Source organism: Porphyrobacter sp. MBR-49 (genome assembly GCF_053628655.1).
In genome coordinates, this window is record NZ_JBRJGU010000004.1 from 166,936 (window position 1) to 221,778 (window position 54,843).

General features: G+C 62.9%; 58 protein-coding genes and 1 tRNA gene (2 of these 59 cut by a window edge). 32 read left to right on the forward strand and 27 right to left on the reverse strand.

The window, feature by feature from the left end; genetic code table 11:
- Together ACSSV3_RS07070 and ACSSV3_RS07075 are read right to left on the reverse strand one after the other, a co-directional pair.
- On the reverse strand, nt 1–647 hold the 5' portion of the coding sequence (locus tag ACSSV3_RS07070) for a carbonic anhydrase (RefSeq protein ID WP_354323299.1). The gene continues 19 nt to the left of window position 1, outside the view; 647 of the gene's 666 nt are visible here — the first part of the coding sequence; the start codon lies at nt 645–647; its stop codon lies beyond the left edge, outside the window.
- Between the two features lie 13 nt (nt 648–660).
- The gene (locus ACSSV3_RS07075; RefSeq protein WP_354323301.1) at nt 661–1,026 is read right to left on the reverse strand and encodes an ArsR/SmtB family transcription factor; all 366 of its coding nucleotides are present in this window, start codon (nt 1,024–1,026) and stop codon (nt 661–663) included.
- Nucleotides 1,027–1,203: 177 nt separating this feature from the next.
- Here ACSSV3_RS07075 and ACSSV3_RS07080 point away from each other — a divergent pair, with 177 nt between their 5' ends.
- Nucleotides 1,204–2,472, forward strand: a complete 1,269-nt coding sequence (locus tag ACSSV3_RS07080; RefSeq protein ID WP_354323303.1) for an HD-GYP domain-containing protein — start codon at nt 1,204–1,206, stop codon at nt 2,470–2,472.
- A 168-nt stretch (nt 2,473–2,640) separates the two neighbouring features.
- Here the strand turns inward: ACSSV3_RS07080 and ACSSV3_RS07085 are convergent.
- A tRNA-Val gene (locus ACSSV3_RS07085) sits at nt 2,641–2,716 on the reverse strand.
- Between the two features lie 93 nt (nt 2,717–2,809).
- Between ACSSV3_RS07085 and ACSSV3_RS07090 the strand changes: the two genes are divergently transcribed.
- Together ACSSV3_RS07090 and ACSSV3_RS07095 are read left to right on the forward strand one after the other, a co-directional pair.
- The gene (locus ACSSV3_RS07090; protein WP_354323304.1) at nt 2,810–3,796 is read left to right on the forward strand and encodes an asparaginase; all 987 of its coding nucleotides are present in this window, start codon (nt 2,810–2,812) and stop codon (nt 3,794–3,796) included.
- Between the two features lie 162 nt (nt 3,797–3,958).
- A complete protein-coding gene (locus ACSSV3_RS07095; protein WP_354323306.1) occupies nt 3,959–4,624 on the forward strand; it encodes an imm11 family protein in 666 nt (221 codons plus the stop codon).
- Nucleotides 4,625–5,190: 566 nt separating this feature from the next.
- Here the strand turns inward: ACSSV3_RS07095 and ACSSV3_RS07100 are convergent.
- From ACSSV3_RS07100 to fmt, 3 genes are all read right to left on the reverse strand, one after another.
- Complete coding sequence (locus ACSSV3_RS07100) at nt 5,191–6,300, reverse strand: zinc-binding dehydrogenase (protein WP_354323308.1); 1,110 nt, start codon at nt 6,298–6,300, stop codon at nt 5,191–5,193.
- A 103-nt stretch (nt 6,301–6,403) separates the two neighbouring features.
- On the reverse strand, nt 6,404–7,153 hold the full coding sequence (truA, locus tag ACSSV3_RS07105) for a tRNA pseudouridine(38-40) synthase TruA (protein WP_354323309.1): 750 nt from the start codon (nt 7,151–7,153) through the stop codon (nt 6,404–6,406).
- A gap of 10 nt (nt 7,154–7,163) precedes the next feature.
- Entirely contained in the window at nt 7,164–8,123 is a 960-nt protein-coding gene (gene fmt / locus ACSSV3_RS07110) for a methionyl-tRNA formyltransferase (protein ID WP_354323311.1), read from the reverse strand.
- A gap of 115 nt (nt 8,124–8,238) precedes the next feature.
- Between fmt and recR the strand changes: the two genes are divergently transcribed.
- From recR to ACSSV3_RS07125, 3 genes are all read left to right on the forward strand, one after another.
- Nucleotides 8,239–8,835 carry a recombination mediator RecR gene (gene recR / locus ACSSV3_RS07115; RefSeq protein ID WP_354323313.1) on the forward strand — a complete coding sequence of 199 codons (597 nt, stop codon included), beginning with the start codon at nt 8,239–8,241 and terminating at the stop codon, nt 8,833–8,835.
- 109 nt (nt 8,836–8,944) lie between these two features.
- Nucleotides 8,945–9,517 (forward strand): peptide deformylase, encoded by a 573-nt coding sequence (locus tag ACSSV3_RS07120; RefSeq protein ID WP_354323315.1) that lies wholly within the window; start codon nt 8,945–8,947, stop codon nt 9,515–9,517.
- Between the two features lie 222 nt (nt 9,518–9,739).
- Entirely contained in the window at nt 9,740–11,179 is a 1,440-nt protein-coding gene (locus ACSSV3_RS07125; protein ID WP_354323317.1) for a DNA recombination protein RmuC, read from the forward strand.
- Here the strand turns inward: ACSSV3_RS07125 and ACSSV3_RS07130 are convergent, their stop codons facing one another.
- The 7 genes from ACSSV3_RS07130 to ACSSV3_RS07160 all read right to left on the reverse strand — a co-directional run bounded on the left by ACSSV3_RS07130 (nt 11,180) and on the right by ACSSV3_RS07160 (nt 16,564).
- The gene (locus ACSSV3_RS07130) at nt 11,180–11,992 is read right to left on the reverse strand and encodes a TrmH family RNA methyltransferase (RefSeq protein WP_354323319.1); all 813 of its coding nucleotides are present in this window, start codon (nt 11,990–11,992) and stop codon (nt 11,180–11,182) included.
- An 11-nt stretch (nt 11,993–12,003) separates the two neighbouring features.
- Nucleotides 12,004–12,282: an HPr family phosphocarrier protein gene (locus ACSSV3_RS07135; RefSeq protein WP_354323321.1), complete on the reverse strand. Its 279-nt coding sequence runs from the start codon at nt 12,280–12,282 to the stop codon at nt 12,004–12,006.
- A gap of 12 nt (nt 12,283–12,294) precedes the next feature.
- The gene (locus tag ACSSV3_RS07140; RefSeq protein WP_354323323.1) at nt 12,295–12,720 is read right to left on the reverse strand and encodes a PTS sugar transporter subunit IIA; all 426 of its coding nucleotides are present in this window, start codon (nt 12,718–12,720) and stop codon (nt 12,295–12,297) included.
- A gap of 92 nt (nt 12,721–12,812) precedes the next feature.
- A complete protein-coding gene (gene rapZ, locus ACSSV3_RS07145; protein WP_354323324.1) occupies nt 12,813–13,745 on the reverse strand; it encodes an RNase adapter RapZ in 933 nt (310 codons plus the stop codon).
- Nucleotides 13,742–14,239 carry an HPr kinase/phosphorylase gene (locus ACSSV3_RS07150; RefSeq protein ID WP_354323326.1) on the reverse strand — a complete coding sequence of 166 codons (498 nt, stop codon included), beginning with the start codon at nt 14,237–14,239 and terminating at the stop codon, nt 13,742–13,744. Before ACSSV3_RS07150 ends, rapZ begins: the two co-directional genes overlap by 4 nt.
- Complete coding sequence (locus ACSSV3_RS07155) at nt 14,236–15,795, reverse strand: sensor histidine kinase (protein WP_354323328.1); 1,560 nt, start codon at nt 15,793–15,795, stop codon at nt 14,236–14,238. The genes ACSSV3_RS07150 and ACSSV3_RS07155 overlap by 4 nt, the downstream gene beginning before the upstream one ends.
- A complete protein-coding gene (locus ACSSV3_RS07160) occupies nt 15,788–16,564 on the reverse strand; it encodes a response regulator transcription factor (RefSeq protein WP_354323330.1) in 777 nt (258 codons plus the stop codon). Before ACSSV3_RS07160 ends, ACSSV3_RS07155 begins: the two co-directional genes overlap by 8 nt.
- Before the next feature lie 185 nt (nt 16,565–16,749).
- Here ACSSV3_RS07160 and ACSSV3_RS07165 point away from each other — a divergent pair, with 185 nt between their 5' ends.
- Together ACSSV3_RS07165 and ACSSV3_RS07170 are read left to right on the forward strand one after the other, a co-directional pair.
- Nucleotides 16,750–18,369: a phosphoenolpyruvate carboxykinase gene (locus ACSSV3_RS07165; protein WP_354323587.1), complete on the forward strand. Its 1,620-nt coding sequence runs from the start codon at nt 16,750–16,752 to the stop codon at nt 18,367–18,369.
- Nucleotides 18,370–18,447: 78 nt separating this feature from the next.
- A complete protein-coding gene (locus ACSSV3_RS07170; protein ID WP_354323332.1) occupies nt 18,448–18,771 on the forward strand; it encodes a hypothetical protein in 324 nt (107 codons plus the stop codon).
- A 23-nt stretch (nt 18,772–18,794) separates the two neighbouring features.
- Here ACSSV3_RS07170 and ACSSV3_RS07175 read toward each other — a convergent pair whose 3' ends face one another.
- The gene (locus ACSSV3_RS07175; protein ID WP_354323334.1) at nt 18,795–20,351 is read right to left on the reverse strand and encodes a tetratricopeptide repeat protein; all 1,557 of its coding nucleotides are present in this window, start codon (nt 20,349–20,351) and stop codon (nt 18,795–18,797) included.
- 112 nt (nt 20,352–20,463) lie between these two features.
- A complete protein-coding gene (locus ACSSV3_RS07180; protein WP_354323335.1) occupies nt 20,464–22,311 on the reverse strand; it encodes a DUF885 domain-containing protein in 1,848 nt (615 codons plus the stop codon).
- 74 nt (nt 22,312–22,385) lie between these two features.
- Here ACSSV3_RS07180 and ACSSV3_RS07185 point away from each other — a divergent pair, with 74 nt between their 5' ends.
- On the forward strand, nt 22,386–22,598 hold the full coding sequence (locus ACSSV3_RS07185; RefSeq protein WP_354323337.1) for a hypothetical protein: 213 nt from the start codon (nt 22,386–22,388) through the stop codon (nt 22,596–22,598).
- Nucleotides 22,599–22,676: 78 nt separating this feature from the next.
- On the opposite strand, the gene ACSSV3_RS07190 is transcribed toward ACSSV3_RS07185, so the two are convergent.
- Complete coding sequence (locus tag ACSSV3_RS07190) at nt 22,677–23,345, reverse strand: energy transducer TonB (RefSeq protein ID WP_354323339.1); 669 nt, start codon at nt 23,343–23,345, stop codon at nt 22,677–22,679.
- A 163-nt stretch (nt 23,346–23,508) separates the two neighbouring features.
- Nucleotides 23,509–24,165, reverse strand: a complete 657-nt coding sequence (locus ACSSV3_RS07195; RefSeq protein ID WP_354323340.1) for an alpha/beta hydrolase — start codon at nt 24,163–24,165, stop codon at nt 23,509–23,511.
- Nucleotides 24,166–24,285: 120 nt separating this feature from the next.
- Here ACSSV3_RS07195 and ACSSV3_RS07200 point away from each other — a divergent pair, with 120 nt between their 5' ends.
- The 4 genes from ACSSV3_RS07200 (at nt 24,286) to parC (ending at nt 29,169) form a co-directional block, all read left to right on the forward strand.
- The gene (locus ACSSV3_RS07200) at nt 24,286–25,263 is read left to right on the forward strand and encodes a cysteine desulfurase family protein (protein WP_354323589.1); all 978 of its coding nucleotides are present in this window, start codon (nt 24,286–24,288) and stop codon (nt 25,261–25,263) included.
- A gap of 105 nt (nt 25,264–25,368) precedes the next feature.
- Nucleotides 25,369–26,469 (forward strand): cysteine desulfurase family protein, encoded by a 1,101-nt coding sequence (locus tag ACSSV3_RS07205; protein WP_354323342.1) that lies wholly within the window; start codon nt 25,369–25,371, stop codon nt 26,467–26,469.
- A 2-nt stretch (nt 26,470–26,471) separates the two neighbouring features.
- Nucleotides 26,472–26,801: a 2Fe-2S iron-sulfur cluster-binding protein gene (locus ACSSV3_RS07210; RefSeq protein ID WP_454184781.1), complete on the forward strand. Its 330-nt coding sequence runs from the start codon at nt 26,472–26,474 to the stop codon at nt 26,799–26,801.
- A 61-nt stretch (nt 26,802–26,862) separates the two neighbouring features.
- Nucleotides 26,863–29,169, forward strand: coding sequence for a DNA topoisomerase IV subunit A (gene parC, locus ACSSV3_RS07215; protein ID WP_354323345.1), 2,307 nt, complete (start codon nt 26,863–26,865; stop codon nt 29,167–29,169).
- Between the two features lie 89 nt (nt 29,170–29,258).
- Here the strand turns inward: parC and ACSSV3_RS07220 are convergent, their stop codons facing one another.
- From ACSSV3_RS07220 to ACSSV3_RS07245, 6 genes are all read right to left on the reverse strand, one after another.
- Nucleotides 29,259–29,771, reverse strand: coding sequence for a hypothetical protein (locus ACSSV3_RS07220; RefSeq protein WP_354323347.1), 513 nt, complete (start codon nt 29,769–29,771; stop codon nt 29,259–29,261).
- Between the two features lie 275 nt (nt 29,772–30,046).
- On the reverse strand, nt 30,047–31,231 hold the full coding sequence (locus ACSSV3_RS07225; protein WP_354323349.1) for a CCA tRNA nucleotidyltransferase: 1,185 nt from the start codon (nt 31,229–31,231) through the stop codon (nt 30,047–30,049).
- Nucleotides 31,221–31,847, reverse strand: a complete 627-nt coding sequence (locus ACSSV3_RS07230) for a CoA pyrophosphatase (RefSeq protein ID WP_354323351.1) — start codon at nt 31,845–31,847, stop codon at nt 31,221–31,223. The genes ACSSV3_RS07225 and ACSSV3_RS07230 overlap by 11 nt, the downstream gene beginning before the upstream one ends.
- On the reverse strand, nt 31,844–32,398 hold the full coding sequence (locus tag ACSSV3_RS07235; protein WP_354323352.1) for a DUF1285 domain-containing protein: 555 nt from the start codon (nt 32,396–32,398) through the stop codon (nt 31,844–31,846). Before ACSSV3_RS07235 ends, ACSSV3_RS07230 begins: the two co-directional genes overlap by 4 nt.
- An 82-nt stretch (nt 32,399–32,480) precedes the next feature.
- Nucleotides 32,481–33,020 carry a GNAT family N-acetyltransferase gene (locus ACSSV3_RS07240; RefSeq protein WP_354323354.1) on the reverse strand — a complete coding sequence of 180 codons (540 nt, stop codon included), beginning with the start codon at nt 33,018–33,020 and terminating at the stop codon, nt 32,481–32,483.
- Nucleotides 33,017–34,177 carry a PQQ-dependent sugar dehydrogenase gene (locus tag ACSSV3_RS07245; protein ID WP_354323356.1) on the reverse strand — a complete coding sequence of 387 codons (1,161 nt, stop codon included), beginning with the start codon at nt 34,175–34,177 and terminating at the stop codon, nt 33,017–33,019. Before ACSSV3_RS07245 ends, ACSSV3_RS07240 begins: the two co-directional genes overlap by 4 nt.
- Between ACSSV3_RS07245 and ACSSV3_RS07250 the strand changes: the two genes are divergently transcribed.
- The 4 genes from ACSSV3_RS07250 to ACSSV3_RS07265 all read left to right on the forward strand — a co-directional run bounded on the left by ACSSV3_RS07250 (nt 34,176) and on the right by ACSSV3_RS07265 (nt 38,241).
- Nucleotides 34,176–34,799 carry a ribonuclease HII gene (locus tag ACSSV3_RS07250; RefSeq protein ID WP_354323357.1) on the forward strand — a complete coding sequence of 208 codons (624 nt, stop codon included), beginning with the start codon at nt 34,176–34,178 and terminating at the stop codon, nt 34,797–34,799. The two genes, ACSSV3_RS07245 and ACSSV3_RS07250, sit on opposite strands and share 2 nt — an antisense overlap.
- A gap of 290 nt (nt 34,800–35,089) precedes the next feature.
- Nucleotides 35,090–36,172, forward strand: a complete 1,083-nt coding sequence (locus ACSSV3_RS07255; protein ID WP_354323359.1) for a site-specific DNA-methyltransferase — start codon at nt 35,090–35,092, stop codon at nt 36,170–36,172.
- Between the two features lie 18 nt (nt 36,173–36,190).
- Nucleotides 36,191–37,327, forward strand: a complete 1,137-nt coding sequence (gene folP / locus ACSSV3_RS07260; RefSeq protein ID WP_354323361.1) for a dihydropteroate synthase — start codon at nt 36,191–36,193, stop codon at nt 37,325–37,327.
- Nucleotides 37,328–37,479: 152 nt separating this feature from the next.
- Nucleotides 37,480–38,241 (forward strand): outer membrane protein, encoded by a 762-nt coding sequence (locus ACSSV3_RS07265; RefSeq protein ID WP_354323363.1) that lies wholly within the window; start codon nt 37,480–37,482, stop codon nt 38,239–38,241.
- Nucleotides 38,242–38,286: 45 nt separating this feature from the next.
- Here ACSSV3_RS07265 and ACSSV3_RS07270 read toward each other — a convergent pair whose 3' ends face one another.
- Together ACSSV3_RS07270 and ACSSV3_RS07275 are read right to left on the reverse strand one after the other, a co-directional pair.
- Nucleotides 38,287–39,048 carry an SDR family NAD(P)-dependent oxidoreductase gene (locus tag ACSSV3_RS07270; protein WP_354323364.1) on the reverse strand — a complete coding sequence of 254 codons (762 nt, stop codon included), beginning with the start codon at nt 39,046–39,048 and terminating at the stop codon, nt 38,287–38,289.
- 32 nt (nt 39,049–39,080) lie between these two features.
- Nucleotides 39,081–40,517, reverse strand: a complete 1,437-nt coding sequence (locus ACSSV3_RS07275) for a sigma-54-dependent transcriptional regulator (protein ID WP_354323591.1) — start codon at nt 40,515–40,517, stop codon at nt 39,081–39,083.
- Between the two features lie 257 nt (nt 40,518–40,774).
- Here ACSSV3_RS07275 and ACSSV3_RS07280 point away from each other — a divergent pair, with 257 nt between their 5' ends.
- The 15 genes from ACSSV3_RS07280 (at nt 40,775) to ACSSV3_RS07350 (ending at nt 54,305) form a co-directional block, all read left to right on the forward strand.
- Entirely contained in the window at nt 40,775–40,897 is a 123-nt protein-coding gene (locus ACSSV3_RS07280; RefSeq protein ID WP_354323366.1) for a hypothetical protein, read from the forward strand.
- Between the two features lie 10 nt (nt 40,898–40,907).
- Nucleotides 40,908–42,029 (forward strand): NAD(P) transhydrogenase subunit alpha, encoded by a 1,122-nt coding sequence (locus ACSSV3_RS07285; RefSeq protein WP_354323368.1) that lies wholly within the window; start codon nt 40,908–40,910, stop codon nt 42,027–42,029.
- A complete protein-coding gene (locus ACSSV3_RS07290; RefSeq protein ID WP_354323370.1) occupies nt 42,026–43,018 on the forward strand; it encodes a DUF4268 domain-containing protein in 993 nt (330 codons plus the stop codon). The genes ACSSV3_RS07285 and ACSSV3_RS07290 overlap by 4 nt, the downstream gene beginning before the upstream one ends.
- A gap of 3 nt (nt 43,019–43,021) precedes the next feature.
- The gene (locus ACSSV3_RS07295; protein ID WP_354323372.1) at nt 43,022–43,303 is read left to right on the forward strand and encodes an NAD(P) transhydrogenase subunit alpha; all 282 of its coding nucleotides are present in this window, start codon (nt 43,022–43,024) and stop codon (nt 43,301–43,303) included.
- 194 nt (nt 43,304–43,497) lie between these two features.
- Nucleotides 43,498–44,895: an NAD(P)(+) transhydrogenase (Re/Si-specific) subunit beta gene (locus ACSSV3_RS07300; protein ID WP_354323593.1), complete on the forward strand. Its 1,398-nt coding sequence runs from the start codon at nt 43,498–43,500 to the stop codon at nt 44,893–44,895.
- Between the two features lie 114 nt (nt 44,896–45,009).
- A complete protein-coding gene (locus ACSSV3_RS07305) occupies nt 45,010–45,369 on the forward strand; it encodes a hypothetical protein (protein ID WP_354323374.1) in 360 nt (119 codons plus the stop codon).
- Nucleotides 45,370–45,446: 77 nt separating this feature from the next.
- A complete protein-coding gene (locus tag ACSSV3_RS07310) occupies nt 45,447–46,652 on the forward strand; it encodes a parallel beta-helix domain-containing protein (protein ID WP_354323376.1) in 1,206 nt (401 codons plus the stop codon).
- A 17-nt stretch (nt 46,653–46,669) separates the two neighbouring features.
- Nucleotides 46,670–47,665, forward strand: a complete 996-nt coding sequence (locus ACSSV3_RS07315) for an SO2930 family diheme c-type cytochrome (protein ID WP_354323378.1) — start codon at nt 46,670–46,672, stop codon at nt 47,663–47,665.
- A complete protein-coding gene (locus ACSSV3_RS07320; protein WP_354323380.1) occupies nt 47,665–48,648 on the forward strand; it encodes an alpha/beta fold hydrolase in 984 nt (327 codons plus the stop codon). Before ACSSV3_RS07315 ends, ACSSV3_RS07320 begins: the two co-directional genes overlap by 1 nt.
- Before the next feature lie 93 nt (nt 48,649–48,741).
- A complete protein-coding gene (locus ACSSV3_RS07325) occupies nt 48,742–49,446 on the forward strand; it encodes an aspartate/glutamate racemase family protein (RefSeq protein WP_354323381.1) in 705 nt (234 codons plus the stop codon).
- Between the two features lie 287 nt (nt 49,447–49,733).
- Nucleotides 49,734–50,897, forward strand: coding sequence for a deoxyguanosinetriphosphate triphosphohydrolase (locus ACSSV3_RS07330; protein WP_354323594.1), 1,164 nt, complete (start codon nt 49,734–49,736; stop codon nt 50,895–50,897).
- Nucleotides 50,890–51,606: an NAD(P)H-binding protein gene (locus tag ACSSV3_RS07335; RefSeq protein WP_354323383.1), complete on the forward strand. Its 717-nt coding sequence runs from the start codon at nt 50,890–50,892 to the stop codon at nt 51,604–51,606. Before ACSSV3_RS07330 ends, ACSSV3_RS07335 begins: the two co-directional genes overlap by 8 nt.
- Nucleotides 51,603–52,055, forward strand: a complete 453-nt coding sequence (locus tag ACSSV3_RS07340; RefSeq protein WP_354323384.1) for an ABA4-like family protein — start codon at nt 51,603–51,605, stop codon at nt 52,053–52,055. The genes ACSSV3_RS07335 and ACSSV3_RS07340 overlap by 4 nt, the downstream gene beginning before the upstream one ends.
- An 82-nt stretch (nt 52,056–52,137) precedes the next feature.
- Nucleotides 52,138–53,700 carry a long-chain-fatty-acid--CoA ligase gene (locus ACSSV3_RS07345; protein ID WP_354323386.1) on the forward strand — a complete coding sequence of 521 codons (1,563 nt, stop codon included), beginning with the start codon at nt 52,138–52,140 and terminating at the stop codon, nt 53,698–53,700.
- Nucleotides 53,697–54,305 (forward strand): DUF938 domain-containing protein, encoded by a 609-nt coding sequence (locus ACSSV3_RS07350; protein ID WP_354323387.1) that lies wholly within the window; start codon nt 53,697–53,699, stop codon nt 54,303–54,305. The genes ACSSV3_RS07345 and ACSSV3_RS07350 overlap by 4 nt, the downstream gene beginning before the upstream one ends.
- Before the next feature lie 141 nt (nt 54,306–54,446).
- Here the strand turns inward: ACSSV3_RS07350 and ACSSV3_RS07355 are convergent, their stop codons facing one another.
- Together ACSSV3_RS07355 and ACSSV3_RS07360 are read right to left on the reverse strand one after the other, a co-directional pair.
- Nucleotides 54,447–54,578 (reverse strand): entericidin A/B family lipoprotein, encoded by a 132-nt coding sequence (locus tag ACSSV3_RS07355; protein ID WP_354323389.1) that lies wholly within the window; start codon nt 54,576–54,578, stop codon nt 54,447–54,449.
- A gap of 47 nt (nt 54,579–54,625) precedes the next feature.
- A protein-coding gene (locus ACSSV3_RS07360) for a DMT family transporter (RefSeq protein WP_354323391.1) crosses the window boundary here: on the reverse strand, nt 54,626–54,843 show its final stretch. 709 nt of this gene lie beyond the right edge of the window; 218 of the gene's 927 nt are visible here — the last part of the coding sequence; its start codon lies beyond the right edge, outside the window — the gene reads right to left on this strand; it ends in the stop codon at nt 54,626–54,628.

Here is a 54,843-nt window from a genome sequence, read left to right on the forward strand (position 1 = left end):
ATCGCCGCTGCAGCAAGTTCAGCGGCATAGTGATCTTCAACCGGCAACCAGCTTTCGGTCGCTTCGTCGTAGGCTGCCACCTGCCCGGTTGCGATATCATATACCCAGCCGTGCAGCTTGACCGCCTTTTGTGCCAAGGCAACCGCAACGGTCGGGTGGGTTTTGATGTGCTGCAATTGCAGGATCACGTTCTGCTCCAACAGCATCCGCATCTTTGCCTCGGGATCAAGGTCAGCCCCCATTGCCTCGACGATATCGATCGCACCCTGCACAAAGCCCAACCATTTGCTGACGTGGGGCAGGCCGGTTAGCCCCGCGCGGTTCATCGCCCCTGCCATCGCGCCGCATTCGGTATGCCCGCAGATGACAATGTGCGGGATATGAAGCGCGCCGATGGCAAATTCGATCGATGCGGTCATCCCGCCGGTTTCGTTGGTGTGCGGCGGCACGATGTTGCCCGCATTGCGGCAGATGAACAGGTCGCCCGGATCGGTCTGGGTGATCATCGCGGTTTCGATCCGGCTATCCGAGCAGGTGATGAACAGCGCTTCGGGACTTTGGCCCGTGCTTAGCCGTTCAAACAGCTCCCGCTTTTCAGGAAAGACTTCGCGCTGGAACTTGACGACGCCAGTGGCAAAACGGGGCATTGGGATATTCCTTTCAATGGGATGTATTGCGTGATTGCGCAGTCCACAGGGCGCGCGCGCTGTCGATGTGATCACCTTCAGCCAGCCGATTGCGGACGTCGACAAATTGCAGCGCGTCGACGATCCATGCGGCCAGATGCGGTTGAGAGAGGCGATAGAAATGGTTGCGCCCGGCGCGGCGTTCATCAACCAGCCGGTGCGCGCGCAGCTGCGCAAGGTGTTGCGATACGCGGGTGGCAGGCAGTGACAGCGCTGCGGCAATGCCGGTCACGTCCTTTTCGCCGAGCCGCAGTTCCTCGATCATCCGCAAGCGATCAGGGTGCGCGATCAGCTTGAGAAAATCGGCAAGTTCGCGCGATACGATCATCCGGCTTGGCATGTGACCCCCATTATCTGCATATCTTCGCAGGCTTGCAAATTGCCGGTTAAAGAGCGCGGTGCAACCCGTCAATACCGCGTTCACTACGTGATTATCCTTAGGGCAGATTGGAGCAAATGCACCGGCTAGCCGACCTATAAAATGGTTCCCGGACAAGCAATCAGAGCACCTCGATCAATGTTGAAGCGCGTCGCCATTGCAGACCTCGAAGTGGGCATGTTCGTTCACAAGATGGAAGGGAACTGGTTTTCGCACCCGTTCTGGAAAGCGAAATTCCTGATCGATGACGCAGAGCGGCTGGATACGCTGCGATCGAGCAACCTTGACGGGGTCGTGATCGATACCTCCAAAGGCCGGGATCTGGCCGCCGCAAACAACTCAGTGCGCCGACCAGGCAAACCGCCTGTTACCCCCTCAGCGGCATCGCAGCCCGATCGCTTCAAATCGGTCAAGGCCCGCAGCGTGATCCATAACGATCCGGTTTCCACCGAGGCTGAGCTGCACACCGCTCAGGCAATCGCCGCACGCGCGCAAAAAGCCATCCACAGCACCTTTATCGCCGCCCGGCTGGGCAAGGCGATCAACGTCAAGGCGGTGCAACCGGTGGTCACCGACATCCTCGATTCAGTCCGCCGCAATCCCCATGCCTTCAGCGGGCTGATGCGTTGCAAGCTGAAGAACGAACTGGGTTATCAGCACGCCCTCGCCGTCAGCGCGCTGATGGTATCGCTTGCGCGGCAGATGAAGCTTGCGCAGGATGACGTGCTCGATGCGGGTCTGGCGGGCCTGTTGCTCGATATCGGCACCAATTATCTACCGCAGGTTCCCGATCTGCCGAATAATGATTTCCGCAATGCCGATCCCAAAATCTGGCAGCAGCACGTGATCCTGGGGTTCCGGGCGCTGCAACATGATGACAGCCTGCCGCAAGCGGTGCTGAACGCTTGCCTCGAACATCACGAACGGATCGACGGCGGCGGCTTTCCCAAGGGTCTGCAAAAGGACGAAATCAGCACGATCGGACAGATGGCGGCGATCTGCGATACCTTCGATTTTCTGCTGACCGGAACCGCCAACACCGGCGCGCTCGATCCTGCGGCGGCGGTGCAGCATTTGCGCAAGATGGAGGGTGCATTTGATCCCGATATCCTGCGATCATTCGTCGAATCTGTCGGCCTCTATCCGGTCGGTTCCTTTGTGGAACTGCGCAGCGGCAAGATCGCGTTGGTGATTGACGAAGACCCGGGCGACAAGAGTCAGCCCATCGTTCAGGCGTTCTTCGACTGCAAAACCCGCGATCGGATTGTGCCGCACCGGATCATTCTGGCCCAGAGCGCCAACGAGAATGAAATCATCGGGACGGCCGATCTATCCGGGTTTGATCTGCCGGACGAGGCGCAATTGCGCGAAATGGTGTTCCTGACCGCGCACAAGATGGTCCGCTGACGCTGCCACCCGGCAGGGCGTGTTGCGCCGCACAGGGTTAACCAAAGTCCGATGAGGCGGAGCTTATCGGACTTTGGCATAAGGCCATCGCTGGTTCGGTCGGAAATAACACAGCTGTCGATGCGACAATCGCGCGCGATCCCCTGCCGCGGGCCCGATTGGCGCGCATGGTGGGCGGTGACGGGCTCGAACCGCCGACCCTCTCGGTGTAAACGAGATGCTCTACCAACTGAGCTAACCGCCCCACTGTGCGGATGCGCTCTCTAACGCAGGTTTGCGCAAATGCAATTGCCTTCTGGTGCTGGCGCTGGCGGGCGCGGATGAGTAGGGCAGGCGCATGACCAACCCGCGCATTCTTGTTCTGGGCACTGGCGGCACGATTGCCGGCGCGGCGGTGAGCGCCACCAGTGCGGCCTATCAGCCCGGCGGATTGTCGCTTGAAGCCATGCTGGACAATCTGGCCGGGCTGGGCCTCGACGCGGAGTTGATCCCACAGGACATCGCGCAGATCGGTTCGCAGGACATCGGCTGGCCGCAGTGGCAGGCGCTGCACGCGGCCTGCGCGGGCGCGCTCGCTGATCCTGCGATCACCGGCGTAATCATCACCCACGGCACGGATACGGCGGAGGAAACCGCGTTCCTGCTCGATCTCACCCTGCCTGCGGGCAAGCCGATTGTGCTGGTCGGCGCGATGCGGCCTGCCGATGCGGTGGGGGCGGACGGGATGCGTAATTTCGCCAATGCGGTGCGGGTGGTGAGCGATCCTGCGGCGGCGGGGCGCGGCGTGCTGCTGGTGATGGGCGACGCGGTGCTGGCGGCGCGCGATGCCCGCAAGGCGGCGACGAGCAGCATCGATGCATTCAAAAGCTTTCCGCGCGGCAGCATTGCACGCGTGACCCCGGCGCGTCTCGACTGGTTCGGCCCGCCGCACAGATTGGGCGAAAGTGCGCGCTTTGCATGGCCTGATACACTGCCGCGCGTGGCGATCCTGACCGCGGGCGCCGGGATGGATGAACAGCCGGTCAAGGCACTGCTCGGCATCGGGTGCAAGGGGATTGTGCTCGCCGGAATGGGGCAGGGCAACGCGCCCGCCTGCGTGATCGCCGCGCTGGCCGAGGCAGCGGCGGCAGGCGTCCCGGTGGTGCGATCAAGCCGGGTGGACGAAGGCATCGTCGACCGCAACGTTGAAGTGGATGACGATGCGCTGGGTCTGGTGGCAGCCCGCGCGCTCGGCCCGGCCAAGGCGCGGGTGCTGCTGATGGTGCTGATCGCGGGCGAGATTAGCGATGCGGCAGCGGTGCAGGCGGCGTTTGACGGGGGGTGAGGGGGGGCGGTTTTTTCGGAAATCTCGCTAAAAGCTGCCGTTCGGCTAGCGACCCCAAAACCGCCGTCACAGCCTCTCATCAATGTCGAGGAATTTAGGCTCTAGAAACCTCATAGGTGTAACGACGCGATTGCCTTGCCCCGCAAAGATTGTGAGATTGTTATGATGGTCTACGCTGTCACGACCCAGAGCCTTAATCGCAAATACGGGTTCGTTGAGCTGGAGCTCATCCGGGGGGATGGTGACCTGAAGAAGGTGGAGCTTCAGGATCCGACCCAGGACGATGGCAAGTACATGCACCATGAGCACGGTCGGCATTGGGACAGCGGCCGAGCGCTAAAGGTCGCTCACCTCCCCAAGCAACTCAGGCGGCGCTCAGGAAGGAATATACCCGACTTCGACAAGTTCAACGGGCTCTTTGTCGTTTCCGACAAGTTCAAGTCGATTGTCGAAAGGCTGGAGCCGGGCGTGCACCAGTTTATTCCGTTTCAGATTGTCGAAAGGGGAGGCGTGGTGCGCGCGGACATGTGGTTCATGGTTGTCTGCAACCGCCTCGACACCGTAGATCGCGAACGCACAACCATGATGCTTCATATCGGCCGTTTATGGGCTTGGAGTCGGGATGTGCCTGAAGATCATTGGCCAGAGGGGTTTGTATCCCGGGGTCGGGACGAAAAGATCGTCTTCAATCATGCGCAAGTCGGCAATCACCATATCTGGCGCGACAAGCACGAAGCGACGATGACGTTGGTCTCAGATGCAATGGCCGAGGCTCTCCGGACCGCGGGCGTGACAGGGATCGATTTCTTTGAGCAGGAGAGCGTGTGATGGCTTGGTTCTGGCGCAAGAGTAATCACTTTCGCAATCGCTGAAAGCCGCCATTCGCCTTCCCACCCATCAGCAGTCATAAGCGGGGTCGATGCGCAATCCCGAAAGCGGCATGGCGGCTTTAGCATTCTCGCCGCTAAAAACCGCCGTTCAGCAATCGATCCCGAAGCGGGCGTTCCCGTCACCCCGGCGAAGGCCGGGGCCCAGAGCCTCATCGGGCAGTGCCACCACCCCACCCCATCCGTCGCCGGGATGACGAGGGATGGCAGCAAATCCACCCACTTTCAGCCCTCCAACAACTGCAACCGCATCCCTGAAAGCTGCCATCCCCTCAGGGTCAGCAGTGCCTCCTTTCCTACCCGGCTTGCTGCTGGCAGTCTGGCGCGATGATTGTGCGACCCTCTCCTAATCCGCTTTTGCACGCAGCCGGGGTTGCAGACCGCGCCGGATCGCGCGCGGCGCAGCCTGGGGGGCGGGTTTTTGGTTTCAGGACAGTGTCACATGTGTCTCCTACATTCAGGAACCGTGACGGTTTCCTGAATGCCCGGCAGCGGCGGTGCGTTGAATCACCCCCAGGGCGTAACCAGGTATTTCTCGCCGGTTTTCATCTGGCGGTAATCGCTGATCACGTCCTTCTCCAGCATCCCCTCCAGCGTCACCTTGGCCTTGTAATGCGAAGCGAAGGTGGTGGTGAGGTTCTGCTGCACCCGCGTGCGCAGTCGCACCACGGTTTCCATGCCCGCACGTTGCAGGAACGGGGTCAGCAGCCAGCCCGCAACGCTCCATTGCAGGCCGTACGAAGGCGTCAGGATCGTCGGCGACAGGTCAAGCCGTCCGTACATATACATCTTCTTGTCCTGGTTCGATCCGTAGCGCGAAAACTCGGTCATCTGGCTGGACGCGACCTGCTCCATCGCTTTCAGCACATGGTCGGAGTTCTGCCCGCCGCCAATCGGATCAAAGCCGAGGAACGCGCCGGTTTCCTTAATCGCCGCGCGCAGATCGGCCATGTAGGTCGGGGCGGACGAGTTCACGACATAGTGCGCGCCCTGCGATTTCAGCAGTTCGACGTGTTCATCGCGGCGCACGATGTTGACCAGCTTCATCCCGTCTTCGATGCAGATGCGATTGAGCATCTGGCCGAGGTTCGATGCCGCAGCGAGGTGGATGATTGCCGAATGGCCTTCCAGCTTGGCGGTTTCGACGAAGGCCAGAGCGGTCATCGGGTTGACGAAGCTCGACGCGCCTTCTTCGGAAGAATGATCGCCCAGCGGCAGGCACATCATCGCATCGGCAATGGCATATTGGCTGAATGCGCTGCCCGGAACGCAGGCGACCCGCGTGCCCATCAGCGCCTTTGCCATGTCGCTATCTCCGCAAGCGACCACGGTGCCTGCGCCTTCGTTGCCCGCGGGCAGGCGCTGGCCGTGGCGGCCTTTCTGGCCCGACAGGAACGGTTCGGGCATGGTCGCCACTACCCTGCCGGGGGTGTATTCCGCACTGTCGAAATCGGCTGCGCTGGTGAGGATCGCCAGATCAGACGGGTTGATCGGCGCAGCCTCCATCTTGACCAGCACCTGATTGCCGGTGGGCGCGGGGAAGGTGGCCTCGGCCACTTCGAGCGTCAGTTTGCCGTCGGCGGTGAGGGTAGTGAAAAGCTGTTTTCCGGTGGTCATAAGTTCGATCCTCAATTTCGTCATTGCGAGGAGCTGCACGCTCCGTGGCAATCCAGCAAACGCGGGACTGGATTGCTTTGCTACGCTCGCAATGACGTGGTGGCTAGGGTGACGTTGGGTAAACCGCCTCAACAAAATACAACCCATGCGGCGGCGCGTTCAGGCCCAATGCGCCGCGATCCCGCGCGGCCAGCGCGGCGGCGAGGCGGGCGGAGTCCCACGTGCCGGTGCCTACCAGTTTGAGGCACCCGACCATGCTGCGCACCTGATGATGCAGGAACGAACGTGCGGCGGCGTGGATGAGCACGTCATCGCCAACCCGCTCAACGGCGAGCCGGTCGAGCGTCTTGACCGGATCAGCCGCCTGACAATGGATGGATCGGAAGGTGGTGAAATCATGCCGCCCCACCAGCACCTGCGCGGCGGCGTGCATCGCGTCGGCATCCAGCGGGGTCGCCACCTGCCACGCCCGATTGCGCTGCAAGGCGAGCGGCGCGCGGCGGTTGACGATGCGGTAGAGATAGCGCCTGCCTGTGCAGGAAAAGCGCGCGTGCCAATCATCTGGCACAATCTCGCAGGCAGTAACCGCAATCGGATCGGGCCGCAGGTGTGCGTTCAATGCCCCCATCAGCCGGAACGCGGTGATGTCTTTTTCAAGGTCGACATGGGATCGCATCCCCAGCGCGTGCACCCCCGCATCGGTGCGCCCGGCGCTGTGGAGCGTGGCGTGTTCACCGGTGATGCGGGTGAGCGCGTCCTCGACCGCCTGCTGCACGCTTGGCCCGTTGGACTGGCGTTGCAGGCCATTGAACGGCGTGCCGTCAAATTCAAGGGTGAGCGCGAAGCGGGTCATTCCGTCAGGCTCACACCAGCACCGTGCCCGCTGCCACCGCTCGCCCGCGCAGGAAGTCTTCGCGCGACATGGCCGGCTTGCCCGCGCGCTGGAGCTTTAGCGGGCGTAGCGCGCCGTCCCCGCAAGCGATGGTGAAATTATCGTCCAGCACCGCGCCAATTTGCGAACTCCCGCGCAGGCGGGAGCCTCCCGCGTCTGGCACGAGGTCCCCGCCTGCGCGGGGACTCACCATCGTCTCAGCCAGCAGCAACTTCACCCGCTCGCCCTCCAACGCAAACCACGCGCCGGGAAACGGGGCAAGCCCGCGTACCTTGCGTTCGATCACTGCGGCAGGCTCGGCCCAGTCGATCTTCGCTTCGGTCTTGTCGATCTTGGGCGCATAGATGGCGGCGCTGTCGTCCTGCGGTTCAGCGGCATGAGCGGCAAGGTCAGCCAGCACCGCGACCATCGCATCGGCCCCCACGGCGGCGAGTTTTTCGGTCAGTTCGCCGGTGGTCTTTCGCCCCACGGCCACGCGCACCTTGTGCAGCGTCGGCCCGGTGTCCAGCCCGGCTTCCATCTGCATGATTGTCACGCCGGTCTCCGCATCGCCTGCCATCACCGCGCGGTGGATAGGCGCCGCCCCGCGCCAACGCGGCAGCAGGCTGGCGTGGATGTTGAGGCAGCCATGCGCGGGGGCATCCAGCACCGCCTGCGGCAGGATCAGACCATAGGCGGCGACCACCGCCACATCGGCGTTGAGCGCGGCAAACGCGGCCTGCTCCTCGGCGTTCTTCAGTGACACGGGCGATCGCACCATCAACCCCAAGGCCTCAGCCGCAACCTGCACCGGCGATGCGCGCAGCTGCTTGCCCCGGCCCGCAGCGCGCGGCGGCTGGGTATAGACGCAGGCAATATCATGCCCCGCCGCGTTCAGGGCTTGCAGCGCCGGAACCGCGAAATCGGGTGTTCCCATGAAAATGATGCGCAACTCACAAACCCCGTTCAGGCTGAGCTTGTCGAAGCCCCGCACTTTCTTCTAGCCTGTCCCATAAAGAGCAGAACAGCCCTTCGACAAGCTCAGGGCGAGCGGGTAGAGAAAAATCATGGCCTCACAGGAAATCGAAGCTCTGAGTTCCGCGCTCGCCCGTCTGCCGGGTCTGGGGCCGCGTTCGGCGCGGCGGGCGGTGCTGTGGCTGGTCAAGCACCGCGAAACGGCGCTGCCCGCGCTGCTTGAGGCGTTGGCGGGGGTTGCGGAAACGCTGGTGGAATGCGCCACCTGCGGCAATGTCGACACCAGCGACCCCTGCCGCATCTGCACCGATCCGCGCCGCGATTCGCGCAGCCTGTGCGTGGTCGAGGAGGTCGCGGATGTCTGGGCGCTCGATCGTGCGCGGCTGTTTCCGGGGCGCTATCATGTGCTGGGTGGGCGGCTTTCGGCATTGGACGGCATCGGGCCGGAAGACTTGGGCATCGCCAGCCTGCTCGCCCGCGTCGAAAATGGCGCGGTGGACGAAGTGGTGCTCGCCATGAACGCCACCTTGGAAGGCCAGACCACCGCGCATTACATCGCCGAGCGGCTCGAGGCCTTCTCGCTGCGGGTGACGCAGCTGGCCCACGGATTGCCGGTGGGGGGCGAGCTCGACTACCTTGATGAAGGCACGCTGGCGCAGGCATTGCGCGCGCGGCGGCCGATGGGGTGACAATTGTGAGCTCCCGCGCAGGCGGGAGTCTCCCGCAGTTCCGAACGATATCCCCGTCTGCACGGGGACTCACTTGAGATTTCAAGCTTTGCGCACTAAATCGCCAATCATGGCCATACGCGAAATCCTTGAAGTGCCGGACCCCCGGCTCAAAATCATCTCGACCCCGGTTGAACCGCATGAGTTCAACGCCGATCTTCGCACGCTCGTCGACGATATGTTCGAGACGATGTATGATGCCCCCGGCATTGGCCTTGCCGCGATTCAGGTCGGCGTGCCCAAGCGGGTGCTGGTGATTGATCTGCAACCCGATGATCCCGATGCGCCCCCGGTCGAATGCAGCCATGACGGGCATAGCCACACCCATCCCGCCACCAAAAAAGAACCGCGCGTATTCATCAACCCGGTGATCCTTGATCCGGCGAAGGAGCTGTCGACCTATCAGGAAGGCTGCCTGTCGGTGCCGGAGATTTACGCTGACGTTGATCGCCCGGCGACCTGCGGCGTGCGGTATCAGGATCTCGACGGCGCGACCCACGAAGAACAGCTCGAAGGCCTGATGGCGACGTGTTTGCAACACGAGATCGACCACCTCGAAGGCATCCTGTTCATCGACCACCTGTCGCGGTTGAAGAAGGCGATGGCGCTGAAGAAGCTGAAGAAATTGCGGCAAGCGGCGTAGTTTGTGTTGCGAAGGCGCCGCCGCGCCTTCGTCCTCGGGGCTGTTCTTTCGCTGCGCTACAGGCCCCTGCGGCCGGCCGGTCGGCCTTGCGGCTCGCAATGCGAGCCGGCCCACAACCCAATCGTCGCCCCGGCGCAGGCTGGGGATACGGGGGTGGGCTTTCTTGAGCATATCATCCAACATTCGCTAGCGTTCTCTATACGTTCCGTGTAGGGACGGGCGATGGACTCGTCGATTCTCTCGCTTCTCGCTCTGATCCTCGGTGCCGTTGTGGGCGGCGTTGCGGCGTGGTTTTTCGCTTCGCGCCCGCTGGCTGATCTGCGCGCGCGGCTGTCGGCGGCGGAAGGCGCGGCGGCGGAGCGTGAGGGCGAATTCAAGCGCGCCGTGGCCGAATTGGGCGAAGCGCGGATCGAAGTTGCGACGCTGGGGGAGCGTGCCGGGCGGGCCGATGCGCTGGCTGAGCAGTTGGAGGCCGCACGCGCTGAAAACGCACAATTCCGGGCTGAACGCGCCGGGTTTGCCGAACAGAAGCGGTTGCTCGAAGAATCGCGCACCAATCTGCTCAAGGAGTTTGAAAACACCGGGGCTGCCGTGCTGGGCAAGGCGCAGGAAGCCTTCCTTAAGCGCGCCGAGGAACGGCTGGGCCATTCGGAAAAGGCCAGTGAGGAAAAATTGAAGGCCTTGCTGTCACCCGTGGGCGAACGGCTGGCGAGTTACGAAAAGCAGGTGGCCGAATTGGAGGCCAAGCGCACCGATGCGTTCGGCCAATTGACCGGCGTGATCGAGGAAATGCGCAAGGGCCAGGAAGAGGTCAAGCGTGAGGCGCAGCGGCTCGGCAATTCATTGACCAACGCCCCCAAGGCGCGCGGGCGCTGGGGGGAGCGGGCGTTGCAGAACGTGCTCGAACAATGCGGGCTGGCCGAGCACACAGATTTTCATCTCGAGCAATCAATGGACACCGCCGACGGGCGGTTGCGCCCCGATGCGATCGTCAATGTGCCGGGGCAGAAGAAGCTGGTGATCGATGCCAAGGTGTCGTTGAACGCCTATCAGGCCGCGTTTGAGGCGGATGATGATGGGGAGCGCAAGCGGCACCTTGATCTCCACGCCAAATCGATGCGCAACCATGTGCAGACGCTTGGCGGCAAAAGCTATCAGAGCCAGTTCGACGACGCGCCCGATTATGTGGTGATGTTTGTGCCGGGCGAACATTTCGTCGCCGCCGCGTTGGAGCATGATCCCGAATTGTGGGACTTCGCGTTCCGCAACAAGGTGCTGCTTGCCACCCCGACCAATCTTGTGGCGATTGCGCGCACGGTCGCGCAGGTCTGGCGGCAGGACAAGATGGCGAACGAGGCGGCTGAAATTGGGAGGATGGGCGCGGAATTGTATGATCGGCTCGCCACCGCGGCCGAACATCTCAAACGCGTCGGCGGCGGGCTGGAAAGCGCGGTCAACAACTACAACAAATTTGTCGGCAGCTTTGAACGCAATGTGCTGTCGTCCGGGCGGCGGCTCGCGGAAAAGGGCGTCGAAATCGGCAAGCGCGAGATTGATTCGGTGCCGCTGGTGGAAAGCGCGCCCCGCTACAACGCGGCGGATGGCGATGCGGTTGAGGCGGAGTATCCGGGGCTGGAACCGCGCAAGGACGCGGCGGAGTAATTACGCCTCCACCCCCGCCAGCACCTCGTAAGCCAGCACCGCGCCGGCCACGGCGGCGTTGAGCGAATCGGCGCGGCCGCGCATCGGCATGGTGACGTGCAGATCGCAGGCCGCTTCGTATTCTTCCGGCAGCCCCTGCGATTCGTTGCCGACCATAATGAAGCACGGTGCCGCATAGGCCGCACCGCGATAAGGCACCGCATCGCGCAGCGACGCGGCGACAAGTTGGCCCCCGTGCTCTTTGGCACCGCCCCGCAGCCACGGCAAAAACTCCTCCCACCGCGCCTGTGCCAGCGGCACGGTGAACACCGCGCCCATGCTTGCGCGCACGGCTTCGGCGCTGAACGGGTCGGCGCAATCATCGATCAGGATCAACCCGCCTGCGCCCACCGCATCGCCGGTGCGCAGCATCGTGCCAAGGTTGCCGGGATCGCGCAAAGCCTGCGCCACCAGCCAGATCGGCGCGGCGCTGCGATCAAGCGCGCTGAGCGACGTGTCCCATTCATCGAACACGCCCACCACGCTTTGCGCATTGTCCTTGCCGGTAATCTTGGACAGGATATCGGGGGAGGTGGCAATCACCTCACCGCCTGCTGCCATGACGTCAGCTTCCAGCCGCGCCAGCAGTTCATGCGCGGCGCGTCCTTCAGCCATCACCAGTGTTGTGGGTAAGCGGCCCGTGCTGCGCGCGTCCTCGAGCAGCCGCAACCCTTCGACCAGAAACTGGCCGCTACGCTTGCGATGTTTCTTGTCGCGCAAAGACCGCAGATATTTGACGGTCGGATTGGAAAAGCCGGTGATGTGCTTGCGCATGGGCCTGAGCACTAGTCCTCGCCGAAGCCGGAGGCGATCAACGCCGCGAGATCGGCCAGCACCGCATCGGCATTTTCGCCTTCAACCGCCACTTCGACGGTGTCACCCTTGGCTGCGCCCAGCATCATCAACCCGAGGATCGATCCGCCCGCAGCGCTGTTGGGGGGTTTGGTCACAGTGACGGTCACATTTTCGGGCAGGACAGCCACCGCACCGACGAACTTCGCACTCGCGCGCGCGTGCAAGCCGCGGCGGTTGACGATAGTGATGGTCGTGCGAGCCTCCCCCACGGCGGCGAACCTTCAGGCCTTGGCCCGCGCGGGGGCCGTGTCATGGCCGAGCAATTCGCTGGCGATGGTGATGTAATTGCGCCCCGCAGTCTGCGCAGCGTGGACGGCGGCGGTGACATCCATCGCCTTGCGCGCGCCCGCCAGCCGGATCAGCATCGGCAGGTTGATCCCGGCAATCACCTCAATCTGTCCAGCCACCAGCAGTGAAATCGCAAGGTTGGACGGGGTGCCGCCGAACAGGTCGGTGAGGATGATGACGCCGCTGCCGCTATCGACGGCGGTGATCGCGTCGGCGATTTCGGTGCGGCGCTGTTCCATATCGTCATTGGGGCCGATGCAGACGGTTACGATCCCGTCCTGCGGGCCGACGACGTGCTCCATTGCCTCGACAAATTGGTCCGCAAGGCGGCCGTGGGTTACCAGAATCAAACCGATCATGTGTGAAAAAGGGTCCGTTAACTGCCCGCCGGGGGCCAAGCCTTACGCGTTTCAACCGATCAGGACAATGCCAGCTTTTCCGAGCGCCGCGATCACTTTCGATCCCGTTCAATCTCGTCCGCTGCACGCGAGCCCAGGTTACGATGGCGGACAGTGGGCGAAAATCCCGCCGCGCGCAAGCTTTCTGCCATGCGTTCGGCGGTGTAGACCGAACGGTGTCTCCCCCCGGTACACCCGAACGCTACGTGGACATAGGGTTTGCCCTGCGCCTGATAGCGCGGCAGCAGCACCAGCAACAGATCGCGGATGCGGGCAAAGGCATCAGAAAAGGTCGGATCGGTCTCGATATGCGCGCCTACGGCGGCGTCCTGCCCGGTCAATTCGCGCAAAGCCGGAACCCAGTGCGGATTGTCGAGAAAGCGCATATCGAACACCAGATCAGCCAGCGGCGGCATCCCGCGCGCGAAGCCGAAACTGGACAGAGTCAGCGTCATCGCCGCTTCGCCAGCAGTGTCCCCGAACAGGTTGCGCACCTGCCCTTGCAGCTCGTTACTGGTCATCGCGCTGGTATCAATCACCGCGTCGGCCCAGCGGCGCAGCGGTTCGAGTAATTCGCGCTCGGCGGCGATCCCCTCCATCACCGGGCGGCCATCGGCCATCGGATGACGACGGCGTGTTTCATTATAGCGGCGTTCAAGCTCGCCGCCCGAACAGTCGAGAAACAGGAAGGTCAGCGCGATATCGGCGCGCGCGGCGAGGTCTTTCACCAGCGCGATGATGTCACCGGGAACAAACCCGCGGGTGCGCGAATCGAACCCGATGGCGAGCGGCCCGCGCGATTCGTCGGGCATGGCGACCAGGCGTTTGAGCAGCCGCACCGGGAAATTGTCGATGGTTTCCCAACCTAGATCCTCCAGCACCGCGAGCGTGGTGGATTTGCCCGCGCCCGATAGCCCGGTGACCAGCAGCAATTGTTGCTGCGGCATGGCGTTTCGGTCAGCGGTGGGGGTGGGCGCGTTGGTCATGTCTGCACATCTTGCCCGGAAGCGCGGCAAAGGGAAGCCAGTTTGAACACCAGCCCGTGCATCCGCAACGCCCATTCTGCGCGCGGGCCGGGGGCGATGGTGCCGGGGTCAAACGCCAGCACCGGCACCGGCACCCCGGCAATGTCGCGCCGGGGGAGCGTTTCGGGCAAGCGCGCAGGCTGCGCCGTGCCGCCGAGTTCCAGGATCAGCGCAACCGGCGCGGGGTCAGCCACCGGCAGGCGCACCAGGCCGACACCGCGCAGTTCCAGCAATCCGGCGATATTGGGCGGGGGGCTGGCGATCAGGCGATCATCGGCCAGAGTGAGCGTCACCGCATCATCACCGATCAACCCCGCGCCGCGATCAATCAGCGCCAGCGCGAGGCTGGATTTGCCGCTGCCCGGCGGGCCTGCGATCAGCAGCGCGCGGCCGCCAATCACCACCGCGCTGGCGTTGTGGACGAAGCCCGTGCCCCGATCCATGCCCGCGTTCATGCCGCTGCCGGTAGTCTGAGCCGCAGGCAGGCGCCGCTGGCGCCATCGGGCCGGGCATGGGCGGTCAGCGTGCCATCATGCGCTTCTGCAATCGCGCGGCCAATCGCGAGGCCAAGGCCCGAATGATTGCCGAAGTCCTCCGCGTCGGGGCGCACTGAATGGAACCGCAGGAACACTTTTTCACGCGCATCGGCGGGAATGCCGGGGCCGGAATCGCACACCTCCAGCGTGACGCAGCGGCGGTCATTGGAAATGGTGACGTCAATCGGTGCATCGGGCGGCGAAAACGACACCGCGTTATCGAGCAGGTTTTCCACCAGCCGTTCCAGCCGTGTGCCCACGCCGCACACCAACGAAGCAGGCCCGGTTGTGGTCAGTTCAATCCGGCGGCCTTCATTTTCGGCGCGGTGTTCGCGTCCGCCGATGATTGCCTCCACCAGATCGGCCAGATCAATCTGTTCGCGCGTGGCGCGGCTCATTTCCGCGTCGATCCGGCTGGCTTCGGAAATCTCGCTCACCAGCCGGTCAATCCGGCGCACATCATGGGTGGCGATCTGGATCAGTTCATTGCGCAGCGCCGGGTCTTCTACGCGTGGGAGCGATTCGATTGCGCTCCTCAGGCTGGCGAGCGGGTTCTTAATTTCATGCGCGACATCGGCGGCGAAGCTATCGACCGCGTCGATCCGGTGGCGCAGCGTGCCGGTCATATCCGAAACTGCGCGCGCGAGCAGACCGATTTCATCGCGGCGCTGCGGCAGGCGCGGCACCTCGACCTCGCGTTCGCGCCCCTGCCTCACCCGCATGGCCGCGCGGGCGAGTTGGCGCAAAGGCGTGACGATGGTGCGCGCCAGGAACAGCGACAGCAGCGCCGATGCCGCCATCACTATCAACATCGCAATGCCCAGCGTTGAGCGCGCCTCCCTTACCCGATCAGTAATGTCGACCGCGTTGCGCACGGTCAGCAAGGTCGCGCCCTGCAATCCGACCGGCGCGGCAGCGGTGATCACCGGGGTGCCATCGCGCCAGTCATACAGCCGCACCTGCGACAGGCCGAGTTCGCGCGCGCGCGCCAGTTCGGGCCAGGCATCGGCGTCCTGCGCTTCGGGTTCGATATAATCCTGCACGGATTCGGCGCTGACAATGGTGTCCACCGTCCGATCAAGCCAACGGGCAAAGCGCTGTTCCCAATCATCATCGCTGATGTCGTTGAACCGGAACGCGGGATCGGCGAGCGCGAAACTGTCCGCGGTCAATTTGCCATCGGCATCGAACATCCGCATCCGCAGACGCTGTTCCTTGCCGATCTGCACCAGCAGCGCGTTCTGGCGTTCACGCGAAGCGCCCGCCAGCGCCTCGGCAGTGATTTGCGCTTCGATCCGGGCGAGTTTGAAGCGTTCGTTGATCAGCTGCGTGCGGTAGCCATCGAGATAGAACAACCCGCCGCCCATGATCAGCAGCGGCAGGATGTTGACGACCAGAATGCGCGCCGTCAGCGCAAACCGCCCGTTCGCCGTCAGCTGTTCGCCGCTTGCTGGCCGTCGCCCTATGTCAGTCATCGGTAAAACTGTAGCCCGCGCCATACAGCGTTTCGATTGCATCGAAGGATGGGTCGACCACCTTGAACTTGCGCCGCATCCGCTTGATGTGGCTATCGACCGTGCGATCATCGACGAACACATCGTCGGGATAGGCTGCGTCCATCAGCTGGTTGCGGCTCTTGATCACGCCGGGGCGGATCGCGAGTGCTTCAAGAATCAGGAATTCGGTGACGGTGAGGCTGACGCTTTTGCCGTCCCACGCGATGTGATGGCGCGCCGGGTCCATGAACAAACGCCCGCGCGATATGCTTGCCAGTGCGGGTTCGGACGATGGGCCGATGGTATCGCCGCCCGCCACCGGATCGGCGCGGCGCAGGATCGCGCGGATGCGGGCGACCAGCAGGCGCAGGCTGAACGGTTTGGCAATGTAATCATCCGCGCCCTGTTCCAGCCCGGCTTCTTCGTCGCTTTCATCATCTTTGCTGGTCAGGAAAATCACCGGCAGCGGCGAATGTTCGCGCAGGCGGCGCAGCAGCTCCATCCCGTCCATATTGGGCATTTTTATATCGAACACCGCAAGATCGGGCGGATTGTCGAGCAGCGCCTTCAACGCGGTTTCACCATCGGAGTAGATTCGCGTGGCAAACCCTTCGGATTGCAGCGCGATGGATACGGTGGTGAGGATGTTGCGATCATCATCCACCAGCGCGATTTGCAGCTTGCGGCTGTCTGCATCGCCGGGTTCGGACGCGGGGGTGACGGTTTCGGCGGTGCTATCGGACATCATGTTCATCCTTTTCAACCCCGACCTTCCATATTCGCTTGGGTAGCCCCATCGCCCGCGTGAGACAATCGTCTGCGCGCCAGCCGTGCCAGCCAGAGGTTGCATACGTATGCGCGGCTGCTAGTGAGCGCGGCATGGATTCGCTGGCGGTTGCCAGTTCGCCCGAACCTGCCGTTTCGCTCAGGAGAATGACGTTGACCTCGCTTGCAACCCCGTTGTCTGCCCAGAACATTACCACCCGCGCGCGCCTCCACGCCAATCTCGGCACCCCGGCGCTGGTTGAACACGCGTTGGCGAAGGGCGAAGGCAAGCTGACGAAACATGGCGCGCTGCTGGTGGAAACGGGCAAGTTCACCGGGCGTAGCGTCAAGGACAAGTTTATCGTGCGCGACGCCGCGACCGAAGGCACGATCAACTGGGGCGCGATCAATCAGCCGATGAGCCCGGAGCATTTCGCCGCGTTGAAGGCCGATTTCCTCAAGGCGCTTGAAGATCAGGACGAACTTTACGTCGCCGACCTGTTCGGCGGATCGCAGCCCGAATACCGCGTCAACGTGCGGGTGATAACCCAGTTGGCGTGGCACAGCCTGTTCGTGCGCACGCTGCTGGTGCGCCCAACGGCGGACGAAGTGGCCGGCTTCACGCCCGAATACACCATCATCAACCTGCCCAGTTTCAAGGCCGATCCCGCCCGCCACGGTTGCCGCAGCGATACGGTGATCGCGGTCAGTTTTACCGAAAAGCTGATCCTGATCGGCAATACCGAATATTCGGGCGAGATGAAAAAGGGCGTGTTCGGCCTGCTCAATTACCTGCTGCCCGCGCAAGGCGTAATGCCGATGCATTGCAGCGCCAATATCGGCGCCGACGGCAAAAGCGCGATCTTCTTCGGCCTGTCGGGCACCGGCAAGACCACGCTGTCCGCCGATGCCAGCCGCACGCTGATCGGCGATGATGAACATGGCTGGTCAGACACCGCCGTGTTCAACTTCGAAGGCGGCTGCTATGCCAAGATGATCAACCTTTCGGCCGAGGGTGAGCCGGAAATCTACGCCACCACCCGGATGTTCGGCACGATCCTCGAAAACGTGGCGATGGATGAGAGCACGCGCGAACTGGATTTTACCGACGCCAGCAAAACCGAAAATACGCGCGGTGCCTATCCGATCGAATTCATCCCCAACAGCAGCGAGAAGAACCTCGGCCCGGCACCGTCGAACGTGATCATGCTTACGGCGGATGCGTTCGGCGTGCTGCCCCCGATTGCGCGGCTGACCGCGGATCAGGCGATGTATTACTTCCTCAGCGGCTACACCGCCAAGGTGGCGGGCACCGAAATCGGCGTGACCGAGCCTGAGGCGACCTTCTCCACCTGCTTTGGCGCTGCCTTCATGCCGCGTCACCCCAGCGTTTACGGCAACCTGCTGAAAGAACGCATCGCCAAGGGGCAGGTGCAGTGCTGGTTGGTCAATACCGGCTGGACGGGCGGCAAGTATGGCACCGGCAGCCGGATGCCGATCAAGGCAACCCGCGCGCTGCTTAACGCGGTGCTCGATGGCAAGATGGACGCAGTTGAATTCCGCAAGGATGAAAACTTCGGCTTCGACGTGCCGGTGTTCGTGCCCGCGCTGGCCGATGCGGGGCTGGATCAGACCATCCTCGACCCGCGCAGCACCTGGGCTGATGGGGCCGAATATGACGCGACCGCCCGCAAACTGGTGCAATTGTTCATCGATAACTTCGCGCAGTTTGCCGATCACGTCGACGAAGGCGTGCGGCAGGCCGCGCCGGGGCTGGTTGCCGCCTGATTTTCTGGCCTCCCGCGCCATGATGGCGTAACCTTGCCGGTGCATCAGCTTGAATCATCAGCAAGGGAGCACGGCAGCATGAGCATTCTCGACGGGATTTTGAAGAACATCGGCGGCGCGCCGGATGATGTGGTGAACCTTGCCAAGCAAGTCGGAATTGACCCGGCGATGGTCGAAAAGGCAATCGCGACGCTGGGCAAGACCCATCAGATGGACGGCGACACGGTGACGCTGGCGGCGGAGAAAACCGGGATGAGCCCGGATATTCTCAACCAGATCGTCGGCGCGATTGGCGGCGAAGGATCGCTCGGCCAGTTTGCCTCAATGCTCGATCAGGATGGCGATGGCAGCCCGGTCGATGACATCATGGGCATGGCCAAGGGGCTGTTCGGCAAAAGCTGAACACAGCCGAGACGTCGCGTCGATCAGTCAGTCGCGTCTGACAGGTCGGGCGTCTCGACCGGCTCCGGAATATTGCTAAGATCGATCACGGTGCCATCGGGCGCTTCGGCCAGCATTGTCATCAACAGCTTTGCCCGCTTGGCAAACCCGCCGCCATGCGGGTTGGTTGCCAGCGGGGCGAGGAAATCGCGGGCAATCGCATTCTTGCCTTCACCCATCAGCATGATGGCCGCGTTGACCTGCAAGTCCTGATCAAACGGGGCGAGCTGTGATGCATATTCCAGCGCCGCGCGAGCATTTTCCGGCGGATCAACCCCCCGTTCTGCAAAACTGCGGTAATAATAGAGCAGCGGCAGCGGATGATCATTCTCCAGCCGGTTGAGCGCTTCGAAAGGTTTCATCGCCGCCTCATAGGCTGCGGCTTGCTGGTCCATTTCGCGCGCTTGCCGAAACATGGCATAGCCTTTCTGGACATAGGCATTCTTGCGCACCGGATCGCGCGCAATGGCGGCATCGGCTGCGGCGATTGCTTCTGCATCATTGCCAGCATCATATTCGGCTTCGGCCAAGGCGGTCAGCACCCCGGGATCATCGGGATAGCGTGCTGCAATCGCCCGCGCATCTTCGAGGATTTCAGCGGCCTGCTCGCTATTCACCCCACGCTGCGAACGGATCTGCAATGGCATCATCGCTGCTTCACCCGGCGGCAGTTTGCGCAAACTTATTGCGCCAGTTGTCAGCTTTTCAGGCCCAAGCACAAAGGTCATCAGGCGACGGCGCATATAGGCCCGCAGCTCGCGTTCCAGCACATCAAGATCGCCAAATGCCGCCTCTGCCGCGGCAAGCGGTTCTATGCCTTGCACCAGGTTCATCTGGTATTGCCGCAGCTGGCCTGTGCGCTCAGTGGAAAAGGTCAGGTAGTGGTAAAGCAGCCAGCTTTTGCCATAAAACGCATCATAGGGTGAATTGCGCTCCTGATCGTAGAGCGCTGGATCGAGCAGTTCGCGCACCGGCACCGGATCGCCGTTGATCAGCTCTGGTCCGCGATGCTGCGCGGTACGGCCGATGGTAAGGCTGCCATCATCCTTAAACGTCGCCGCCGCAAAAAATTCTGCGGCCCCTTCGTTGAGCCAGCGTGGCATTGCAAAACGCGACGACGACATCAGGAAGTGATGCGCATATTCGTGCAACAGCACGATGGTGGAAAAATCGGGATAGCCGCTCTTGTTGCGGATATCCTGCACGAATGCTCGGCTGCCCCCGGCGCGCGGGATGTAAAAGCCCGCCACTCTGCGGTTATTGCCGCCAGCCAGTTTGCGGATGTCGTTCGCTCCGCCGACCGCATAGATCACGACGCGGTTGGATGGGCTGGGCGTTTCCAGGCTGCGCCCGGTCAAAAACGCCATCGCGCTGTGATAGCGTTCAAGGTTTTCGGCAAATCGCTGGATATCGCGTTCACTATCATCGGCATAGATCACGAAGTGGTCACTTGACGCTTCGTACCATTCGGCCAGCGCCGGATGGGCCAACACCAACAGCCACCCCGCCGCCACAACGCGTACGATCTCTCCAAATTTCATTGCCCAACCCCTCGCGCTTTGCCTGCGACTGCACTGCGAGGGGACAAGGATAATGAAAAATCTGCCGTTTGCCAGCACCTTTGCTTACGTGCAGGCAGACCGCGCTGTGCGCTTACCCCCGCGCGCCCGCGATGTAGCGGCTCACCGTGTTCGCCACCACCGATAGCGGGGCGTTGCCGCCCAGCACCACCGCAGTGTTGAACGCCTTGAAATCATACGCGCCGCCCAGTTCCGCCTGCGCCCGCGCGCGTTGGCGCACGATTTCGCTGTGGCCGATCTTGTAACCGCAGGCCTGCCCCGGCCAGCTGCAATAGCGATCAACCTCGCTCGCGACTTCCTCGACCTTCGATCCATTGCGCTCGACAAAGAACTGCCGCCCCTGTTCGCGCGTCCAGCGTTTGGAGTGCAGCCCGGTATCCACCACCAAGCGGCAGGCGCGAAAGGCGAGCGATTGGAGGTAGCCTAGTCTCCCGACCTTGAATTCATCATAAGCGCCCAATTCATCCGCCAATTGTTCGGCATAAAGCGCCCAGCCTTCGGAAAAAGCGTTGAAGGCGAGGATTGAGCGGATCAGCGGCAGGCGGTTAGAAAATTCGCCTTCCCACACGTGGCCGGGGATCGATTCGTGGAAGGCAAGGTCGGCCAGATCATATTTGCGGTGCAGATCGGTGGTGCGCAGGTTGATCCAGAAGCGGCCCGGTATCGAACCATCCTTGCTGCCCGCCCCGCCATAAGCGCCCGGCGCGCCGGGTTCTTCGGCGAGCGGCAGGCGGCGGATTTCGAGCGGGGGGTCGACCAGTTGGTTGAACGCGCGCGGCATCTGCGCCTTGATCCACGCCACCCGGTCATTGATGAAGGCGAAGATTTCCTCGCGCCCCGGATCGCCCTCGGCAAATTTGTAACGCGGATCGTCTGACAGCCCGCGCATCCTGTCACCCACGGTGCCTTGGGTATAGCCGATTTCGCGCAGGATCGGGTCCATTCGCCCGTGGATTTCGTCGAGTTCGGCCAGCCCCTGACGGTGGATTTCATCGGGCGTCATCGCGGTGGTGGTCGATGCGCCGACCGCCCAGCTGTAATATTCCTCACCCAGCGGCTGCGCCCACATCCCGGCGCTATCCGTGGCGAGGCTGCGCTGGATTTTGAGTTCGGCAATCTGGCGTTCGAGCGCGGGGACAATCCCGTTGGCGACGATCCGTCCGGCTTGCGGTGCGGCCCAGTTACCGGTGTTGAACGGTGCGGCGGTGAGCGGCCCGGCGTAACTATCGCTGGCGCTGGCGATGCTCGCTTCCATCTGCGCGATCGCCTTGTCGATCAGGAAGGCCGGCGGCACCACGCCCATGGCGCGCGCGGCGCGGATGCGGTCAAGCTCTCCGTCGAGGATCGCGGGAACTTCGGCGAGGCGGTCCATGTAAGGGCCGACATCTTCGGACGCATTCAACGGCTGGGTCGAACCGAAGAACCGCGGCAGATCAATATAGCCGCCGACATTCTGGATCACCACATAGGGCGCGTTGCGCCAACTGCCGACCGCGACATCGCCGTAGGGCATCGCCATGCCTTCAAGCGCTTTGGAAAACGCGGTTTCGACGACCTCAAACCCGATCTGCTGATCGCTGGTCAGGCCATCCTTGGGGTAGGCGCGGGCTTCGGCGACCAGTTCCTTGAGCGTGGCCGCATATTCGCTGCGCCCTTGTTCGCCCGCAGTGCCGAAGGTTGATCGCCACGCGGCATATTCGCCGGTGTCCACGCCCAGCCCGGTGGCGCGGCCCGGTTCGTGGGCGAGCATCCGGTAGGCGATCCTGTCCAGCGCGGCATCAGGGTCAAGCCCAGCGACCGGCGCGGCAGCATTGGGCGCGGTGCTGGTTGCGGCGCAGGCGGGCAGCAGCGCAAGGGCGGAAACGCCTCCCAGCGCGGCAAGGGTCTGGCGGCGGGTGAAATCAGCGTGGTTCTCTCTCATGAGCGCAAGGTTTGACGAGGCGGCTTGCTCAAGTCAATTGCGCGCGGGCAGGATCGCGGGCTAAAGCGCGCAGCATGACCGATATCGTATTATCCATCGTCATGCTCGCCGCGCTGGCTTTGCTGGCCGGGGCCTATGTTCTGTGGCGTCGCACGGGGCAGATCAAACAGCCCGCGTTGATGGTGGTGCTGGCGGTGATCGCGGTGCTCAACGTGCTGATCTGGACGCTGCCCACAGCGGGCGGCGAAGCGCCGATCACCCAGATCAAGGCCGCCGGGGAAGGCTGAGGCGATTTCGAGTGAACTGGCCATTTCACTACGAGTAAATCGCCTCAAGCAATTGATACCTCCCCCGGCGGGGTACATTTATTCAGGAATCCGCCAGTTGATCGAACCGTCATAACGCCCCGCCACAGCCTTCCCGTTGCCATCGCGCGCGGGTGCGAAGCGGGCACGTTTGCTCACCAGTTGGCAGGTCGCCTGATCGAGCGCCACGTGTCCGGTTGAACGGGCGATGGTGCAGCCTGTCACCTTGCCGCCCGCATCAATGCTGAGCGTAAAGCGCGCACTTCCGGTCAGTCCTTCCCTGATCCAGCGCGGGCGGTAATCGCTGTCGGTCACCCAGTTGCCGGGATTGCCGCGCGGGCTCGCCGCGACCGGATCGAACGGCGATGCGGACGGCGCCGGCCCCGGAATGCCGAAATCAACCGGGTCGATGGGGCCGACAAGGTCGCCGATGCCGGGCAGGGTGCCAATCGGATCGCTGATGCCAAGGTCTGACGGAATGGCCGCCGGGCGCGATGTGGTTGTGGTGTTGGTGGTCTGCGTCTTGGTGCTGCGTGTCGTCGGATCGGGCGGCGGTGGGGGAATCGCGACGGGCTTGAACGTCAGGCTTTTGAGCGGGGGCGGCTCCGGCGCTATGACGACATTGACCGCAAGGCCCACCACCAGCAATGCGCCAATAGCAGCGGGGATGCCGAGCGCGCCAAGCATGGCGACGGGATTGGGGCGGCGGGTGTTGGAGGCATAGGTCATTCTGGGGCTCCTCTCTCCATCATCGTGGGAGCGGTGGCCGGAGCGCCGATGCCGAGCACGAACCCTCCGGCCCCGCTCAGGTGCAAGAATACTATGCTTTCCGCCAGGAACGAAGCAGTTTCGCGTTGCGATTCAGGACGCAAAGCCGCCGGGGGATAGGCCCCTACTTGATCGGGCAATCGGGCGAGAGCCGGAAATCCAGATAATTGTTCACCGAACCCATCAATTCCTCGATCTCGTTTTCGAAGAAGTGGTTGGCGCGCGGGATTTCTTCGTGGTGGATGGTGATGTGCTTTTGCGTGCGCAGCTTGTCGACCAGTTTTTGCACCGCAATCGGCTGCACCACGGTATCGGCCGCGCCCTGCACGAAGATGCCGCTCGCGGGGCAGGGGGCGAGGAAGCTGAAATCATACATATTGGCGGGCGGCGCGACCGAGATGAACCCGCGCACTTCGGGGCGGCGCATCAGCAATTGCATCCCGATCAGCGCGCCGAAGCTGTAGCCCGCGATCCAGGTGCTTTGTGCCTCAGGGTGGATCGACTGCACCCAATCCAATGCGCTCGCCGCGTCGGACAGCTCGCCGATGCCGGAATCGAAGCTGCCTTGCGAACGGCCCACACCGCGAAAGTTGAACCGCAGGGTGGCAAAGCCGCGATCGGCAAAGGTTTTGTAAAGCCGCTGCACGATCCGGTCGTTCATGGTGCCGCCGCCTTCGGGGTGCGGGTGCAGTATCATCGCCACGGGCGCACGCGGGCGCGGCGGGGGGGAGAAACGGCCTTCAAGACGGCCTTCGGGGCCGGGGAAGATGACGGATGGCATGGACAGACCTTGTCAACGAGGGGACGCACTGCGCCGGGTGGCGCCTGCGAAAGCGCGCTCTATATAGGGACGCGCGCGCAATTCGCAATTTTTTGTAGGGGCTGAGCCATTCCGGAGCGGATCTATCTCGACCACGCGGCCACATCGCCGCTGCGGCCGGAGGCAAAGGCGGCGATGGATGAGGGGTTTGCGCTGTGGGCCAACCCGTCCTCACCCCACGCGGAAGGGCGCAAGGCGCGGGCTGCGCTGGAGGATGCGCGCGAGCGGGTGAAGCGGTCGCTGGGGTGGAGCGGGGAACTGATCTTCACGAGCGGGGCGAGCGAGGCGCTGTGGATTGCGCTGAACCGGGCCAAGGTGAACCGCCGGATTGTCAGCGCGGTCGAGCATGACGCGGTGTTTCGCGCCGCGCCGGATGCGGAGATTTTCAGCGAAGATTGCACCTTTGACGGGCGCACGATCCTGGCGGTGCAGCACGTCAATTCAGAAACCGGCACGATCAATCCGGTGAGCGATATGGTCGGCACCGTCCGGCCAACGGGTGCGCTGACGCTATCGGATTGCGCGCAATCGGCGGGCAAGCTGGCGCTGCCCGATGCCGATATGCTGGTGATTTCGGCCCATAAATTTGGCGGGCCAATCGGGGTGGGCGCATTGCTGGTGCGCGATTTTGCGATGCTTGAACCCACGGGCGGGCATGAGCGCGGCTATCGGCTGGGCACCGAGAACTTGCCGGGTGCAATGGGCATGGCGGCAGCGCTGGAGGCGGGCGATTGGGAAACAACCCCGGCGCAGCGGGCTGTGTTCGCTGAAAGGGTCGCTGAATACCGTCTCACTGTCGGGGAGCAGGTCGATTACATTGTCGCGCTGACGCACCCCACGATCAGCGCGCAGGCGTTGCTCATCCGCCTCGACGCCATGGGCTTTGCCGTGTCGGCGGGGAGCGCGTGTTCTTCCGGCACGCTCAAGAAAAGCCGGGTGCTTGATGCTTTCGGAGTGCCCGATGATGTGGCCGCGCGCACCATCCGGGTGAGTTTGGGGTGGAACACCCGCGCGCAGGAGTTGGAACGGTTTGCCGATGCTTGGGCTTCGTTATGCTAGTTCGTCATTGCGAGCGCAGCGAAGCAATCCAGAGTGTCTCGCGATACGCTCTGGATTGCCGCGCGCCTGCGGCGCTCGCAATGACGAGGGTGGGGGCGTGAACCGATGATCTACCTTGATTACCAAGCCACCACGCCGCTTGCCCCCGAAGCGCGTGAGGCGATGCTGCGCTGGCTCGGCGGGCCGGACAGCGACACGTTTGGCAACCCGCACTCGCCCCACCGCATGGGCCGCATGGCGGCGGCGGCGGTGGAGGCCGCGCGCGAACGGGTGGCGGCTTTGCTGCCTGATGATGGGAAAGTGATCTTTACCTCCGGCGCGACCGAGGCACTCAACATGGTACTGCAAGGCACGCCGGGCGATGTCATCACCTTCGCCACCGAACACGCAGCGGTGCTCGATTGCGCGCGGGTGGTGGAGGCGCAGGGGCGGCGCTTCACCGTGCTCCCCGTCCTGCCCGATGGCCGCGCCGATCTTGACGCGCTGAAGGCCGCGATCACGCCCGCAACCGGGCTTGTCGCGGTGATGGCGGTCAATAATGAAATCGGCGTGATCCATCCGCTGGCCGAGGCCATCGCTATCGCTCACGCCGCCGGAGCGCGTGTTCTGGTTGATGCCGTCCAGGCTATCGGTAGGCTCGCCTTGACCCCCTTTAGGCCCGACTACATCGCGGTATCGGCGCACAAGATTCACGGTCCAAAGGGGATAGGCGCCTTGTGGATCGCCGCAGACGCGCCGCGCCCCGCACCCCTGCTTTGGGGCGGCGGACAGGAGGCTAGCTTGCGTTCAGGCACCCTCTCGCCCGCGCTGTGCGCCGGGTTCGGCGCGGCGGCGCAGGTCGCGGCAGAAGGGATCGAAGCGCAAATGTTTCACGTGAAACATTTGGCGAACATTGCCCGCGATGCCTTTGCCGCATGGGAAGTCAACGGCAGCGTCGACCACCGCTGGCCCGGCAATCTCAATGTGCGATTAGAAGGCCTTGATGTCGCCCGCTTGATCTCAGATTGCCGCAATGTGATGTTTTCGGCAGGCAGCGCCTGCGCCAGCGGATCGGGCCGGCCGAGCCATGTGTTGAAGGCGATCGGGCTGACTGACGGGCAGGCAAAGTCCTCTATTCGGCTGGGATTTGGCCGCTATACCACGGCGCAGGACATCGAGGTCGCCGCCAGCGCGATCCTCTCTGCCGCCAAGGAGCAAGGCTTGTGAGCATCACCATCACCTTCGTCGATCCCCATGGAAAGCGGGTGGAAACGGCGTGCGAAGCGGGCGACAATTTGCTGCGCGTGGGGCAGGCGGCGGGTTTGCCGCTGGAGGGCACGTGCGAAGGGCAGATGGCCTGTTCGACCTGCCACGTGATCGTCGCCGCCGAATGGTTCGACCGCCTGCCCGCCGCTGCCGATGAGGAGGAGGACATGCTCGATTTCGCCGCCGGAGCGCGGCGCACGTCGCGGCTTTCGTGCCAGATCGAAGTGACCGCCGCGCTGGACGGGCTGACGGTCAGCGTGCCGTCAGAAAGCAATGATCTGCGGCGGATGTAATCCACTCAAGCCTGTGGAAACCCCTCTCCCTCGCGGTGCGGCGGATTGCTAGAGGGGGGCCATGTCCGACACCGTTACCACCCCGCCCGAAAACCCGTTTGATGCGATCGTCGATGCGCCGTTCGATGCCGCGCTGTCCGAACGCTACCTCGTCTATGCGCTGTCCACCATCACCGCGCGCTCGCTGCCCGATCTGCGCGACGGGTTGAAGCCGGTGCACCGCCGATTGCTGTGGGCGATGCGGCAGTTGAAGCTTGATCCATCCTCCGCGTTCAAGAAATCGGCGCGCGTGGTCGGCGATGTGATCGGCAAATATCACCCGCATGGCGATGCCTCGGTTTACGACGCGATGGTGCGGCTGGCGCAGGATTTTGCGCTGCGTTATCCGCTGGTTGAAGGGCAAGGCAACTTCGGCAATGTCGATGGCGATAACGCCGCCGCCTACCGTTATACCGAAGCGCGGCTGACCAAGACCGCGCTGGCGCTGATGGCGGGGCTGGATGAAGGCACGGTCGATTTCATCCCGACTTACAACGGGGAGGAGATCGAGCCGGAGATTTTCCCCGGCCTGTTCCCCAACCTGCTCGCCAATGGGTCAAGCGGGATCGCGGTCGGCATGGCGACCAGCATTCCCAGCCACAATGTTGCAGAAGTGATCGACGCGACGCTGGAACTGATCGACAATCCCCACGTGGAACACGAAAGGCTGATGGAACTGTTCCACGGCCCCGACTTCGCCACCGGCGGGCAGGTGGTCGACAGCGCGGCAGCTATCTGCGAGGCCTATCGCACCGGGCGCGGCAGTTTCCGCCTGCGCGGCAAGTTCCACGCGCCAGAGGCCAAGGACGCCGATGATATCGCCGCCGGGATCGAACGGCTGGGCGGCGGGCAGTGGCAGCTGGTGATCTCGGAAATCCCCTATCAGGTGCCCAAGGGCAAGCTGATCGAACAGATCGCCGCGCTGATCGGTGATCGCAAACTGCCGATCCTGGAAGACGTGCGCGATGAAAGCGATACCGCGATCCGCATCGTGCTCACCCCCAAAAGCCGCAATGTCGATCCTGAACTGCTCAAAGAAAGCCTGTTCAAGCTGACCGATCTGGAAACCCGGTTCAGCCTCAATCTGAACGTGCTCGATGCGCAGCCCGGTTTGGGGCGCACCCCGATGGTGATGGGGCTGAAAGAACTGCTGGGCAGCTGGACGGCGGCGCAGATCGACATCCTGCAACGCCGCGCGCAGCACCGGCTGGACAAGATCGCATCGCGGCTGGAACTGGTGCGCGGTTACATCATCGCCTTTCTCAACCTTGACCGGGTGATCGAAATCATCCGTTCCGAGGATGAGCCCAAGCCGCTGATGATGGCCGAATTCGACCTTACCGACCGGCAGGCCGAAGCGATCCTCAACATGCGGCTGCGGTCTTTGCGCAAGCTGGAGGAAATGGAGCTGCGCAAGGAACAGGACGCGCTGCTGGCCGAGGAGGCCGAATTGCAGGCGCTGCTGGAAAGCCCCGCCAAACAGCGCACCCGGCTGAAACGCGATCTCAAGGCACTGCGCAAGGAATATGCCGAGGATACCGCGCTCGGCGCGCGCCGTACGCTGATTGCCGAAGCCGCGCCTGCGGTCGAATTCAGCATGGATGCGATGATTGAAAAGGCCCCGGTCACGGTGATCCTCAGCCAGAAAGGCTGGATCCGCGCGGCGAGCGGCCACGTGCCGCTGGATCAGGAATTCAAATACAAGGAGGGCGACAGCCTCGCCTTCATCCTCCACGCGCAGACGACGGACAAGCTGTTGCTGGCCGCATCGGACGGGCGGTTCTATACGCTGGGGTGCGACAAGCTGCCCGGCGCGCGCGGGTTCGGCGAACCGGTGCGCACCATGGTCGACCTTGAAAGCGAAGCCGCGATCGCTGCGATGATGGTGCACCGTCCGGGCGGGCGGTTGCTGCTCGCCTCAAGCCACGGCAAGGGCTTTGTTGCGGCGATGGATGATCTGCTGGCCGAAACCCGCAAAGGGCGGCAGGTGGTGAACCTGAAAGATGGCGCATTGCTGCGGGTGATCCGCGAGATTGCGCCCGCCCACGATCATGTCGCCTGCGTCGGGGACAACCGCAAGTTGGTGGTGTTCAACCTTGAAGAACTGCCGGTGATGGCGCGCGGGCAGGGGGTGCAATTGCAGCGCTACCGCGACGGCGGGCTTTCCGACGCGATTACCTTTGTGCTGGGCGATGGCCTCAGCTGGCAGATGGGCGGATCGGGCGAACGCACCCGCACCGAAACCGAAATCCGCATGTGGAAGGTGGCGCGCGGGGCCGCCGGGCGAATGCCGCCGCAGGGTTTCCCCAAGTCGGGCCGGTTTGACTGACGCTGTAATTGAAAGGCAAAAAGGGCTGCGGATGCGATTGCAGCACCCGCAGCCCGATTACGACCCTTGTGAGGGAGCGGTCGGTAGGGTTATCCGCCCGCCTTGCGGCTAGCGGCAGCGTTGGCGATCTGATCACGCGTAACCAGCGCCTTGAGCTGGCCATCGTTATCGACCATGAAATATTCTTTCTTGAGCAAGATCGGCCCATCGGGGCTTTCCAGCGTGATTTCATCGGCCGCCAGATCAACCTCGCCCAGCGTGCCTGCCGGATTGCCGTTGATTGACACCACCGCCGCACCAGTGACCAGCGCCGCATCACGCTTGGCCGCAGCGGCAGCGAGCTGTTGATCCATCATCGCATCAATCTGTGCCGTGGTCGCGTTGACGGCATGACCCTTATCGTTTTCGAACAACAGATTGGCGGGAATCGGGGCCTTGTGCTTGCCGGTGTTGATCACGACCACCTGTTCGGTCTTCTGTTCGACCGTGCCGATCGGGTTGCCATCATTGCCATAGATTGTCGCGCCCACGTCCTGTGCGAAAGCCACTGCGGGGGTCGCAGCAAACACGGCGGCAATCAGCGCCAGCTTAACAGATTTCATTGATGTACTCCATTGTTACACGTTGCCGGAGGATTGCCGAACGGGACGACAAGCTCTGCGGGATACGGAGGATCCCAGCGACCGGTTTGGCCGCAGCGAGAGGCCAGAGAGTGTGGCCGAGGTCAATCGCAACGCTGCTGCCTTCGCGGTAGCGAATGCGGTGCATTGACCCGTGACGTGATCCTAGCCCGCGCAGGACGTGGGTGACAACCGCAAGGCACCCTTCTTGAATGCAGCCTGCCGCTCTTTAGCCCCGGTTCATCCCGCCGGACAGGTCACGTCGCGGTCTTGGCCAATTCCTCGTTGAGCAGGGTTTCGACCCGGGCAGGATCGGGAAAGCCTTCAGCGACCCAGCGTTGCTCCACCGCTTGCAACATACGCGCGACCGCCGGGCCAGTGGTAACTCCGCGTGCAACAATCGCTCCGCCTTTCAGCGGGAAGACCGGCGGCGTCCATCCAATCAGCGCGCGCGCATCGCCGCCCAGCAGCAGCAGCCGGTCAACCGCCGACGGCACTGTGACACGATAGGCAAGCGCGTGGGGGTTGGCGGTGTCGTCTGCCACGCGTTCAGCCGCGCCAATCAACCGCGCGCGCTGCGTCTTGGACAGCCGCAGCCGCGCGGCGACCGTCTCGGCGACATCGGGCGAAGGGGGGAGCAGGGCTGCCAACCGCCGCACCGGATCGGGGGCGATGGCTTGCGCGCTCTCCTGCGCGATCAGCCGGGCAAGCGCGGCAAGCTGCGCGGCGCAGGCCTCGGGCAGGATCACGCCGAGCACGCCGTGCCCGCGCATCCGTTCCAGCGTCGCGTGCGGATCGGGGAGGGCCAGCAACGTCAGCAATTCCGCCGCCACCCGTTCGCGGCTCAGCCCTTTCAAGGTGTGGGCGAGGTCTGCGCAGGCAGCCTCCGCCTCCGCATCCAGCGCCGCGCCAAAGCGCGCCTGAAAGCGGTAATAGCGCAGGATGCGCAAGTGATCCTCGGCTATCCGTTCGCGCGCATCGCCGATGAACCGCACGCGGTGCGCCGCCAGATCATCCAGCCCGCCGAAATAATCGGCAATTTCGAGTGTCTCCGGATGGGCATAGAGCGCGTTGATGGTGAAATCGCGCCGCGCGGCATCCTCTGCCCAATCGCGGGCAAAGGCGATGGTGGCGCGCCTGCCATCGGTGGCGACATCGCGGCGCAAGGTAGTGATTTCGACCGGGCCATCGGCAAGGATTGCCGTGACCGTGCCATGTTCGATCCCGGTGGGAACGGTGCGAATGCCCGCGCGGGCGCAGCGGTCGATCACCTCGGCGGGCATCAGCACGGTGGCGCAATCGACATCATGCACCTCTACGCCCAGCACGCCATCGCGAACCGCGCCGCCGACCCAGCGGATATTCGCTGCGCCCAGCGCCGCTATCAGCGCGGCAAGACCAGCGCGGTGCGGCCATTCCGCTTGGGTGAGATCACGCCGCATCGCGCAGCGCCTGTATCGCAATCCGGCGCGACAGGTTGGCGATGATCGCCGCGGTCACGCCCCAAATGCGGAAACCCTGCCATTCCAGTTCGAGGTAACGCCGGGTCGCACCGCGCCAGAACACTTCGTTCGTCGTCCAGCTTTCCGGATCGAGCAGCAGGCCGAGCGGGGCTTCGAACCATGCTTCCACCTCCGAAGGGTTGGGGGTGAGGCACAACCCCGGTGGCACCACGCCGACCACCGGCGTCACCAGAAAGCCGGTGCCAGTATGATAGACATCGCTGGTTCCGATCACTCGAACCGCATCGCGCGGCAGGGCGAGCTCCTCCTCGGCCTCACGCAAGGCGGCGGTTATCGCGTCCTCACCGGGATCGATCTTGCCGCCGGGAAAGGCGACCTGCCCCGGATGATCGCGCATCGCGCGCGGCCGCTGGGTCAGGATCACCTGCGGATCATGCGCCGCATCGGTCACCGCAATCAGCACGGCGGCAGGCGTGGTGCGGCCACCCTGTGCGAAATGCGCGTCGCTGAGCAGATCGGGGATGGGCGTGCGGTGGCCTTCGGCAAAGGCCTGAGCAAGCGGGTCGTAGATGCTGGCGGCGGGGGATGGCGTCATGGCAGCAGCGAAAACGCCTGACCTTTGCTGGTGACTTGCCAGCTATTGTCCTCGGCCCCTTCGGCCAGCGCAATTTCGGCCAGTTGCGCGTAGGTTGAGCGGTTCAACCGCGCCTCGCACCCACGCCTGACATCGAGGTAGAGCGCCGGGGCATCGGCATCGCCTGCGGCGCGCAAGGGGTGATCCGGCCCGGCGATCACGATGTCATCGGTGTTGAGCCGGAACACCAGCGCATCATCGGCGCGCACGCAATCAACCGCGATGAAGGCGGCGTCATCCACTGCGATGGTAAGTCTCTCGAATGGGGTGATCAGCCAGTGCTGGCCGCTGTCGTCGCGTTTGAGCAGCCCGGCAAAGGCGCGCACCATCGCTTCACGCCGGATCGGGCTGCCTTCGTGATACCAGGTGCCGTCCGCGGCAATTCGCATCGCGCTGTCGCCCGATTGCTGCGGTGCCCAGCCTTCGACCGGGGGCAATTTGCGCTGCGCCACTAGATCGGCGATTTCGGCCAGCGTCAGTTCGGCGAGATAGGGGGGCGGTTCATAGGGCATGGTTCGTTTAGAGCGATGCCAGAAGCTTTGCGCAAGGTGAAGGGGCTAAGCTCTGCTCCTTCTTATTATTCCCACGTTCTAATCATACCCACGGGCCCAGCATCCCTTCAGCCGGCATGGCCGCCAAACCCGCACCGCGCGCCAGCAGCCGATGCGGTTCATAGGGGCCGGGGCAGCGCCAGCCACCTGTCATTGCCGCGGAAAAGCCCCAGCGCCCATAGTATTCGGCATCGCCGATCAGCACCTGCGCCAGCGCCTGCCCGCCCGCTGCCAGCCGCGCATCTTCAGCGATCATCGCGCTCATCAAGCCGACGCCAAAGCCTTCGCCCTGTTGTTCGGGCACGACTGCCACCGGCCCGACCATCACCAACGGCACCGGCCCCTGCTGCGTCTGGAGCGCGATGGGCCAGCATTGAATCGTGGCGACCAGCAGATCGTCTTCATCCAGCGCCGCCAGGCTCAGGCCCGGCAGCCAGTCCATGCCTTCGCGGATGCGGTAGGCCGTGCGCGCGTGGCGATCCGCGCCAAACGCACGGTCAAGCACCGCCTCGATCATGGCGGGGTCAACCGCCTCCAGCGGGATCAGCGTTGCGGTGGTGGGGGCAGTGGCGGCTGTTGTCATTGCGGGGAAAGCTTCAACACCCGCGCGCCCTTGCCATCCTCGGCGATCCACAGCGCGCCGTCTGGCCCTTGCGCAAGCGAGCGCAGCCGACGGTCGAATTCATGGCGGCTGACTTCGCTCGCACTGTCACCGTCGATGGCGACTTCGACCAGAGCCTGCGAACCAAGCCCCACAATCAGCGCGCGGCCTTGCCAATTGTCGAACATTGTGCCGTCATAGATCAGCATATCACCCGGCGCGATCACCGGGGTCCAGGTAAGTGCGGGCTTGGCGAAGCCATCATCGGCGCTGTGATCAGGAATTGCGCCGCCGTTGTAATGTTCGCCATAGGAACGCACTGGCCAGCCATAATTGGCACCGCGCTGAACGAGGTTGAGTTCATCCCCGCCCGCCGGGCCGTGTTCGACTTCCCACAGGCGCCCTTGCGCATCCCAATCCATCCCCAGAATGTTGCGGTGCCCGTAAGACCAGATTTCCGCTGTCACGCCGCCCTGATCCGCCATCGGGTTGCCCGCCGCCGGTGTGCCATCAAGGTTGAGCCGGACGATCGTGCCGAGTGTATTCGATGTGTCCTGCGCGGGCTGCATTTTCTGGCGATCACCGCTGGCGATATAAAGGTGCTGGCCATCGGGCGACACGCTGATGCGGTGCGAATAATGCCCGCGCCCGGTCACCTTGGGCGTTTGCCGCCAGATCACGCTGAGGCCTTCGATGGCGCAAGTCTCGGTGCTGGCGCACACCAGTGTCCCTTTGCCAACCGCCGCCCCGCGCGTGTCATCCGCGCCCGCCTCGGCCCAGCTGAGATAGATTGTGCGCTGACCCAGAACGTCTGAGGCTTCGGCGGGCAGGAAGGCGATGTCGCCCAATCCGCCTTGCCCTCCATAGGCCACTTCGGGAACGCCGCTGACCGTGCCGATGGTTCCCGTGGCCGTGTCGATAAACTTCACCGTGCCCGCCTTTTCGGTGACGAACAGCACCGCGGTGCCGGGCGCAAATTCAATCGCCCAGGGTTCCTCAAACGTCGCCACTTCGCTGATGACAAACGGCGCGCCATCGGCTGCCGATGCGGCGGTTTCCCCGGTTTCGGCATTAGCGCAGCTTGCCAGCATCAACGCGGGTAGGGAAAGTGCAGCGGTCAGAGGGAAAGAACGGGTCATGTTTGGGGTCACTCCGGGTTTCACGGTTACAAGTGGCGGCCTTGTCATCGGGGTTGACGAGGCCGGTCGCGGGCCGTTGGCCGGGCCGGTGGTGGCCGCGGCGGTTGTGCTTGGGGTTGAGATACCCACTGGGCTCGATGATTCCAAGCGGCTTTCGCCCGCCCGCCGTGCGCGGCTGGAAACGGCCATTCGCGCAAGCTGCGGCTGGGCAGTGGCGGTGGTGGAGCCTGACGAGATCGACCGGCTCAACATCTTCATCGCGACGATGGAGGCGATGACCCGCGCGGTGGCGCGAATAACTGCCGCGATTCCTGCGCCGGTGCGCGAAGTGCTGATTGATGGCAACATGACCCCTGCCGGACGCCGTGCCGGATGGGGCTGGCCCGCGCGCGCCATCGTTGGCGGAGACGGGATCGAACCGGCGATCTCTGCCGCGTCGATCATCGCCAAGGAATGGCGCGACCGGTTGATGGTGGAGGCCGCCCGCGCGCACCCGCAATACGGGTGGGAGCGCAACAAGGGTTATGGCACGGCCGAACACATCGAGGCGCTGCGCCGCCATGGCCCGACCCCGCTACACCGCCGCAGCTTTGCCCCGGTTGCGCAGCTGACGTTGATCTGATCGGAATTTTGCACGGTTGATGGCGTGGCAGGTGAGTCCTGCGGGCCACACCGCTGCATATCGAGTCCCTTGCGCGGCGCGGGACTCAACATCTTGTGCCGGTCTTGCTTCGTTCCGCTGCGTTGATGCAGTGTTAACCATAATGCACGCATAATTAGGCGCTTGACGCGGTCTCCTCAAAGACTCATGCCTGTGGATAAGTTGCAAGCAAATCAAGTGGGGTCGATCTGGTGGGCGTTATAGAAAAGACGAAGTTGCAGGAAAAACGCGCTGTAAAAGCGCCAAAAATCATGCCTGCGCTCGATCTGCCGCTGGGCCGCATCCTGCCGGGGGACTGCATCGAAGCGATGCGCTCGCTCCCCACCAACAGCGTTGATCTGGTGTTCGCCGATCCGCCCTATAACTTGCAGCTTGGCGGCGATCTCAACCGTCCGGACGGCAGCCATGTCGATGCCGTGACCGATCACTGGGATCAGTTCGACAGCTTCCGCACTTACGACACTTTCACCCGCGAATGGCTGACCGAAGCGCGCCGGGTGCTCAAGCCCGATGGCGCGCTATGGGTGATCGGTTCCTATCATAACATCTTCCGCGTCGGAGCGATTTTGCAGGATCTCGGGTTCTGGATTCTCAACGACATCGTCTGGCGCAAAGCCAATCCGATGCCCAATTTCCGCGGCACCCGCTTCACCAACGCGCATGAAACGCTGATCTGGGCGAGCATGGGGGAAAAGGCGCGCTATCAGTTCAATTACCGCACGATGAAGACGCTCAACGATGAATTGCAGATGCGATCAGACTGGGTGATGCCGATCTGCGGCGGGGGCGAACGGCTCAAGGAGGGCGGCAAGAAAGCCCACCCGACGCAAAAGCCCGAAGCGCTGCTTTATCGCGTGCTGCTGGCGACGACGGAAAAGGGCGACGTGGTGCTCGATCCGTTCTTCGGCACCGGCACCACCGGCGCGGTGGCCAAGCGGCTGGGGCGTCAATGGATCGGCTGCGAACGCGAGGATTTTTACCGCAGTGTCGCTGAAAAGCGGATCGCACGCGAACTGCCGCTCGATGAAAGCGCGCTCACCACCATGCAAAGCGCGCGCACCGCGCCCAAGGTGGCGTTTGGCGCGGTGGTTGAAACCGGCCTGATCCCGCCGGGCACGCAGGTATTCGACAAGAAACGCCGCTGGATCGCCACGGTGCGCGCCGATGGCTCGTTGGAATGTGATGGTAAAACCGGATCGATCCATGGGCTGGGCAAGGAATTGCAAGCCGCGCCAAGCTGCAACGGCTGGTCGTTCTGGCATTACGAGGTCGGCGCGGATGTGCAGCCAATTGACGCCGCGCGGCAACTCTATCTGCTGGCGAACGAGGACTAATTCCCACAAGGGAAAGACATGACCGCCACCGTCTATCTCCACCCGCTCACGCTTGTCTCCGGCCCGCAGGCGGTGGAGGGCGAGGCCGTGCGGCTGGGTGGCAGCATGGCCTATGCCCGCGAATTTGCGCTGGTGCTGCGCCGCGATGGGGTGGTGGCTGACCGGATCATCTGCACCGCAGGCACGGTGGAACAGGCGCTGGCCAGCCTGCCTGATGCGGTGGCCGATGATGCAGCCGCGCAGTGGGCGAACCTCAACAAAGCGCACCCCCCGGTGCAATTGGGCGCGCGCACCATCCGGCTCGATCAGCCGCAGGTCATGGGTATCCTCAACGTCACGCCCGACAGTTTCTCCGATGGCGGAGCGCATGATGATGATGATGATGCGCAGGCCGGCCGTGCCCACGCCGCCGCGATGCTGGAGGCAGGCGCGGCGATCATCGACATTGGCGGCGAAAGCACTCGCCCCGGCGCTGCGGCGACTTTTGAGGATGAGGAAATCCGCCGGGTGATCCCTGCTGTCGAATATTGCGCGGCAATGGGGGCAGCAATCAGCGTCGACACTCGGCGCGCAGGCGTCCTCGAAGTGGCGCTGGCGGCGGGCGCGCATATGGTCAATGATGTCTCGGCTCTGCGATACGATCCGCGCAGCACCGAACTGGTCGCGGCGCGCGGTTGCCCCTTGGTTTTGATGCACGCGCCGGGTGCCGGTGAAGACCTGCATGCGGGCGCGGTGTATGGCGATGTGGTCAGCGAGGTGTTCGACTTCCTCAAAGCGGCGCGCGCGCGCGCCATCGCGGCGGGCATTGCTGAAGATCGCATCATCGTCGATCCCGGCATCGGTTTTGGCAAATCGCTGGCGGATAACCTTGCGTTGATTAACGCCTTGCCGTTGTTCCATGCTCTGGGCAGCCCGGTCATGCTGGGGGCGAGCCGCAAGCGGATGATTGGCGCGCTGTCGGCTGAGGAGCCTGCCGATCAGCGGCTCGCCGGGTCGCTTGCGCTGGCGGTGAGAGGGATGGAGGCAGGCGTGCATATCCTGCGCGTCCACGATGTGGCCGAGACGGTGCAGGCGCGCAATGTGTGGCGCGGTTTGCGCGACGCGGCGCTCACCGATTTTTCGACGATCCCGGCGGAACTACCTGATCGCGGATAATAGCGATCGCGGCGTGCTGTGCGTGTCGTTCCGACGATTGCATGAATCGGGTATCCAGTTGGCGATGTAACTTTGTCGGTGTGAGCGGCGAACACCTTCATGACAGTAGAAAATTGTTTCTCAGATCATTTTCAGATTTGGAGCAAGTCGTCATGCGCCTCCGCTATATTTTCATCGCATCATCTATGCTCTTTGCAGCATTGCCTTCAACTGCATTTGCTCAGGATGATGATTTTAAACTCGATGAAGGTATTTATGCTTCGGTTCGTGGCGGTGTAACATCGCCCTCCAGCAAAACATTCGACGGTATTCAGGCTCCCGCAAATGGCTCACCCGGCGTTGCCGGTGACCCTGCTACCACGCGGGTCCAATTTGATGAGGATTTCACTGTGTCTGGCGCGGTCGGGTATCAAATTCCCACGCGTCTGCTGGGTATTTTCCAACCCAGTGTTGAATTGGAATATAATTATAGCAGCCCCGATATTGATGGTGGTTCGTCCAATGGCGGTAATCAGACGTTTGGCGGCGGCGCTGACATCAACTCGTTCACGCTGAATTATCGCGCTGATGTGCGGCTCAAGGAAAAACAGACTGTCGTGCCCTATGTCGGCGCGGGTATCGGGATTGCCGATGTTGATCCCAATATCGGCTATTTCCCCAATAACGGCACGGCCACCACCGATACATTTGCCATTCGCGGCAATGATACAGGCTTTGTGCTACAAGGCGACGTGGGGTTGAGCTTCCGCCTGAATGACCGCATGGATCTGGAAACAGGCGTGCGTTATCAACGCATTTCCGGGCTTAATTTCGAACGCGAATTTGTGGCCGGTGGCGGTGAAATCTTTAATGCAGAACAGGATGGCCGCTATGAAACGGTGTCCGGCCTGGTCGGCGTTCGTATCCGGTTTTGATTTCGGCGGTCTGGCGCGGATTATTCCAGCGAAAACGACATAAAATCAGAGTGTAAAACCGCCGTCTGACACCATCACGTGCCCAGTGATATTGGCCGCAGCATCGCTCAGCAAATAGAGGATGCTGTCGGCCATCTCTTCTGAGGTGGCAAAACGGCCCAGCGGCGTGGTTTTGGCCATTGCCTTGATCGTCGCCTCGCGGCCAATCGCTTCGACCGAGGCTGTGAAATCCGCGCCGCTTTCCCAGATCGCAGTGTCCACCCCGCCGGGGGCTATCGCATTGACACGGATTCCTTTTCTGGCGCTTTCGGCCGCGGCAATGCGGGCCATGTGGGCGACGGCCGCCTTGGATACGCCGTAAGGGCCGATGCCTGGCACCGGCTTGATCCCGGTGACTGAGGCGACCACCACCACGCTGCCGCCGCGCTGCTCCATCGCCCGCAGCGAACTCGCCAATGTCATGAACGCGCCGTCCAGATTAACCGCCATCACCCGGCGCCATTCGGCCAGCGAAATCGACGCAATCGGGCCGCCCGAACCGATCCCTGCGTTGACCAAGGCATGGTCTAGCCCGGCCAAGCGGGGGTCTAACGCCTGCCACAATGCCTCATCCGCGACGCTTCCGACAATGCGGTGCACTTCGCCCGGTAAATCGAGCCCATCCAGCCCCGCGCCATCAATATCGACCAGAAACAGCCGCGCCGCACCGCGCGCCGCCAGCGCCTTGGCCGCAGCCGCACCGATCCCCGAAGCCGCTCCGGTAACGAGCGCAGAGCGCCCGGCGAAATCTTTTTGCTGAGGTGTCATGCCCGCCGAGTTAGGTCGGGCTGGCGCGCTGATCAAGCCGCGTTATCAATCCCCAGATCGGACAGCTTGCGATAGAGCGTCGAGCGTCCGATCCCCAATCGCCGCGCCACTTCGGTCATGCGGCCGCGATAATGGCCGATGGCGAGGCGGATGACGTCAGCCTCGATATCCTCCAGCGGGCGCAGGTTGCCGTCGGGGGTGTAGAGCATGATGCCCACCCCTTCATGCGCGCTCGCCACCGTGACGCTGCCTTGTTCGCCCAGCATTTCGGACAATTGCGGGAAACTGTCAGCGGTGAGCGAGTTGTCGTCGCAATAGACCGCGGCGCGGAACAACACCGATTGCAGCTGGCGGACATTGCCCGGCCAGTCATAGGCGGCGAGCAACGCCAAGGCGCTGTCGGAAACGGACAGATGGTTCAGCCCCGGTTGTTCGCCGATCCGGGCGAGGAAATGGCGGGTCAGTGCGGGAATATCACCCACGCGTTCGCGCAAGGGTGGCAGCACGATCCGGGTGCTCCCCAGCTTTGCTGCGAGTCCGGCGTTGAACTGATCGCCCGCCACCATCCGGTCGAGCCCGACATTACTGGTCACCAGCAGCCGCACATCGACCCGGAAGCCATAGCTCGCGCCGACCGGACGGATGATCCCGCTGTCCAGCGCATCACCCAGCCGCTGTTGCAGCGCCGGGGTCAGGCGGTCTATCTCGTCGAGCACCAGCGTGCCACCGTCGCAATGCTGGAATGCGCCGATCTGGCGATCAAACGCGCCGGGAAACGATCCGGGTTCATGCCCGAATAACACCGATTCGATCGACCCGGGCGGAATGCTGGCGAGGTTGATGATCCGCAGCGGCTCCTTGGAGCGCGGGCTGGCGGCGTGCATCGCGCGCATCAGCATTTCCTTGCCGGTGCCGGTTTCGCCTTCGATCAGCACATGGCCGTGGCCGCGCGCGGCCTTGGCAGCCTGTGCCAGCGCGGTGCGGAATTGCGGTGCGGTGCCGATCATCGCATCGAAATCGAGGCTGGCGGACATTTTCTCGGTCAGCGGGGCGAGTTCATCGCGCGCCGTTTCGCGGGTGGTAACGCTGCGCAGTGCCTCCATCAGCCGATCGGGCGCGACCGGCTTGACCAGATAATCGCTGGCCCCTGAACGCATCGCCTCAACCGCGAGCAGCGGCGAGGCGCTGGTGGTGAGCATCAGGATCGGCAGCGCTGGGCGGCGCGATTTCAATTCGGCGATCAGTTTGCAGGCATCGTCGCCCGGCACCCATTGATCGAGCAAAATTGCCGATAACTGCATCCCTTCGCGTGTGCCGAGCATCGCAATCGCGGTTTCGGCATCGGCGGCGACAATGGTGCGCCAGCCATCGCGCGCGGCAATCGCGGTGATCAGGCGCGACTGCGCAGGCTCATCATCGATCAGCATCACGATTCGCGCATCGCTGTGCGCGTCTGGGTGGCAATCCATCTCAGCCATCAACCTTGCCGCTCACTTTCTCTCAGCCCGGACAAGAGTCCCCGGATGACACAATCCACAGTGAATAGGGCAAGGAGGTAAAAACGGGATTAAGGCTGTTTGCAGCGATGTCCCCGCCTGTCATGAATGGTGACTTGAGATAGCGCGCCCGCTTCGATACGAGAATGTCAGACGCTCTTCGTGGGCGTGTTTTTTCGGCGACTGGACGCGCGTTTGCGGTTTGGAATGCCCAAGGGGAAACAAGGATAATGACAGTTCACGATATGGAAAAAGCCCAGGCGACCTATGGCGGGTTCATGGCCACGTTGAAATGGGCGGTGCCGATTGTTGCGGTGATCGTATTCATCATCGTTGCGCTGATCGCCGAATAAGGCGCGGCGGTTGAAAATCGCGATCCTGAAAGAACGCGCGCCCGGTGAGACGCGCGTTGCCGCCTCGCCCGAAACGGTCAAGAAATTCGCCGCGCTCGGGCTTGATGTCGCGGTTGAAAAGGGGGCGGGGGTGATGGCTTCTGTCACCGATGCGGCCTATGCAGAAGCGGGCGCGAGCCTTGGCACCGCCGCCGCAACGGTGAAGGGTGCCGACATTGTGCTGGGCATTCAGGCGCCTGACGTGGCGCTGCTGAAAGGCGCAAAGCCCGGCGCGTGGGTGGCGGCGCTGTTCGATCCCTTTGCGAAACGCGACTTGGTGGATGCCTATGCGGCCGCCGGGTTTGAGGCATTGAGCATGGAGTTCATGCCGCGCATTACCCGCGCGCAGTCGATGGACGTGCTGTCCTCGCAATCGAACCTTGCGGGTTACAAGGCGGTGCTGGCGGCAGCGGATACGTATGGCCGCGCCTTCCCGATGATGATGACGGCGGCGGGCACGGTTCAGGCCGCGCGCGCCTTCATCATGGGCGTGGGCGTGGCGGGGCTTCAGGCGATTGCCACCGCACGGCGGCTGGGCGCGCAGGTTTCCGCGACCGACGTGCGTTCCGCGACCAAGGAGCAGATCCAGTCGTTGGGTGCCAAGCCGATCTTCGTCGAGAATGTCGCCGGGATCGAAGGCGAAGGTTCGGGCGGCTATGCCACCGAAATGAGCGAGGAATACCAGAAGGCGCAGGCTGAACTGGTGAGTTCGCACATTGCCAAGCAGGATATCGTGATCACGACCGCCTTGATTCCGGGCCGCGCTGCTCCCCGGCTGATCGCCGACGCGCAGATTGCGACGATGAAGCCGGGTAGCGTGATCTTCGATCTGGCGGTGGCGCAGGGCGGAAATGTTGAAGGATCGAAGCCGGATGAGGTCGTGGTCAAGCACGGCGTCAAGATCATCGGCTTTTCCAACACGCCCGCGCACCTGCCTGCCGACGCCTCGGCGCTGTTTGCGCGCAACCACTACAACTTCCTCAGCGCCTTCTGGGACAAGGAGACCGGCAAGCCCGTGCTCGACGAGGAAATCGGCGGCGCGATCCGACTGACGCAGGGCGGCAAGGTTGTGAATGAAAGGCTGATCGGGTGAGTGCGGTTATACCGCTTGGCCGGATCGAATCAGTGGACCTTCGAAAGGCTTGGCCGGACGAGGCGAAAAACTTCACCCCATGGCTTGCCGAAGAAGAAAATCTTACACTTCTCGGGGATATCCTCGGTCTTCGTTTGGAACTGGAGGCTGTTGAAAAACAAGTAGGACCGTTCTCGGCCGATATCCTTGGTAAGGATATTGTGAGTGGCAAGTGGGTTCTGATCGAAAATCAAATCGAAGGGACTGATCACAGACACCTAGGGCAAATCTTGACATATGCCGCAGGTTTGGATGCTCCGATTGTTGTATGGGTTGCCCGAACTTTCCGTGAGGAGCACCGCGCCGCTATCGACTACCTCAACAGAATAAGTGACGAAGATCACCTTTTTTTCGGACTTCAGGTTGAGCTGCTGAAAATTGGGGAAAGCGCTTTTGCTCCCAGTTTTTCGATCGTTGCAAAGCCGAACGACTGGTCGAAACAAAGTGCTGCGGCCAAGTTTGCCGTTGACGACGTGCTGACGCCGACTCAAGCCCTCTATCACGAGTATTGGGCAGCATTAATCCAGAAGGCCGCAGGTGTATATCCAGCGCTGGCGGCTAGAAAGCCCTACAAGGGAAACTGGCAAACTGGCGAGAGGATCGGCAATGGAAACGGCTTTTCGGTAGATGCGAACGCCTGTTTTGCAAGCGGCAATAAACTCAGGGTTGAAGCTTATATCAGTGGCGTGGCTGCGCCTATCGTGTTTGAGCAGCTTTGTGAGAGGAAAGCGGAGATTGAGCACCTTATGGAGCAAGAGCTTTCATGGGAGACCTTGCGGGGCCACGAGAAGCGAATCGCTCTCTATATGCCGGGCACTCAGAACAAAGAGGACAAGGGTCGGTGGGTTCATCAGCATGATTGGCTCTTGAAAAATTGGCCTAAGATGACTGAGGTTTTTCGTCCGATGATTGCGCAAATCCACATTGGCGAAGCAGAGGGTGGTGATTGACCAATGGACTTCATCTCAATCCTCTCGATCTTCGTGCTGGCCTGTTTCGTGGGCTATTACGTCGTCTGGTCGGTGACCCCGGCGCTCCACACGCCGCTGATGGCGGTGACCAATGCGATCTCCTCGGTGATCATCGTCGGCGCGCTGATTGCGGCGGCTGAGGCGCAGAGCCCGGTCGCCAAGTATCTCGGCCTGTTCGGGGTGGTGCTCGCCAGCATCAACATTTTCGGCGGGTTCGCGGTGACGCAGCGAATGCTCGCGATGTACAAGAAGAAGGAGAAGTGAGGATGGGGCGCTTCTCTCAGACTTCGTCATTGCGAGGCGACGCAGTCGCCGCGGCAATCCATGGACCGGCGATCGCCAAGCGCGGTTCGGCCATGGATCGCTTCGTCGCTTCGCTTCTCGCGATGACGATCTTATTGTTCGCGACCCCGGCCTATGCCGCAGGCGGCGGCGAAGGCGGCACGCCTGCCTGGGCGATGCTCGCTTACCTGATCGCGGGCGTGTTCTTCATCCTTGCGCTGCGCGGGCTGTCCAGTCCGGCGACCAGTCAGGCGGGCAACCGCAATGGCATGATCGGCATGGGAATCGCGGTGGTGACGACGCTTGTCACCCACGACATTGCCAACATTGCCGAGACCGGCATCGCGATTTTCCTTGGCGGGATCATTGGCGTCACCGTCGCTCGCCGCATTGCGATGACGCAGATGCCAGAGCTTGTCGCAGGCTTCCACAGTCTCGTCGGCCTTGCCGCGGTGGTGGTGGGCTTTGCCGCGTGGCTGAACCCGGCGGCGTTCGCGATAACCGATGCGGCGGATCAGATCCTTCGCGTCAGCCGTGTGGAGCTGGGCCTTGGCATCGCCATCGGGGCGATCACCTTCTCGGGGAGCGTCATCGCCTTCCTGAAATTGTCGGGCCGGATGAGCGGTTCGCCGATCATGCTGCCGGGGCGGCATGTCATCAACCTGGGCACGCTGATTGCGATTCTGGCGCTGATCGGGATTTACACCATCTCGCCCGAAGGCGGCGCGGGTGAAGGCTATCTGGTGATTGCCATCGCGGTGTTGGCCTTCATCATCGGTTTCCTGCTGATCATCCCGATTGGCGGGGCGGATATGCCGGTGGTAGTGTCGATGCTGAACTCCTATTCGGGCTGGGCGGCGGCGGCGATGGGCTTTACGCTGGGCAATTCGGCGATGATTATCACCGGCGCACTGGTCGGCAGTTCGGGCGCGATCCTCAGCTACATCATGTGCCGCGCGATGAACCGCAGCTTCATTTCGGTGATCGCAGGCGGGTTCGGCGCAGCGCCCGATGCAGGCGGAGCAGGCGGCGCGCGCGAACAGCGGCCCTATAAACAGGGTAGTGCGGAAGACGCGGCCTATATGCTCGAACAGGCCGAAAGCGTCATCATCATCCCCGGTTACGGCATGGCGGTGGCGCAGGCCCAGCACGCGCTGCGCGAAATGGGTGATAAGCTCAAGGAAAAGGGTGTGGACGTGAAATACGCCATCCACCCCGTCGCAGGGCGGATGCCGGGGCACATGAACGTGCTGCTCGCCGAAGCCAGCGTGCCCTATGACGAGGTGTTCGAACTCGAAGACATCAACTCCGAATTCGCGCAGGCCGATATTGCCTTCATCATCGGCGCGAACGACGTGGTAAACCCGGCGGCCAAGACCGACAAATCCTCGCCGATCTACGGAATGCCGGTGTTCGATGTCGACAAGGCCAAGCAGGTGTTCTTCATCAAGCGGTCAATGGGCGGCGTCGGCTATGCCGGGGTCGATAACGAAGTGTTCTACATGAACCAGACCGTGATGCTGCTGGCCGACGCCAAGAAGATGGTCGAGGAAATCGTCAAATCGCTCGATTAAGCATCGCGCCGAAAAGTGGGAACCGGTTTTCGGCTTCTCGGCGATGCGACAATAACTGAGCATCGCGCCGAAAAGTGGGAACCGGTTTTCGGCTTCTCGGCGATGCGACAACAAATGAAGGCACAGCCGCTGATGCGCAAGCTGATCATCCTTTTTCTGCTGCTCGCCGTGCTGGCGGGCGGGGCGGTGTATAGCGGCCTAGCCAACCCGCTGATCGAACGGCAGGTTGCGGGCGCATTGGTGCAGGCAGGCGTCAATGAACAGCGCGCCGATTGCATGGCGGGCCGCATGGTTGACCGGCTGAATGTGGTGCAATTGTGGAGGCTGCGACAGGGCATGGCCCCGCAGGAAGGCGAACCAACATCGGGCTACGGCCTCGGCGAGTTGATCAAGCGCGTGCGCCGCACTCAGGATGGCGAAGCGGTCGCCGTGTTGACTACCAGTGCGGGCCTGTGCGCGCTGGGTATCGGCTGACGCTGCAACCCGATTACGCGGCCCTTGCAATTTCCCTTCCGCTTGCGCCACACTGCTGGGCGAAGAGGGAGAACATCATGAAACGTCTGGTCATGGCCGCTGCGCTGCTGGCTTCTGCCGCGCCGCTTGCCGCCGAAATCCACACCATTGCGCCGGGCGAAGGCGCTGCCGAACGCTTGCAGGAGGCGCTGATCCTTGCCGCACCGGGGGACGAAGTCGTGCTCGAAGCGGGCCGGTTCGTGCTGACTGACGGGCTGAGTCTGGATGTTGACGGGGTGACGGTGCGCGGGGCGGGGCCGGCGCTGTCCATTCTCGATTTCACCGCGCAGGCGGGCGCGGGTGAGGGGCTTTTGGTGACGTCCGACAATGTCACCTTGCGCGATTTCGCGGTCGAGAATCCCAAGGGTGATGGGATCAAGTCCAAGGGCGCAGATAATATCGTCTATCATCGCATTCGCGTGACGTGGACCGGTGGGCCGAAGGCGGAAAACGGCGCATACGGCATCTACCCGGTCGAAAGCACCGGGGTGCTGGTGAGCCATTCGGAAGTCTCCGGCGCTTCGGATGCCGGGATTTACGTCGGCCAATCGTCAAAAATCACTGTGCGCAATTCGATTGCGACCGACAATGTCGCCGGTATCGAGATTGAAAACAGCCGCGATGCGATCGTCACCCAGAACTATGTCACGCGCAATACCGGGGGCATTCTGGTGTTCGATCTGCCCGGCCTGCCGGTGATGGGCGGCGGCAATGTGCTGATCACCAACAACTTGGTCGCAGGCAACAACACCCCCAATTTCGCGCCGCCCGGCAATATCGTTGCAGGCGTGCCGCGCGGCACCGGGATCATGGTGATGGCGAACGAGCAGGTGTGGATCGAAGACAACGTGGTGCAGGATAACCCGACCGCGCCGTTCATGGTGGTCGCTTACACGCAAGAGTTTGATGATGCGCGTTACAATCCCTTCGCGCGCGCAGTGGTGATTGCGAATAATGTCGTTGATGCTGGCGCGACCGATCCCGATTTCCCCGGCGGCGCGATGCTGCTCGCCGCGTTTGGCGGCACGCTGCCGCCGATCATGTGGGATGGGTTGCAACAGGATGCCGATACGCCGGCATTGCTGACCATACCGGGCAATCCCGGCTGGTCGCTCAATCTCAGCCGTCAGGGGCAATCTTTGGCTGAGGCGCAGCCCGGCCCGCTCGATGTGCCAGCTTACGGCCAGCCGTGGGCGATGGACGGGATCGGCGCACCGGCTGAACTGGAGGCGCGGCTGAAGTGAGGCGGGGGCTTGCCCTGATGGCTGCCGCTAGCGCTACGCTGGGCGCAGCGCTGACCCACGCCGGGGTGACGCCAGCGGTGGCGGTCAATGATGCGGCCATTCTGGAGGAGGGCTTCGCGCGCACCCTGTCGGAATATGGTTTCTTCGCCGATGGCGCGCAGCAGCTGCCGGGTGCGGGGGTGACGCCCTATGCGCTCAACACCCCCCTATGGTCAGATGGGGCGGAAAAGCTGCGGTTTATCTATCTGCCCGATGGCACACGGATGACTGCGGACGCAGACGGCCTGCTGCAATTCCCGGTGGGCGCGGCGATTATCAAGACCTTTGCCTTTGGCGAGGGGCCGGAACGCCGCTTGATCGAAACCCGCCTGCTGCTCCACCGTGCGGATGGCTGGACGGCGCTGCCCTATCGCTGGAATGCGGAGCAGACCGAGGCCACGCTGGCGCTGGCAGGCGGGCGGATCGATCTGGTGACGCCTGCGGGGGAGGCGATTTCCTATGCCATTCCCAACAAGAACCAGTGCAAGGCCTGCCATTCGAAGGACGGCGTGGTGATCCCGATTGGGCCGAAGGCGCGCAATCTGCCGGCTGAATGGCTGGGTCAGATGGCGAAGCGGGGCGCGCTCGACACGGTGCCTGCGGGTGCTGACAGCCTGCCCGATTGGCGCAATCATGCCACCGGCCCGGCAGCGCCGCTGGCGCGGGCTTACCTCGATGTGAACTGCGCGCATTGCCACCAACCGGGCGGCGGCGCGTCCAATTCAGGGCTTGATCTGCGCTGGGAACAAGATGATCCCCACGCCATCGGCATCATGAAACGCCCGGTCGCCGCCGGGCGCGGGGCAGGGGGGCATGAGTTTTCGATCCTGCCTGGTGCGCCCGACCAATCAATCCTGCTGTACCGCATGGACTCAGCGGAGCCGGGCATCGCCATGCCCGAAATCGGAAAGTCCAGCGTTGACCGCGAAGGCTCGGCGGTGGTGCGGCGTTGGATTTTGGAGATGCAGCAATAATGAAATGGTTTGTTCGCGGGGTTCTGGCGCTCATTGCGCTGCTGGTGATCGCCTTCCTGATTTTCCGCACGCCCGATACCGATGCGGCGGAAATGCGCGCCAAATATGGCGGGGCGCCTTCGCAATTCGTCGATATTGGTGGCGGCGTGACTGTCCACCTGCGCGATGAAGGGCCCAAAGATGCGCCCGCGATTATGCTGCTCCACGGATCGAACGCCGATCTGCACACGTGGGAACCGTGGGTTGCTGCACTGAAATCGCAATACCGGGTGATCCGTTTCGATCAGGTCGGCCACGGGCTGACTGGGCCCGATCCGGCGCATGATTACAGACGCGCGAATTATGTCGCCGATATCCGCGAAGTGGCTGACACGCTGGGGCTGGAACGCTTCATCATCGGCGGCAATTCGATGGGGGGAAAGCACGCGCTGGCCTTTGCGATTGCGCACCCGGATCGTGTTTCCGGGCTGGTGCTGGTCGATGCCAGCGGCGGGCCGATGCCGCAGGATAAGGCCGCCAAAAAGAACAGCGGCGGCGGCAATATCGGCTTCAGAATTGCGCGGATGCCGGGGGTCAATCGGCTGGTCGAACAGATTACCCCGCGCAGTCTGATCGCGCAGAGCCTTGAACAATCCGTCTCGCTCAAATCGATCATCACCGAACCAATGATCGATCGCTACTGGGAACTGCTGCGCTATCCCGGCAATCGCCGCGCGACATTGAAGCGTTTCAGCCAACCGCATGAATCACTGACCGAGGCCGAGATTGCCGGAGTGACTGCGCCGACGCTGATCCTGTGGGGCGAAGATGACCGGCTGATCCCGGTCGCCGCCGGGCAATGGCTGGCCGAGGTGATGCCGACCGCACAGATCACCGTCTATCCGAACATCGGCCACCTGCCGCATGAAGAGGCACCCGCCGCAACGCTTGGCGATCTTTTGCCGTGGCTTGCTGAGCACGCTCCGGTGCCAAACGCGCAATAATCGCGCACCGGCTTTGTTGCGCACTGGACGCGCGCAACGCTTGCGCTTTACACCGTCTCGCACTTGCACACAGAATCGAAGGAAAAGCCGGCTTTGCGCAAACTCGGGATCATTGGCGGCATGAGCTGGGTGTCGACCGCGACATATTACGATCACATCAATCGCATTGTGCAACGCCGCGCTGCGCCGATGGCCTCTGCTCCGCTGCTGATCGAAAGCCTCGATTTCTGCCAGCTTTACGCCTTGCGCGAAGAACGCGACTGGCAGCGTGCGGCCAGCGTGCTGATCGACAGCGCGCGGCGGCTCGAAGGCGCGGGGGCGCAGGCGCTGATCATCGGCGCCAATTCGATGCACCGGCTGTATGATGATGTTGCCGCTTCGGTGGACATCCCGATCCTGCACATTGCCGAATATGTCGGGCTGGCGATGAAACGGGCGGGCAAGACCAACGCAGCGCTTCTGGGCACGCGCAACGTGATGACCGAAAGCTTCTATCGCAAGCGGCTGGTTGCCCACGGCATCAACCTTTTGCCGCCCAACATGAAATATGTCGAAGCGCTCGACCGGATCATCTATGATGAATTGATGGTCGGAAAAGTGACGCGAGAGGCCCAGCGCACATTGAAAACCATCATCACCAACAAGGCGCAGGAAGGCGCAGGGGCGATTGTGCTGGCCTGCACCGAGCTTGATCTGGTGGTTGATATTGATGCGAATGTGCTGCCGGTGTTCGACAGCACCCGCATCCATTGCGAGGCGGCGGCCAACTGGATTCTTGAACAGGAAGCGGGGCAATAATCTGTGCTGGTCGCGCTTAGCGAATAATTCACCCATTTGTCGGGTTGCAACGGTTTAACTGGTCGGCTACGCGCTTGCACGGATTTTGTCGCGGAAACGCAACTGGCATTTTCCGGGTCTTTCGGGTCGCACCGACAGGCCCTTGGGGCCACCCTCCTTCCCCCCCAACCACCGGAGGGTGGCCCCATAATCCGCGATGTCGGCGCGGCCATTTGCACCTTTGTGGCAGGTTCCCTTCCTGTTCCGGTTGAGAAGCGGGGCTGGCTGGCCTATTCGACAAAGCCGTGATGTCCCGCGCCCCCTATGCTGCTGATCCTGATGCCCATGGCGGGCGTGAATGGCGCGGCGGCGCGGCGGGCGAACAGCGCGGCCCGCGCAGCCAATTCCAGCGCGACCGTGATCGCATCATCCATTCGATGAGCTTTCGCCGCCTCAAATCCAAGACGCAGGTGTTCATCGCCCCCGATGGCGATCATTACCGCACCCGCCTGACCCACAGTCTTGAAGTCGCGCAGATTGGCCGGGTAATTGCCCGCGCGCTGGGGCTGGACGAGGATCTGACCGAGGCCCTGTGCCTGGCGCATGATGTGGGGCACCCGCCGTTCGGCCATGCAGGCGAAGCCGCCTTGTCCGAGGCGATGGAGCGGTACGGGGGGTTCTGCCACAATGCGCAGACGCTGCGCACGGTAATGCGGATCGAATCTCCCTATCCCCAACATGACGGGCTGAACCTGACGTGGGATCTGCTCGAAGGGCTGGCCAAGCATAACGGCCCTGTAACAGCCCCGAACTGGGCGCTGGCTGAACTGGATGCAGCTTTTCCGTTGATGCTTGGCACCTGGCCATCACTGGAAGCGCAGGTCGCAGCGGTGGCGGACGATATCGCCTATGATAATCACGATATCGATGATGGGCTGCGCGCGGGATTTTTGGCGCTGGATGATCTGCTGACGCTCGATTTCCTCGCAGACCAATGGCGGGTGGTCGAAAAACGCTTTCCCCACGCCCCGAAAGACCGTCTGCTGCGCGAGATGATCCGCGATCAGATCGGCTTGATGGTAAAGGACGTGATCGAGCATACCCGCGCGCAGGTGCATGGCATCGGATCGGTTGCCGAAGTGCGCAATGCCGGGCGGCAGCTGGCCGGGTTCTCGCCCGAAATGACGTCACGCGAACGGCGGCTTAAGACGTTCATGTATGACCGGCTGTATTTTCACCCCGAACAGATTGCTGCGGCAGAACGCGCGCGCGATGTCGTCGCCCGGCTGTTCGCCGCCTATTCGCAGGATGCGAAGTTGATGCCGTCTGATTGGCATGAACGCCTGCCCGCACACGAACCCCAACGCAGCCGGATGATCGCCGATTTCATCGCCGGGATGAGCGACCGGTTCGCGATGCAGGCCTGCGCCGCGATTTATGGCGCACAGCCGGCCGGGCTTATCAATGTCTGAGGCGCGCAGCCCGGTGCGGATTGCGCTGGTGGGGGCGACGGGCCTTGTCGGACGCCATGTGATCGACGTTGCCAGCGCCGGGGATGAAGCGCGGATTGTCGGCATTGCCCGGCGCGAGGCTCCGCTGCCGTCGGGCGCGCGGATGGAAATGTTCGTTGCGCAGCCAGCCAAGTGGGGCGAGGTATTAGAGGCGGTGCGCCCGCGGGCGTTGATCTGCGCGCTGGGCACCACCTGGAAAAAGGCCGGGCGCGACGAAGCGGCGTTTCGCAGCGTGGATCATGATCTGGTGCTGGCGACGGCTGAGGCCGCCAAGCGTGCGGGCGTGCCCAACATGGTGCTGGTGAGCGCGGCGGGGGCCGATGCGCGCGGCAAGAGCGTCTATTTCCGGGTCAAGGGCGAAACCGAGAATGCGGTATCGCGGATCGGCTTCAAACGGCTGGATATTCTGCGCCCGGGGCTGCTGCGCGGTGAGCGCAGTAATGACCGGCGTGTCGGCGAAAGGCTCGGCATCCTTGCCGCGCCGCTGATCGATCCGCTGCTGTCAGGATCGTGGGAACGGTTCCGGTCGATTGACGCCGCATTGGTGGCAGAGGCCGCGTTGGGCCTCGCCATGCGCCGGGCAGGCGGGCGCTTTACCCATGATAATGACGCGATCCGCCGCGCCGCACGCGAATGGCGGCGGATAGGCGAAATGGAGTCAGCAGCATGATCGACTGGGGCCTTGTTTTCAACGCGGTGAACATCATCGCGGCGGTGGGTTGGGCCGCGCTGATCCTGCTGCCGCGCTGGCCTGCGCTGTTGTCGGCGGCGCTGTATCTGGGGGTGGGGCTGCTGTGCCTGATCTATGCCACCGGACTGATCGGGGTGTTGACCGGGGTGATCCCCAATCCCGATGGCGGCGGCGCGGATTTCACCACCATTGCCGGGGTGCGCGCGATTTTTGCAAGCGATGCCGGGGTTGTGATCGGCTGGACGCATTACCTCGCGTTTGATCTGTTCGTGGGGGTTTGGATCGTGCGCGATGCCGATGCCAAGGGCCTGTCGCGCTGGGTGCAGGCCCCGATCCTGCTGGCGACCTTTATCGCCGGGCCGCTGGGTCTGCTGGTCTGGTTGCTGGTGCGAGAACCGGCGGCGCGCCGTCAGGGGCGGTTCCGTTAGGGCCAGACCCAATCGCTGCTGGACCGCTTCACCCAACTTCGCCTAACCTTTGCCCAAACAGCTTTTGGGAGAGAGCACGATTATGGCGAACAACGCTTATCACGATCATTCGACCTTTGATGCGATCCTGAACTTCTGGGCGAAGGAGCGTCCCGATGGGACTGCTTTCGATCAGGACGGGCGGATAACTTCATATGCCGAGGCTGACCGGTTGACACGGCAGTTGATCGCGCTGTTGCAATCGCGCGATATTGCCAAGGGTGACCGGATCGCGTGGCTGGGCAAGAACCGCGATACCTATTTCCTGCTCTATATCGCGGCGGCGCGGATGGGGGCGGTGATGGTGCCGATCGGCTGGCGGCTGGCCCCTCGTGAAATCGCCTATATCCTGTCGGATACCGAGGCCAAGCTGCTGTTTGCCGATGCCGAATTTGTGGACGCGGCCCATGCCGCCGCCGCCGATGTTTCGGCCAATCCCGAAGTGATCGAGGGTGAAGCGGCGCGTTTGGCGGCGAGCGGGTTTGAACCGGCGGATTACACTCCGCCAGCGCCGAATGATCCGGTGTTGCAGCTTTATACTTCGGGAACGACCGGCAATCCCAAGGGAGCAATGCTGTCAAACGCCAACCTGCTGGGCCTGCGCAATCCAGCGCTGGCTGCCGGTTTGGAATGGCAATTTTACGAACCGACCGACTGTATGCTGGTCGCCATGCCATGCGCGCATATTGGCGGGACGGGGCTGGTCAACATCGCTGTCGCCAACGGGGTGCGCAGTCTGGTGCAGGCGGAATTCACCCCGGTCGGCGTGCTCGATGCGATCGAAGCAGGGGCGACCCACATGTTCATCGTGCCGGCAGCCTTGCAGATGGTGGTGCAGCACCCGCGCGCAGCCACCACCGATTTCAGCGGCTTCAAATATCTGATGTATGGCGCTGCGCCGATGCCGCTGGAATTGCTGAAGGAAGCGGTGGGTACCATGCCCACCACCCGGTTCCTGCAAGCTTACGGCATGACCGAAACCAGCGGCACGATTTCGATCCTGCCGCCCGATGATCACAGCCTTGAAGGCAACCAGCGGATGCGTTCTGCGGGCAAGGCCTGTCCCGGAGTGGAGATTGAAGTGCGCGGGCCTGACAATGCCGAAGTCCCGCGCGGCGAGATTGGCGAGGTTTGCGTTCGCTCACCTTCAAACACCGCCGGATACTGGAACCTGCCCGAAGCCACCGCCAAAACCATCGACCCCGATGGCTGGCTCCACACCGGCGATGCGGCGGTGATGGACGATGATGGCTATGTCTATATTCAGGACCGCATCAAGGACATGATCATCTCCGGCGGTGAAAACGTCTACCCCGCCGAGGTTGAAAGCGCGATCTACGGCCACCCCGCCATTGCCGAGGTCGCGGTGATCGGCGTGCCGAGCGCGCGCTGGGGTGAGGAGGTCAAGGCCTGCGTCGTCGCCAAGCCGGGGCATGAAATTGACGCAGCCGACGTGATCGCCTGGGCGCGTGAACGTATCGCGGCGTTCAAGGCGCCCAAAAGCGTCGACGTGATCCCGTTGATGCCGCGCAACGCCAGCGGCAAGATCCTGCGGCGCGAACTGCGCGCACCCTATTGGGAAGGGCAGGAGCGGCAGGTTTCGTGAGTGTGAAACAGCACGCCCCCGCAGCCCTGCGCAACCGCGAACCGATTGCCAAGGTGCTGGCGCAGGAGCTGCCTGCGCCGGGCACGGTGCTGGAAATCGCCAGCGGCACGGGCGAACACGCGGTGTTCTTTGCCGAACGCTTCCCCGCGCTGCATTGGCAGCCGACTGACCCATCGGCAGCGGCGCTGGCGTCGATCGCGGCCTATCGTGCAGACTACGCGGGGGATAATCTCGCAGCGCCGATCATGCTGGATGCGGCGGCTCCCGCAACCTGGCCGGTCAGCGCCGCAGACGCCCTTGTGTGCATCAACATGGTCCACATCAGCGTGTGGGAAGCGACAATCGGATTGTTCAGCGGCGGCGCGCAAGTGCTTGGGCCCGAGGCTCCCGTAATCCTCTATGGGCCGTATTTGGAAGACGCGGTGGAGACAGCGGCATCCAATCTGGCCTTCGATCAATCGCTAAAAGCGCGAAACCCGGCATGGGGGCTGCGCAATATCGCAGATGTTGATCGGGTGGCTGCGGAACACGGATTTGCCAGATCAAACCGCCGCGCCATGCCGGCCAATAACCTCACACTGGTTTACCGGAAAAAACCGGCATAGCGCCTGTTGGCTTCGATTGCCGGGTGGGGCAGGCAAGTCCGGAGTGGCGATGAACGCGGATTGGCAGGCAATCCACCCCTCCACGCCACGCGAACCCTTGCCTCGGGAGCCTGAAAGCCGACCTTCGCGACAATATCGCGTTTAATCGATCGCGCGTTCGCCCGCGCGGCCGACCGACTGGATATCCTCACCTGCGCCCTTCACCGTGTTGCAGGCACTGGCGGTCAGCGTGATGGCGGCGAGTGCGGCGGCGATGATGGTCTTGCGAATCATGTTTCGGTTTCCTTCTGTTTCGCGCTATAGCGCACAAAGATTATTACTTATTCCTGACTCGCCGCAGATGCGACACGCCTTGCCTTGGCAAGCTGACGTTCGCGCCACGCGATCAGCAGCCCCGCCCCGATAATCAACGGCGCGCCCAGCCACAGACTGGCGGGCGCGGCGCGGTCAAACACGGTATAGCCGTAAAAACTCGCCCATAGTAGCGCGGTATAATCCATCAGCAGAATAACCGCCGCCGATCCGAACCGCAACGAGG

What these genes read in the sequence shown, in the direction of transcription:
- recR (WP_354323313.1), top strand. Translation starts at nt 8,239, where the DNA reads ATGGCCTCACAGGAAATCGAAGCTCTGAGTTCCGCGCTCGCCCGTCTG.
- ACSSV3_RS07265 (WP_354323363.1), top strand. Translation starts at nt 37,480, where the DNA reads ATGCGCCTCCGCTATATTTTCATCGCATCATCTATGCTCTTTGCAGCA.
- ACSSV3_RS07300 (WP_354323593.1), top strand. Translation starts at nt 43,498, where the DNA reads ATGCTCGCTTACCTGATCGCGGGCGTGTTCTTCATCCTTGCGCTGCGC.
- ACSSV3_RS07080 (WP_354323303.1), top strand. Translation starts at nt 1,204, where the DNA reads ATGTTGAAGCGCGTCGCCATTGCAGACCTCGAAGTGGGCATGTTCGTT.
- ACSSV3_RS07310 (WP_354323376.1), top strand. Translation starts at nt 45,447, where the DNA reads ATGAAACGTCTGGTCATGGCCGCTGCGCTGCTGGCTTCTGCCGCGCCG.
- ACSSV3_RS07150 (WP_354323326.1), bottom strand. Translation starts at nt 14,239, where the DNA reads ATGAACGCGGGCATGGATCGGGGCACGGGCTTCGTCCACAACGCCAGC.
- folP (WP_354323361.1), top strand. Translation starts at nt 36,191, where the DNA reads ATGACCGCCACCGTCTATCTCCACCCGCTCACGCTTGTCTCCGGCCCG.
- ACSSV3_RS07140 (WP_354323323.1), bottom strand. Translation starts at nt 12,720, where the DNA reads ATGATCGGTTTGATTCTGGTAACCCACGGCCGCCTTGCGGACCAATTT.
- ACSSV3_RS07230 (WP_354323351.1), bottom strand. Translation starts at nt 31,847, where the DNA reads ATGACGCCATCCCCCGCCGCCAGCATCTACGACCCGCTTGCTCAGGCC.
- ACSSV3_RS07320 (WP_354323380.1), top strand. Translation starts at nt 47,665, where the DNA reads ATGAAATGGTTTGTTCGCGGGGTTCTGGCGCTCATTGCGCTGCTGGTG.
- ACSSV3_RS07295 (WP_354323372.1), top strand. Translation starts at nt 43,022, where the DNA reads ATGGACTTCATCTCAATCCTCTCGATCTTCGTGCTGGCCTGTTTCGTG.
- ACSSV3_RS07155 (WP_354323328.1), bottom strand. Translation starts at nt 15,795, where the DNA reads ATGACTGACATAGGGCGACGGCCAGCAAGCGGCGAACAGCTGACGGCG.
- ACSSV3_RS07275 (WP_354323591.1), bottom strand. Translation starts at nt 40,517, where the DNA reads ATGGATTGCCACCCAGACGCGCACAGCGATGCGCGAATCGTGATGCTG.
- ACSSV3_RS07345 (WP_354323386.1), top strand. Translation starts at nt 52,138, where the DNA reads ATGGCGAACAACGCTTATCACGATCATTCGACCTTTGATGCGATCCTG.
- ACSSV3_RS07280 (WP_354323366.1), top strand. Translation starts at nt 40,775, where the DNA reads ATGACAGTTCACGATATGGAAAAAGCCCAGGCGACCTATGGCGGGTTC.
- ACSSV3_RS07090 (WP_354323304.1), top strand. Translation starts at nt 2,810, where the DNA reads ATGACCAACCCGCGCATTCTTGTTCTGGGCACTGGCGGCACGATTGCC.
- ACSSV3_RS07185 (WP_354323337.1), top strand. Translation starts at nt 22,386, where the DNA reads ATGACCGATATCGTATTATCCATCGTCATGCTCGCCGCGCTGGCTTTG.
- ACSSV3_RS07225 (WP_354323349.1), bottom strand. Translation starts at nt 31,231, where the DNA reads ATGCGGCGTGATCTCACCCAAGCGGAATGGCCGCACCGCGCTGGTCTT.
- rapZ (WP_354323324.1), bottom strand. Translation starts at nt 13,745, where the DNA reads ATGACCAACGCGCCCACCCCCACCGCTGACCGAAACGCCATGCCGCAG.
- ACSSV3_RS07240 (WP_354323354.1), bottom strand. Translation starts at nt 33,020, where the DNA reads ATGACAACAGCCGCCACTGCCCCCACCACCGCAACGCTGATCCCGCTG.
- ACSSV3_RS07170 (WP_354323332.1), top strand. Translation starts at nt 18,448, where the DNA reads ATGAGCATTCTCGACGGGATTTTGAAGAACATCGGCGGCGCGCCGGAT.
- ACSSV3_RS07250 (WP_354323357.1), top strand. Translation starts at nt 34,176, where the DNA reads ATGTTTGGGGTCACTCCGGGTTTCACGGTTACAAGTGGCGGCCTTGTC.
- ACSSV3_RS07125 (WP_354323317.1), top strand. Translation starts at nt 9,740, where the DNA reads ATGGACTCGTCGATTCTCTCGCTTCTCGCTCTGATCCTCGGTGCCGTT.
- ACSSV3_RS07180 (WP_354323335.1), bottom strand. Translation starts at nt 22,311, where the DNA reads ATGAGAGAGAACCACGCTGATTTCACCCGCCGCCAGACCCTTGCCGCG.
- ACSSV3_RS07340 (WP_354323384.1), top strand. Translation starts at nt 51,603, where the DNA reads ATGATCGACTGGGGCCTTGTTTTCAACGCGGTGAACATCATCGCGGCG.
- ACSSV3_RS07220 (WP_354323347.1), bottom strand. Translation starts at nt 29,771, where the DNA reads ATGAAATCTGTTAAGCTGGCGCTGATTGCCGCCGTGTTTGCTGCGACC.
- ACSSV3_RS07355 (WP_354323389.1), bottom strand. Translation starts at nt 54,578, where the DNA reads ATGATTCGCAAGACCATCATCGCCGCCGCACTCGCCGCCATCACGCTG.
- ACSSV3_RS07075 (WP_354323301.1), bottom strand. Translation starts at nt 1,026, where the DNA reads ATGCCAAGCCGGATGATCGTATCGCGCGAACTTGCCGATTTTCTCAAG.
- ACSSV3_RS07130 (WP_354323319.1), bottom strand. Translation starts at nt 11,992, where the DNA reads ATGCGCAAGCACATCACCGGCTTTTCCAATCCGACCGTCAAATATCTG.
- ACSSV3_RS07245 (WP_354323356.1), bottom strand. Translation starts at nt 34,177, where the DNA reads ATGACCCGTTCTTTCCCTCTGACCGCTGCACTTTCCCTACCCGCGTTG.
- ACSSV3_RS07270 (WP_354323364.1), bottom strand. Translation starts at nt 39,048, where the DNA reads ATGACACCTCAGCAAAAAGATTTCGCCGGGCGCTCTGCGCTCGTTACC.
- ACSSV3_RS07235 (WP_354323352.1), bottom strand. Translation starts at nt 32,398, where the DNA reads ATGCCCTATGAACCGCCCCCCTATCTCGCCGAACTGACGCTGGCCGAA.
- ACSSV3_RS07330 (WP_354323594.1), top strand. Translation starts at nt 49,734, where the DNA reads ATGTCCCGCGCCCCCTATGCTGCTGATCCTGATGCCCATGGCGGGCGT.
- ACSSV3_RS07190 (WP_354323339.1), bottom strand. Translation starts at nt 23,345, where the DNA reads ATGACCTATGCCTCCAACACCCGCCGCCCCAATCCCGTCGCCATGCTT.
- ACSSV3_RS07100 (WP_354323308.1), bottom strand. Translation starts at nt 6,300, where the DNA reads ATGACCACCGGAAAACAGCTTTTCACTACCCTCACCGCCGACGGCAAA.
- parC (WP_354323345.1), top strand. Translation starts at nt 26,863, where the DNA reads ATGTCCGACACCGTTACCACCCCGCCCGAAAACCCGTTTGATGCGATC.
- ACSSV3_RS07305 (WP_354323374.1), top strand. Translation starts at nt 45,010, where the DNA reads ATGAAGGCACAGCCGCTGATGCGCAAGCTGATCATCCTTTTTCTGCTG.
- ACSSV3_RS07095 (WP_354323306.1), top strand. Translation starts at nt 3,959, where the DNA reads ATGATGGTCTACGCTGTCACGACCCAGAGCCTTAATCGCAAATACGGG.
- ACSSV3_RS07315 (WP_354323378.1), top strand. Translation starts at nt 46,670, where the DNA reads ATGGCTGCCGCTAGCGCTACGCTGGGCGCAGCGCTGACCCACGCCGGG.
- ACSSV3_RS07175 (WP_354323334.1), bottom strand. Translation starts at nt 20,351, where the DNA reads ATGAAATTTGGAGAGATCGTACGCGTTGTGGCGGCGGGGTGGCTGTTG.
- ACSSV3_RS07255 (WP_354323359.1), top strand. Translation starts at nt 35,090, where the DNA reads ATGCCTGCGCTCGATCTGCCGCTGGGCCGCATCCTGCCGGGGGACTGC.
- ACSSV3_RS07160 (WP_354323330.1), bottom strand. Translation starts at nt 16,564, where the DNA reads ATGATGTCCGATAGCACCGCCGAAACCGTCACCCCCGCGTCCGAACCC.
- ACSSV3_RS07195 (WP_354323340.1), bottom strand. Translation starts at nt 24,165, where the DNA reads ATGCCATCCGTCATCTTCCCCGGCCCCGAAGGCCGTCTTGAAGGCCGT.
- truA (WP_354323309.1), bottom strand. Translation starts at nt 7,153, where the DNA reads ATGACCCGCTTCGCGCTCACCCTTGAATTTGACGGCACGCCGTTCAAT.
- ACSSV3_RS07335 (WP_354323383.1), top strand. Translation starts at nt 50,890, where the DNA reads ATGTCTGAGGCGCGCAGCCCGGTGCGGATTGCGCTGGTGGGGGCGACG.
- ACSSV3_RS07205 (WP_354323342.1), top strand. Translation starts at nt 25,369, where the DNA reads ATGATCTACCTTGATTACCAAGCCACCACGCCGCTTGCCCCCGAAGCG.
- ACSSV3_RS07120 (WP_354323315.1), top strand. Translation starts at nt 8,945, where the DNA reads ATGGCCATACGCGAAATCCTTGAAGTGCCGGACCCCCGGCTCAAAATC.
- ACSSV3_RS07165 (WP_354323587.1), top strand. Translation starts at nt 16,750, where the DNA reads ATGACGTTGACCTCGCTTGCAACCCCGTTGTCTGCCCAGAACATTACC.